Origin of the sequence: Niveibacterium sp. (assembly GCF_041909475.1) — a bacterium.
Taxonomy (GTDB): Bacteria; Pseudomonadota; Gammaproteobacteria; order Burkholderiales; family Rhodocyclaceae; genus Niveibacterium.
Genome location: NZ_JAYRDJ010000007.1, coordinates 56,681 through 113,323 on the forward strand (window position 1 = coordinate 56,681; position 56,643 = coordinate 113,323).

General features: G+C 63.1%; 52 protein-coding genes (2 of these 52 only partly in view). 38 read left to right on the forward strand and 14 right to left on the reverse strand.

Annotated elements, in window-relative coordinates; all coding sequences use genetic code 11:
* A protein-coding gene (locus ACE3P0_RS07150; protein ID WP_374401311.1) for a universal stress protein crosses the window boundary here: on the reverse strand, positions 1 to 118 show its 5' end (the start). 338 nt of this gene lie to the left of the window's left edge; only the first 118 of its 456 coding nucleotides appear in the window; it begins with the start codon at positions 116 to 118; the stop codon falls past the left edge of the window.
* A gap of 181 nt (positions 119 to 299) precedes the next feature.
* On the opposite strand from ACE3P0_RS07150, the gene ACE3P0_RS07155 reads away from it, so the two are divergent.
* Together ACE3P0_RS07155 and ACE3P0_RS07160 are read left to right on the forward strand one after the other, a co-directional pair.
* Positions 300 to 1,421 (forward strand): ABC transporter substrate-binding protein, encoded by a 1,122-nt coding sequence (locus ACE3P0_RS07155; RefSeq protein ID WP_374401313.1) that lies wholly within the window; start codon positions 300 to 302, stop codon positions 1,419 to 1,421.
* On the forward strand, positions 1,418 to 4,921 hold the full coding sequence (locus tag ACE3P0_RS07160; RefSeq protein ID WP_374401315.1) for an ATP-binding protein: 3,504 nt from the start codon (positions 1,418 to 1,420) through the stop codon (positions 4,919 to 4,921). Before ACE3P0_RS07155 ends, ACE3P0_RS07160 begins: the two co-directional genes overlap by 4 nt.
* Here the strand turns inward: ACE3P0_RS07160 and ACE3P0_RS07165 are convergent.
* Positions 4,881 to 6,074 (reverse strand): two-component system response regulator, encoded by a 1,194-nt coding sequence (locus tag ACE3P0_RS07165; protein WP_374401316.1) that lies wholly within the window; start codon positions 6,072 to 6,074, stop codon positions 4,881 to 4,883. The genes ACE3P0_RS07160 and ACE3P0_RS07165 overlap by 41 nt on opposite strands.
* Positions 6,075 to 6,087: 13 nt before the next feature.
* Positions 6,088 to 10,788, reverse strand: a complete 4,701-nt coding sequence (locus ACE3P0_RS07170; protein WP_374401318.1) for a PAS domain S-box protein — start codon at positions 10,786 to 10,788, stop codon at positions 6,088 to 6,090.
* Between the two features lie 206 nt (positions 10,789 to 10,994).
* Here ACE3P0_RS07170 and ACE3P0_RS07175 point away from each other — a divergent pair, with 206 nt between their 5' ends.
* Complete coding sequence (locus tag ACE3P0_RS07175) at positions 10,995 to 11,744, forward strand: SDR family NAD(P)-dependent oxidoreductase (RefSeq protein ID WP_374401438.1); 750 nt, start codon at positions 10,995 to 10,997, stop codon at positions 11,742 to 11,744.
* A gap of 9 nt (positions 11,745 to 11,753) precedes the next feature.
* Here the strand turns inward: ACE3P0_RS07175 and ACE3P0_RS07180 are convergent, their stop codons facing one another.
* Positions 11,754 to 14,549 (reverse strand): DHA2 family efflux MFS transporter permease subunit, encoded by a 2,796-nt coding sequence (locus ACE3P0_RS07180; protein ID WP_374401320.1) that lies wholly within the window; start codon positions 14,547 to 14,549, stop codon positions 11,754 to 11,756.
* The gene (locus tag ACE3P0_RS07185) at positions 14,546 to 15,079 is read right to left on the reverse strand and encodes a MarR family transcriptional regulator (protein WP_374401322.1); all 534 of its coding nucleotides are present in this window, start codon (positions 15,077 to 15,079) and stop codon (positions 14,546 to 14,548) included. The genes ACE3P0_RS07180 and ACE3P0_RS07185 overlap by 4 nt, the downstream gene beginning before the upstream one ends.
* 142 nt (positions 15,080 to 15,221) lie before the next feature.
* On the opposite strand from ACE3P0_RS07185, the gene ACE3P0_RS07190 reads away from it, so the two are divergent.
* The 9 genes from ACE3P0_RS07190 (at position 15,222) to ACE3P0_RS07230 (ending at position 23,886) form a co-directional block, all read left to right on the forward strand.
* Entirely contained in the window at positions 15,222 to 17,672 is a 2,451-nt protein-coding gene (locus tag ACE3P0_RS07190; RefSeq protein ID WP_374401324.1) for a heavy metal translocating P-type ATPase, read from the forward strand.
* A gap of 25 nt (positions 17,673 to 17,697) precedes the next feature.
* The gene (gene ccoS, locus ACE3P0_RS07195; protein WP_374401326.1) at positions 17,698 to 17,898 is read left to right on the forward strand and encodes a cbb3-type cytochrome oxidase assembly protein CcoS; all 201 of its coding nucleotides are present in this window, start codon (positions 17,698 to 17,700) and stop codon (positions 17,896 to 17,898) included.
* A 334-nt stretch (positions 17,899 to 18,232) separates the two neighbouring features.
* The gene (gene ccoN, locus ACE3P0_RS07200) at positions 18,233 to 19,654 is read left to right on the forward strand and encodes a cytochrome-c oxidase, cbb3-type subunit I (RefSeq protein WP_374401328.1); all 1,422 of its coding nucleotides are present in this window, start codon (positions 18,233 to 18,235) and stop codon (positions 19,652 to 19,654) included.
* A 23-nt stretch (positions 19,655 to 19,677) separates the two neighbouring features.
* A complete protein-coding gene (gene ccoO / locus ACE3P0_RS07205; protein ID WP_374401440.1) occupies positions 19,678 to 20,283 on the forward strand; it encodes a cytochrome-c oxidase, cbb3-type subunit II in 606 nt (201 codons plus the stop codon).
* A gap of 14 nt (positions 20,284 to 20,297) precedes the next feature.
* Positions 20,298 to 20,477, forward strand: coding sequence for a cbb3-type cytochrome oxidase subunit 3 (locus tag ACE3P0_RS07210; RefSeq protein WP_374401330.1), 180 nt, complete (start codon positions 20,298 to 20,300; stop codon positions 20,475 to 20,477).
* A gap of 6 nt (positions 20,478 to 20,483) precedes the next feature.
* On the forward strand, positions 20,484 to 21,392 hold the full coding sequence (ccoP, locus tag ACE3P0_RS07215; RefSeq protein ID WP_374401331.1) for a cytochrome-c oxidase, cbb3-type subunit III: 909 nt from the start codon (positions 20,484 to 20,486) through the stop codon (positions 21,390 to 21,392).
* A 111-nt stretch (positions 21,393 to 21,503) separates the two neighbouring features.
* Entirely contained in the window at positions 21,504 to 22,964 is a 1,461-nt protein-coding gene (gene ccoG / locus ACE3P0_RS07220) for a cytochrome c oxidase accessory protein CcoG (RefSeq protein ID WP_374401333.1), read from the forward strand.
* Between the two features lie 8 nt (positions 22,965 to 22,972).
* Positions 22,973 to 23,473, forward strand: coding sequence for a FixH family protein (locus ACE3P0_RS07225; RefSeq protein WP_374401335.1), 501 nt, complete (start codon positions 22,973 to 22,975; stop codon positions 23,471 to 23,473).
* 146 nt (positions 23,474 to 23,619) lie between these two features.
* The gene (locus tag ACE3P0_RS07230; RefSeq protein ID WP_374401337.1) at positions 23,620 to 23,886 is read left to right on the forward strand and encodes a hypothetical protein; all 267 of its coding nucleotides are present in this window, start codon (positions 23,620 to 23,622) and stop codon (positions 23,884 to 23,886) included.
* A gap of 37 nt (positions 23,887 to 23,923) precedes the next feature.
* On the opposite strand, the gene ACE3P0_RS07235 is transcribed toward ACE3P0_RS07230, so the two are convergent.
* Entirely contained in the window at positions 23,924 to 24,367 is a 444-nt protein-coding gene (locus ACE3P0_RS07235; protein WP_374401339.1) for a universal stress protein, read from the reverse strand.
* A gap of 147 nt (positions 24,368 to 24,514) precedes the next feature.
* On the opposite strand from ACE3P0_RS07235, the gene ACE3P0_RS07240 reads away from it, so the two are divergent.
* Complete coding sequence (locus ACE3P0_RS07240; RefSeq protein ID WP_374401341.1) at positions 24,515 to 26,263, forward strand: PHA/PHB synthase family protein; 1,749 nt, start codon at positions 24,515 to 24,517, stop codon at positions 26,261 to 26,263.
* Between the two features lie 8 nt (positions 26,264 to 26,271).
* Positions 26,272 to 26,652 carry a SirB2 family protein gene (locus tag ACE3P0_RS07245; RefSeq protein ID WP_374401343.1) on the forward strand — a complete coding sequence of 127 codons (381 nt, stop codon included), beginning with the start codon at positions 26,272 to 26,274 and terminating at the stop codon, positions 26,650 to 26,652.
* Here the strand turns inward: ACE3P0_RS07245 and fnr are convergent, their stop codons facing one another.
* The gene (gene fnr, locus ACE3P0_RS07250; RefSeq protein ID WP_374401345.1) at positions 26,653 to 27,393 is read right to left on the reverse strand and encodes a fumarate/nitrate reduction transcriptional regulator Fnr; all 741 of its coding nucleotides are present in this window, start codon (positions 27,391 to 27,393) and stop codon (positions 26,653 to 26,655) included. It abuts the gene before it with no gap.
* Between the two features lie 94 nt (positions 27,394 to 27,487).
* Here fnr and hemN point away from each other — a divergent pair, with 94 nt between their 5' ends.
* Genes hemN through ACE3P0_RS07270 form a run of 4 tightly spaced genes read left to right on the forward strand, consistent with a single transcriptional unit; the run spans position 27,488 to position 30,301 of the window.
* Positions 27,488 to 28,882 (forward strand): oxygen-independent coproporphyrinogen III oxidase, encoded by a 1,395-nt coding sequence (gene hemN, locus ACE3P0_RS07255; RefSeq protein WP_374401347.1) that lies wholly within the window; start codon positions 27,488 to 27,490, stop codon positions 28,880 to 28,882.
* Positions 28,883 to 28,942: 60 nt separating this feature from the next.
* Complete coding sequence (locus tag ACE3P0_RS07260; protein ID WP_374401349.1) at positions 28,943 to 29,650, forward strand: sulfite exporter TauE/SafE family protein; 708 nt, start codon at positions 28,943 to 28,945, stop codon at positions 29,648 to 29,650.
* A gap of 13 nt (positions 29,651 to 29,663) precedes the next feature.
* A complete protein-coding gene (locus ACE3P0_RS07265) occupies positions 29,664 to 30,089 on the forward strand; it encodes a universal stress protein (protein ID WP_374401351.1) in 426 nt (141 codons plus the stop codon).
* 5 nt (positions 30,090 to 30,094) lie between these two features.
* Positions 30,095 to 30,301 (forward strand): heavy-metal-associated domain-containing protein, encoded by a 207-nt coding sequence (locus ACE3P0_RS07270; RefSeq protein ID WP_374401353.1) that lies wholly within the window; start codon positions 30,095 to 30,097, stop codon positions 30,299 to 30,301.
* Positions 30,302 to 30,397: 96 nt separating this feature from the next.
* Here the strand turns inward: ACE3P0_RS07270 and ACE3P0_RS07275 are convergent, their stop codons facing one another.
* On the reverse strand, positions 30,398 to 32,446 hold the full coding sequence (locus tag ACE3P0_RS07275; protein WP_374401355.1) for a sodium-translocating pyrophosphatase: 2,049 nt from the start codon (positions 32,444 to 32,446) through the stop codon (positions 30,398 to 30,400).
* 246 nt (positions 32,447 to 32,692) lie between these two features.
* Between ACE3P0_RS07275 and ppa the strand changes: the two genes are divergently transcribed.
* The 8 genes from ppa to motD all read left to right on the forward strand — a co-directional run bounded on the left by ppa (position 32,693) and on the right by motD (position 42,172).
* Positions 32,693 to 33,223, forward strand: a complete 531-nt coding sequence (gene ppa, locus ACE3P0_RS07280; protein WP_374401357.1) for an inorganic diphosphatase — start codon at positions 32,693 to 32,695, stop codon at positions 33,221 to 33,223.
* Positions 33,224 to 33,532: 309 nt separating this feature from the next.
* Positions 33,533 to 34,687 (forward strand): flagellar biosynthesis protein FlhB, encoded by a 1,155-nt coding sequence (gene flhB, locus ACE3P0_RS07285; protein ID WP_374401359.1) that lies wholly within the window; start codon positions 33,533 to 33,535, stop codon positions 34,685 to 34,687.
* A 72-nt stretch (positions 34,688 to 34,759) separates the two neighbouring features.
* On the forward strand, positions 34,760 to 36,859 hold the full coding sequence (gene flhA / locus ACE3P0_RS07290; protein WP_374401361.1) for a flagellar biosynthesis protein FlhA: 2,100 nt from the start codon (positions 34,760 to 34,762) through the stop codon (positions 36,857 to 36,859).
* A gap of 242 nt (positions 36,860 to 37,101) precedes the next feature.
* A complete protein-coding gene (flhF, locus tag ACE3P0_RS07295) occupies positions 37,102 to 38,736 on the forward strand; it encodes a flagellar biosynthesis protein FlhF (protein WP_374401442.1) in 1,635 nt (544 codons plus the stop codon).
* Complete coding sequence (locus ACE3P0_RS07300; protein ID WP_374401362.1) at positions 38,733 to 39,518, forward strand: MinD/ParA family protein; 786 nt, start codon at positions 38,733 to 38,735, stop codon at positions 39,516 to 39,518. The genes flhF and ACE3P0_RS07300 overlap by 4 nt, the downstream gene beginning before the upstream one ends.
* Positions 39,519 to 39,642: 124 nt before the next feature.
* Positions 39,643 to 40,398, forward strand: coding sequence for an RNA polymerase sigma factor FliA (locus ACE3P0_RS07305; protein WP_374401363.1), 756 nt, complete (start codon positions 39,643 to 39,645; stop codon positions 40,396 to 40,398).
* A 14-nt stretch (positions 40,399 to 40,412) separates the two neighbouring features.
* Entirely contained in the window at positions 40,413 to 41,153 is a 741-nt protein-coding gene (locus tag ACE3P0_RS07310) for a flagellar motor protein (protein ID WP_374401366.1), read from the forward strand.
* Between the two features lie 194 nt (positions 41,154 to 41,347).
* Complete coding sequence (gene motD / locus ACE3P0_RS07315; RefSeq protein ID WP_374401368.1) at positions 41,348 to 42,172, forward strand: flagellar motor protein MotD; 825 nt, start codon at positions 41,348 to 41,350, stop codon at positions 42,170 to 42,172.
* A 48-nt stretch (positions 42,173 to 42,220) separates the two neighbouring features.
* Here the strand turns inward: motD and ACE3P0_RS07320 are convergent, their stop codons facing one another.
* The 3 genes from ACE3P0_RS07320 to flgA all read right to left on the reverse strand — a co-directional run bounded on the left by ACE3P0_RS07320 (position 42,221) and on the right by flgA (position 43,882).
* A complete protein-coding gene (locus tag ACE3P0_RS07320) occupies positions 42,221 to 42,697 on the reverse strand; it encodes a flagella synthesis protein FlgN (RefSeq protein WP_374401370.1) in 477 nt (158 codons plus the stop codon).
* Between the two features lie 28 nt (positions 42,698 to 42,725).
* The gene (flgM, locus tag ACE3P0_RS07325) at positions 42,726 to 43,031 is read right to left on the reverse strand and encodes a flagellar biosynthesis anti-sigma factor FlgM (protein WP_374401372.1); all 306 of its coding nucleotides are present in this window, start codon (positions 43,029 to 43,031) and stop codon (positions 42,726 to 42,728) included.
* 149 nt (positions 43,032 to 43,180) lie between these two features.
* The gene (gene flgA / locus ACE3P0_RS07330; RefSeq protein ID WP_374401374.1) at positions 43,181 to 43,882 is read right to left on the reverse strand and encodes a flagellar basal body P-ring formation chaperone FlgA; all 702 of its coding nucleotides are present in this window, start codon (positions 43,880 to 43,882) and stop codon (positions 43,181 to 43,183) included.
* Positions 43,883 to 44,094: 212 nt separating this feature from the next.
* Between flgA and flgB the strand changes: the two genes are divergently transcribed.
* From flgB to ACE3P0_RS07390, 12 genes are all read left to right on the forward strand, one after another.
* Entirely contained in the window at positions 44,095 to 44,502 is a 408-nt protein-coding gene (flgB, locus tag ACE3P0_RS07335) for a flagellar basal body rod protein FlgB (protein WP_374401376.1), read from the forward strand.
* Positions 44,503 to 44,517: 15 nt separating this feature from the next.
* Positions 44,518 to 44,925 (forward strand): flagellar basal body rod protein FlgC, encoded by a 408-nt coding sequence (gene flgC / locus ACE3P0_RS07340; protein ID WP_374401378.1) that lies wholly within the window; start codon positions 44,518 to 44,520, stop codon positions 44,923 to 44,925.
* Between the two features lie 14 nt (positions 44,926 to 44,939).
* Entirely contained in the window at positions 44,940 to 45,632 is a 693-nt protein-coding gene (locus tag ACE3P0_RS07345) for a flagellar hook assembly protein FlgD (RefSeq protein ID WP_374401380.1), read from the forward strand.
* 19 nt (positions 45,633 to 45,651) lie between these two features.
* Complete coding sequence (gene flgE, locus ACE3P0_RS07350; RefSeq protein ID WP_374401382.1) at positions 45,652 to 46,887, forward strand: flagellar hook protein FlgE; 1,236 nt, start codon at positions 45,652 to 45,654, stop codon at positions 46,885 to 46,887.
* Between the two features lie 71 nt (positions 46,888 to 46,958).
* Entirely contained in the window at positions 46,959 to 47,699 is a 741-nt protein-coding gene (flgF, locus tag ACE3P0_RS07355) for a flagellar basal-body rod protein FlgF (protein WP_374401384.1), read from the forward strand.
* A 100-nt stretch (positions 47,700 to 47,799) separates the two neighbouring features.
* Complete coding sequence (flgG, locus tag ACE3P0_RS07360; protein WP_374401386.1) at positions 47,800 to 48,582, forward strand: flagellar basal-body rod protein FlgG; 783 nt, start codon at positions 47,800 to 47,802, stop codon at positions 48,580 to 48,582.
* Between the two features lie 11 nt (positions 48,583 to 48,593).
* A complete protein-coding gene (locus ACE3P0_RS07365) occupies positions 48,594 to 49,265 on the forward strand; it encodes a flagellar basal body L-ring protein FlgH (RefSeq protein WP_374401387.1) in 672 nt (223 codons plus the stop codon).
* Positions 49,266 to 49,308: 43 nt separating this feature from the next.
* On the forward strand, positions 49,309 to 50,412 hold the full coding sequence (locus tag ACE3P0_RS07370; RefSeq protein ID WP_374401389.1) for a flagellar basal body P-ring protein FlgI: 1,104 nt from the start codon (positions 49,309 to 49,311) through the stop codon (positions 50,410 to 50,412).
* 11 nt (positions 50,413 to 50,423) lie between these two features.
* Positions 50,424 to 51,335: a flagellar assembly peptidoglycan hydrolase FlgJ gene (gene flgJ / locus ACE3P0_RS07375; RefSeq protein ID WP_374401391.1), complete on the forward strand. Its 912-nt coding sequence runs from the start codon at positions 50,424 to 50,426 to the stop codon at positions 51,333 to 51,335.
* A 158-nt stretch (positions 51,336 to 51,493) separates the two neighbouring features.
* Positions 51,494 to 53,485 (forward strand): flagellar hook-associated protein FlgK, encoded by a 1,992-nt coding sequence (flgK, locus tag ACE3P0_RS07380; RefSeq protein WP_374401393.1) that lies wholly within the window; start codon positions 51,494 to 51,496, stop codon positions 53,483 to 53,485.
* A 20-nt stretch (positions 53,486 to 53,505) separates the two neighbouring features.
* A complete protein-coding gene (gene flgL / locus ACE3P0_RS07385; RefSeq protein ID WP_374401394.1) occupies positions 53,506 to 54,690 on the forward strand; it encodes a flagellar hook-associated protein FlgL in 1,185 nt (394 codons plus the stop codon).
* Positions 54,691 to 54,695: 5 nt separating this feature from the next.
* Positions 54,696 to 55,130: a hypothetical protein gene (locus ACE3P0_RS07390; protein WP_374401396.1), complete on the forward strand. Its 435-nt coding sequence runs from the start codon at positions 54,696 to 54,698 to the stop codon at positions 55,128 to 55,130.
* A 13-nt stretch (positions 55,131 to 55,143) separates the two neighbouring features.
* Here ACE3P0_RS07390 and fliR read toward each other — a convergent pair whose 3' ends face one another.
* The 3 genes in view from fliR to fliP are tightly spaced (at most 10 nt apart) and all read right to left on the reverse strand, a layout consistent with a single transcriptional unit that may run on beyond the window.
* The gene (fliR, locus tag ACE3P0_RS07395) at positions 55,144 to 55,932 is read right to left on the reverse strand and encodes a flagellar biosynthetic protein FliR (protein WP_374401397.1); all 789 of its coding nucleotides are present in this window, start codon (positions 55,930 to 55,932) and stop codon (positions 55,144 to 55,146) included.
* Positions 55,933 to 55,942: 10 nt separating this feature from the next.
* Complete coding sequence (fliQ, locus tag ACE3P0_RS07400; RefSeq protein ID WP_206256137.1) at positions 55,943 to 56,212, reverse strand: flagellar biosynthesis protein FliQ; 270 nt, start codon at positions 56,210 to 56,212, stop codon at positions 55,943 to 55,945.
* 9 nt (positions 56,213 to 56,221) lie between these two features.
* Positions 56,222 to 56,643, reverse strand: partial view of a flagellar type III secretion system pore protein FliP gene (fliP, locus tag ACE3P0_RS07405; RefSeq protein ID WP_374401399.1) — the 3' portion only. The gene runs 322 nt beyond the window's last position; 422 of the gene's 744 nt are visible here — the last part of the coding sequence; its start codon lies off the right edge, out of view — the gene reads right to left on this strand; the stop codon is at positions 56,222 to 56,224.

Sequence of the window (56,643 nt, forward strand, 5' to 3'; positions counted from 1 at the left end):
CGAGGGCATGGGCAACGATAAGCAGTGCCTCGTTGGCGACTGCGAGTCCGGCTGCGACATCGAGCGTTTTGGCCGATGCTTCGCTGCCGTCGATGGCGACCAGAATCTTTTGGAACATGGTGTCTTCTCCGGGCTGGCTAGGGCGCGGCGCCACGATCGGGTGGTGCCGCGTTCTTGGCCTATATGCTGAACTGATACCGCTCAAACGGCTTTGTTTTGGCGCAAAGGCCCCCGGGCGGCTTCAAGTCCGTGCGCCTGCGGCCGTAGGTAAACGCGGGCGCCAGACAAAGGGGAGGCCGATGCGCGCGATGACGGGGCAGGTATGGCGGATCGCATGGCTCGGTGTGCTGCTCTGCCTCGCATCCTGTGGCCGGCCAGAGCCGATCCGTATCGGCTTCGTCGGCGGTTATTCCGGTCGCGTCGCCGACCTTGGCATCGACGGGCGCAATGGCGCCACGATTGCGGTTGAAGAGCTCAATGCGCAGGGCGGTGTGCACGGCCGCCCGCTTGAATTGGTGGTGCGCAACGACGAGCAGGATGCCGACAAGGCGCGTCAGGCGGTTAATTCGCTGATCAGCGAACGGGTTGCTGCCATCGTGGGCCACACCACCAGCGCGATGTCGGTGGCAACCGTCGATCTGGTGTCGCAGCAGCAAGTGGTGATGGTGAGTCCGACCTCGACGGCCGACGAGCTGAGCGGTCGCGACGACTATTTCTTTCGCGTGGTGGCAGCAACACGCTTCAACGCAGCGCGCAACGCCGCGCACTATCTGGCCGGCGGCTTCAGGCGTGCAGCGGTGATTTACGACCTGAACAACCGCGCCTATTCCGAGAGCTGGTACAAGGCCTTCGTCTTGCCCTTCGAAGCCGGCGGCGGCAAGGTGCTCGATACGCAGACCTATACCTCACGCCCCGATCTTCATTTCAGTGCGCTCGCCGAGCGCCTTCTGGCAAGCGGGCCAGACCTCATCGTGATTGTGGCCAACGCCGTGGATACCGCGCTGCTCGCGCAGCAGGTGCGCAAGCGCAATGCCACTGTGCAACTGGCCTCCGCCGAATGGGGCGGGTCTGACCGCCTGATCGATATGGGCGGCGCGGCGGTGGAGGGGATGTTCGTATCGCAGTACTTTGATCGCTTCGACAAGAAGCCGGCATTTCTTGCCTTTCGCCAGCGCTACCGCGAACGCTTTGGTGATGATCCGGGCTTCGCCGCCGTGTGCGGCTACGATGCGGCGCGCATGGTCATCACCGGGCTGGCCGAGCAGCGCGGCGGAGAGACGCTTAAGCAGACGCTGTTGCGCCTTGGGCAGTTCGAACTGTCGCAGGGCACGATGAAGATCGATCGCTTCGGCGACACCCAGCGCACCGTCTACGTCACGCAGATCCGCAACGGGCGCTTCGAGGTGGTGCTGGCGCCATGAGCCGACGGATCTCGCTGCGCCGCATCCTCTCGTGGCAGTTTGCAGCGGCCGGGCTGCTGCCGCTGTTACTGGTGATCGTGGCGCTGCTTGGCTACTTGCTGCCATCTTTCGAACGCTCGCTGCGGGCGCGCGACAAGGTGCTCGCGAACGCTATCACCGAGCAGGTAATGAGTTTTCTCGCCGCCCCCACGCAGGGGCTGGATACCGCCGCAGCAATCCTGCGCAAGGCGGTGCCACTCAACCAGCTATCCACGATGTTCGATGCGCTGGCCGCTGCGCGAGGGCAAACCGGCGCACTGATGCTGGTGGACTACGAGGGGCGGGTTGCCAGCGTCGGTTTGCCGGAGCGCTGGCAGGCCTATCGCGACAACTTCATTGGCCTCTCGCTCGGCAGCCAGCCTTATGTGCGCAACGCGTTGCGCGAGAACCGCCCGGTGTGGTCGGAAACTTACCTGTCGCCGATCGGCGGCCAGATCTCGGTGGCGCTGGCGGTGCCGGTAGAAGGGCAGGTGCTGGTTGCGGAGGTGGATGTCGACCGCCTCTCGCAAAGCGTGGCGGCCCTGCGGCGGGGCGGCAATGTGCTGGCGGTGCTGGTCGACCGCGCCGGCCGCGTGATCGCACATCCGGACAGCAGCAAGGCGCGCGAGCAGGTGAACCTGAGCGATATCGATCTGGTCCGCAAGGGTTTGCATGGAGAATCGGCAACAGGCCGTTTCTTGCTGGACGGGCGCGAGTACATCGGCAGCGCGGTACCGATTCCGACGCTGGGTTGGGCGGCACTGATCGGCCAGCCGACCGATGAAGTGATGGGGCCGCTGTATGCCGCAGCCGCCATTACCCTGGCCGGGCTGCTGCTGGCCACCGGACTGCTGCTGTTCGTCGGCAGCCGTACCGCGCGCCGCGTGGCGAACCGCCTCAACCTCGTTGCTGCGCGCGGACGCGCGATCGCCGACGGCAAGCAGCCCGCCGCCCTGCCGCCGACGCGCGTAAGCGAGTTCGCGCAGATCGGCGAGTCGCTGGACACGATCTTCGAGCGACTGCGCGCCCGAGAGGGGGAAGTGCGGGCTGGTGCCGAGCGCTTGCGCACCTTGCTCGAAGGCGCCCCGATGGGGGTTGTGGAGGTACGGGTCGAGGCATCTGGCCGGCTGGTCGTGCTGGGGGCCAATCCACTCGTTGGCCGCGTACTGCTCGTTTCGGACGAGGCGACGCGCGGCCATTCGCTGCAGGGCGCCTATGCCGGCTTCGACAACACGGTGCTCGAACATGCCTGCCAGCGCGTGGCCCGCGACGGCGGCAGCGTTGCGCTGCCCGGTTACGAGTACATCGCGCCGGGTTGCGAGCGGGTGCTGGATCTGGTGGTGTTCCGGCACCATGCCGGCGTGGTTGCCCTGTGCTTCCACGACATGACTGAACGTGTCGCGGCGGAACGCGCGCTGCGCGATTCCGAGCTGCGCTTCTCGGCCGCTTTCCTGGCCGTGCCGGACTACGTGACTTTGTCGCGGATCTCGGATGGCACGATCTACGATGCCAACGACGCGTTCGAGCGGGTTACCGGCATTCCGCGTGCGCGGGCGATCGGTCACACCTCGGTCGAGCTGGGGCTCTTCGTGAATCCGGAACAGCGCCACGAGATTGCGCGCAGGGTGATGAGCGAGGGGCGCGCGGATCGCATCCCGATCGAGATGCGTCGCGCCGATGGCGGGGTGTCCGAGGGCGTGGTGAGCGCGCGGCAGGTGAGCATTGCCGGCGAATCCTGCATGGTGGCGGTGATCCGCGACGAAACCGAGGTGCGCCGTGCGCAGCGGGCATTGGCCCGTCTGGCCTCGGCCGCAGGCCGTAACGCGCTGCGCAGCCTGCTCGACGCGGCCGTCGAAGGGGTGGGCTTCTCGGCTGTGGCGGCGCTGGCCTGCATTGTTGGCGACGAAGCGGTCGAGCTATCCGGCTTGCGCAGCGCTGATGGTGACGAGGTGATGGGTCGCTTGCCTGCACCTGCGCTGGCTGCTGCCGTGCGCAGTAACCAGTTTGCCGAATGGATGCCGACGGCGGCGGATGCGGCGGCGATGGCACCGCTGCTGGGCGTGCATCCGCATCTGCTGATCACCGTGCCCGTACGCGGCGACGGTAGCGGTGCCGAGGCCCTGCTGGTGGCTGTGCCACATGCGCTGGAATTTGCGGATACAGCGCGTTCGCTGGTGCGAATGGTGGCCGAACGCATCGGCCAAGAATACGCGCGGCTTCGCGCCGAAGACAATCTGCGCCGCAGCCAGAAGCTCTTCAGCCAGCTCTTCCATGCCTCGCCGGTGGCCTTGTCGGTCAGCGCCGTGCCGGGCTACGTGATCCAGGATTGCAACGAAGTCTGGTGTCGCCAGTTCGGTTATTCGCTGGAAGAGGCCATGGGCCATACCGGCCTTGAGTTGCATCTGTGGGTGCGTGCGGCCGAACGCGCTGCGCTGCTCGAAGACCTCGCTCAGCGCGGCGAAAGCCTTGGTCGCGAAGCGTGGATGCGTCGCAGCGACGGCGGCGAGATCCTCTGCGCGGTGTCTGGCCGGCTGATGCGCGACGGCGAACGACAACTCCTGATTCTGTCGCTGATCGATGTCACCGCCAGCCGACGCAACGAGCAGGCGGTGCGTGAAATGAACGCGACGCTGGAGCAGCGCGTTGGCGAACGCACCGCGCAGCTGACGCGCGCCAACCGGGATCTGTCGGACGCGCTGACGCGGCTCGAACAGGCGAAGGACGAACTGGTTCAGTCCGAGAAAATGGCGGCGCTCGGCAGTCTCGTGGCTGGCGTGGCGCACGAACTGAACACGCCGATCGGCAATTGCCTGACCGTCACCTCCACACTGAGCGAGGCCTCCACCGTGTTGGTGCGTGAGGCGAAAGAAGGGCTGCGGCGCTCTACGCTGCATGAGTACATCGAGACCGCCGAACAGGCGAGCGACATCCTGCTACGCAACCTCTCGCGCGCTGCGGAATTGGTCGCGAGCTTCAAGCAGGTGGCGGTCGACCGGGCGAGCTCCAACCGACGCGAATTCCGTGTTGCAGAGGTGATGGACGAGACCTTGCTGATGCTCAGGCCAACGCTGAAACTCAAACCCTATCGGGTTGATACGGTGGTGGAGCCTGATCTGGTAATGGACAGCTTCCCCGGCCCGCTAGGGCAAGTGTTGAGCAACCTGGTCAACAACGCCATCGTGCATGGCTTCGAGGGGCGCAATGACGGGGTGGTGGTGATCGAGGCGCAAGCCGATAGCGCAGACGCCGTCCGCATCACGGTGTGGGACGACGGCGTCGGCATCAGCGAGGCGATGCAGCGCAGGGTGTTCGACCCCTTCTTCACGACCAAGCTGGGGCGCGGTGGCAGCGGGCTCGGCATGCACATCGTGCACACCATTGTCACCGGGCTGCTCGGCGGCACGGTTGAGCTGCAGAGCGCCGAGGGGCAGGGGACGACCGTTACGCTTTTGGTGCCGAAGGTGGCGCCGCCAACTCCATGACCCGGCCCACCGCCTGAAGGAGCTGCTCCGCCTTCTCCGCAATGTCGTGATCGGTATCGACGAAGCGCGAGGCGATCTCGCGAAAGCGATCCTGGATGGCAAGGAAGGCGTCGACGATGTCAGGGTCGAAATGGCTGCCGCGGCCCTCCCGGATGATTGCCACCGCTTTCTCATGCGGCATCGCGGCCTTGTACACCCGGCGTGAAATCAACGCGTCGTACACATCGGCCACCGCCATCAGCCGCGCCGACAGCGGGATCGCCTCGCCGGCGAGCCCCTCCGGATAGCCGCTGCCGTCCCACTTCTCCTGGTGCGAGTAGGCGATGTCCTTCGCGTGCTTGAGGAAAGGCACCTCCATGCCGAGCTGGCGTTCTGCGTGCAGGATCGCGTCGCGCCCGAGCGTCGTGTGGGTCTTCATGATCTCGAACTCTTCCGGCTCGAAACGCCCCGGCTTGAGCAGGATGCGGTCCGGAATGCCCACCTTGCCGATATCGTGCAGCGGGGCAGACTTGAACAGCGCGTCGATCGTGCGGTCGTCCAGTTCCGCGGCAAAGCGCGGGTGGGTCTGCAGTTCGCGCGCGAGCGCATCGACATAAAACTGGGTGCGGCGAATGTGGTTGCCCGTCTCATTGTCGCGGGTTTCCGCCAGCGAAGCCATGGCGAGAATCGTGACATCCTGGATCGCCTGCACTTCCCGCGTGCGGCGTTGCACTTCCGCTTCGAGAAAGGCGTTCTTGTCCTTGAGGAAATCGGCGCTCGCCTTTACGACAAGGTGGGTGTGCACCCGTGCGAGCACGATCGGCGGGCTGATTGGTTTGGTGATGTAGTCGACCGCGCCCAGGTCTAGCCCTTTCTTCTCATCTTCGAGGTCGCTCTTGGCGGTCAGGAAGATCACCGGGATGTCACGCGTGTTCGGCTGTGCCTTGAGGCGTTCGCATACCTGATAGCCATCCATGCCCGGCATCATGATGTCGAGTAGGATCAGGTCCGGCGGCGATACCGACTCTGCAATCTTCAGTGCCTTCTCGCCGTTGTTGGCAATCTTCACCTTGTAGCTGTCCTTGAGCAGACCGCTCATCAGTGACAGGTTGTCCGGCGTGTCGTCTACCACCAGCACGGTTGGGCGGTTGGCGTTTTCAATCATGTTGTCCATGTTGTTCCCCGGTTCAGTTCAGATTGATGCCGGCTTGCGTGGCGGCTGCCTTCAATGCGACAAGGGCGGCTTCAAAGTCGAAACTGCGAACGCTGGCGCCAAGTGCCTGGCTTGCATCACCAAGGCCCGCGACCAGCAAGGCTGCATGTTGCTCGAACAGATCGCAGGCCTCGGAATCGTCGTCTGCGAGCAGGGCAGCGAGTTGTTGGATCACGTCAGACAGTTGCTTCATGTCCACCGCTTGCGCAGGGGCCGACACTTCCGCCGGCAGCGCAGCCTGCAGTTGTTCGATCAGTTTGGCCAGCGGTGGCGCGAGGCGGGCGAGCGCTGCGTCGATGGTTCCGCGCCCAGCATGCGCGTGGATGGCCGCTTCCAGCTCGGCCGCGAGCGCCTGGATCGACGTCGCACCGATGTTGCCCGCAACCCCCTTGGTGGTGTGGGCGATGCGTTCTGCCGTGTCGTGGTCGGCGGCATCAAGGGCTGCGCGTAGCTCATCGCAACTGCTGGTCTGGCCCTTGATGAACTTGCGCAGCATGTTGAAGTACAGAGGGCGCTTGCCAAGCGTGCGTCGCAGGCCGGCCTCGCAATCGAGGCCCTCGATCACTGGCAGCGGCAGTGCATTGACTTCCTCGGCGGGTTGCGGCGTTGGGGCCTCTTCGGCCGCGGGGTTGCTCTGGTCGCGCGGGGCGATCCACTTGATCAGCGTCGCCCACAGCGCGTCAGGTTCTATCGGCTTGGCGAGGTGATCGTTCATGCCGGCTTCGAGGCAGCGCTCGCGATCTGCCTGCATGGCATTGGCGGTCATCGCCACGATCGGCATGGCGGCGTAGCGTTCGTTGGCGCGGATCTCGCGCGTAGCGGTCACGCCATCCATCACCGGCATCTGCATGTCCATCAGCACCAGATCGTAGGGTGAGCGGGTGAGGCAATCGAGCGCGATAGCGCCGTCGTCAGCGATATCGACGACGAAGCCCGCGTCGCGCAACAACTCGCTCGCCACCTGTTGATTCAGGTCGTTGTCTTCCACCAGCAGGATGCGCGCGCCGCGCCGATGGCTCAGTTGAACCAGGAACTCGTCCGGCGTACTGGTGAAGCTGGGTTCGCCGTGCAGCTCGGTGCGGTTGCTCAGCGTGCGTATCGCGGTATCGAAGAGCGTGGATGCATTGACGGGTTTGATCAGGATCTCATCGAGGCCGGCATCTTCGGCGCCGCGCATCACTTCTTCGCGCCCGTAAGCGGTAACCATCACCAGATGCGGTGTGGTGGTGAGCGGCATCTCGCGGATCTTGCGTGCGGTCTCGATACCGTCCATGCCCGGCATGCGCCAGTCGAGGAATACGATTTCGAACGCTTCGCCGCGCGCGTCAGCGGCCTTGACTTCGTCCAGCGCCTCCAAGCCGCTTGGTGCCTGCGCAACGCGGAAGGTCATCGATTCGAGCAGGTCGGAGAGCACGGCGCGTGCATTCGCGTTGTCATCGACGACGAGTACCGGCCGATTGCGCAGATCCAGCGTCGGCATCAGTTTGCGCGCCCTCGCTTCGCCTTTGGGGAAGCGGGCGGTGAACCAGAAGGTGCTGCCTTTGCCGGGTTCGCTATCGCAGCCAACGCCGCCGCCCATCAGTTCGGCCAGCCGTTTGCTGATTGCAAGCCCGAGCCCGGTGCCGCCGTATTTGCGCGTGGTCGAGGTGTCAGCCTGCTGGAAGGACTGGAACAGCCGCGCGCGCTGTTCTTCGGTCAGGCCGATGCCGGTGTCGCGTACCGCAAAGTGCAGCAGCACATTGTCGTCGGTGTCTTCGAGCACCCGTACCACGACGTCGATCTCGCCGGTCTCGGTGAACTTGACCGCGTTGTTAGCGTAGTTGATCAGTATCTGACCGATCCGCAACGGGTCGCCAAGCAGGATTTCGGGAACCGTCTTGTCAATATCGAACACCAGTTCGAGGCCCTTGGCAGTGGCCTTCTCGGAGATCAGGTTGGCGACGTTGTCGAGCACCTTCTCCAGTTCGAAGCTGGTCGATTCGATGCCGAGTTTGCCCGCTTCGATCTTCGAGAAATCGAGGATGTCGTTGATCACCCCCAGCAGATGCTGGCCCGACTGCTGGATCTTGCTGATGTAGTCGCGCTGCCGCGGCGTCAGCTCGGTTTTCATCGCCAGATGCGACATGCCGATGATCGCATTCATCGGTGTCCGGATCTCGTGGCTCATGTTGGCGAGGAAGTCGGACTTCATCTGTGTCGCCTCTTCGGCGATCTCACGCGCCCGCCGCTGGGCCTCCAGTGCGGCGCGGCGTTCGGTTACATCGTAGAACCACGAAAGCAGGCAGCGCTCGCCTTCATGCTCGATGAAGCGTGAGCTGATCAGCGCCCAGAAGCTGGTGCCGTCATCGCGCCGGAGTTCCGTTTCCTGGTCGCGGACTTCGCTGCCGTCGCGCAGTCGTTCGAGTAGCACCAGGCGTTGCTCCGGGTGTGCCCAGAAGTCGATGAAGCTGCGGCCGACTGCCGTATGCGATGCGAGCCCCAGCAAGCTGGCGAGTTTGCGGTTGCAGAAGCGCACCGTGCCGCCTTCCGCCACGATGCCGACACCGGCCGGGCTGTCTTCCAGCATCGCGCGCAGCCGTGCCTCGTTTTCGGCGACGGCACGCTCCGCTTGCTTCATGCGCGTGATGTCGACGATCACGCCAACCAGGCCCGCCGGCTTGCCGTCGGCGTCTGCAAACCCGGTGGTGGAATACAGCGTGTCGTGGATGCGCCCGTCGGCGAACTGCATCGATGTTTCGCGCTCCTGGTGCGCAATGCGGGCGATGATGTCTTCATCCTCGCGCTGATACTCGATGCGCGCGGCTTCGGGCAGATAGTCGAGATCCATCACCCGCTTGCCGACGAAATCTTTGCGCCGGGTGCCAAAGGTCTTCTCGTAGTTGCGGTTGCAGCCGATGAAGCGGGCATCCGCGTCCTTGTAGAACACGGCGTTGGGCATGGCGTCCATCAGGGCCTGCGTGACGGCGAGCTGGCGCTCGACGCCCTCCTGCGCCGCCTTCAGATCGGTCAGGTCGCTGGCCATCAGTACCGCATCGAAAAAACTGCCGTCCGGCGCATGGATTGCGGAGACCACCAGTTCCGCCCAGCGTGTTTCGCCCGAGGCCGAAACGAAGCGCGTGACCACGCGAAGCACGGAGGTCTCGCCATGCACCAGCCGGGTATAGCGCGCGGCGAAATCGCGGAAGTCTTCCGGGTGGATCAGTGTTTCGATGTTGGTGCCGGGGATCGATTCGCGCCGCAGCCCGAGGCCTTCAGCGAACGCAGGGTTGCAGCGTTTGATGGTGCCGCCAGCGTCGCAACTCGCAATGCCGGTGCCTGCGTTTTCCACCAATGCGCGGAAGTAGGCTTCGCGCTCGGCCAGTTCGGTGGTGCGCCGCGCGACCTTGCCTTCGAGGGTACGGTTGGCTTCCTCAAGCTCACCGGTGGCCGCTTTCAGCAGACTGCGCATCGTCTCCTGCGCTTGGGCGAGTTGTGCAACCTCTGCCAGGCGGGTGCCGATCTGCACCGGCTCGGCCAGCTCCATGCGCCCGATCCGTTCCGCTTCGCTTGCGAGTTCCGCGAGCGGTTGGCCGACGTTTGCGGCCATGCGTCGGGCGATGAAGAATCCGAGAGCCCACAAACCCACCAATATCAGCACGGCGGGCAGCAGGAGGCGTTTCCCGGTGCCCATAAAGTCCGATTCGGGCATCACCGTGATCGCAACGAAATGCTGGTCCCCCGCGTGGATCCTGATCATGCGTGCGAACCAGTCATCCGATGTGCCGGGCGGCTGGAAGCGGCTGAGCTTCACATCGACGCCGCCACTCCGCTTCCAGTATTGGAATGCCCCGGCCAGCAAGGTGAACGGCGAGGCTTCGATCGGCTGCAGCGCTACCTGCCGCAGGGCTTTCTCGTCGCTCGCGGCAGGGTGGTGGGGGGCGCCGATGATCTTGCCATCTTCCATTAGCACGGCAACGCGACCATTGTTGCCGACCGTCATGGTGCTGGTGAGGTGGGAGAAATCCTGCAGTAGCACGTCGACGGCGTAAACGTAACGCAGGCCCGTTGCAGGATCGCGCCAGCGCACCGATGCCGTGATCCCGGGATCGCCGGTGGTGCGAAAACGGTAGGGCTCGGTCCACACGACCTGCATGTCGTCCTTGGCGGCCATCGCTTTCTGGAACCAGGGGCGCTTGCGCGGATCGTAGTCCGACTCTTCCCACTCCTCGGAGAGTTGGTCCAGCGTCGGGCTGAACTCGATCCAGAGGTGGCGCTTGCCCCAGTCATCCACCCGCGATACCCGGTTCTTCCAGCCGCCCTCGGTCCGGAGCAGCAGAATCTCTTCGCCGCGTTCGCTTGCGATGTGTACCGAACCGATCAGGGGGCGATGCTTGACGACTTCGACCGTCAAGCGATTGAACGTCGATTGGTCGACAGCGTTGATGACACGGCTGTGCCCCCAGCCCGCAGAAGTCAGCACACTGCGCTCGATCGAGGCGACGGCTTCGCGGATGCGGTCTTCAACGCTTGCGCCCGCGCTCTGCGCGTCGGACGCGGCGAGGCTGATGAGCATCGGTCGCGCCTGCAGGAAGTAAAACAGCAGCGCGAACGAGGTGACGGATAGCAGCACGAGCAGCACGATCTGTCGCGTCAGGCGCTGGCGCAGGCTCGGCAAGCGCTTGGCTGAGTTGGTCATCGTTTGCGCATCCTCCATCGCGACGGTCGCTGCTGCGGGTGTCCGTGCTGGCCGCTATGCGCGGCAGTATTCCACCGTGCGGCGGCCGTGCATAGCGGGATGCCGGCACCCGTGAGCCTTGCTTCGCATTTTCCTCGCAACGACATCTCGTGATCGCCGACTGAGCTACGCTGAGCTCCTTGGATCATCGGCGAATGGGGATGTTCATGCAGTTGGCGGGCAATGTATTCGTGGTGACCGGCGCGGCTTCCGGTCTTGGGGCGGCGGTTTCGGAAGCCTTCGCAGCGGCCGGCGGCAAGGTCGTGGGCATTGACCTGCGAGCACCGGAGCGAGCGCCGGAAGGGCTTGCCGCCCTCGTGCAGGCCGATGTGTGCGACGCCGACGCGGTGCAAGCGGCCCTGACGCGGGCTGCGGATTTCGGCCCCTTGCGCGGTGTCGTCCATTGCGCGGGCATCGCGCCGGCCGCACGCGTGGTCGGGCGCGAAGGCCCGCATGATCTGGCCTTGTTCCGCAAGGTGATCGAGGTCAACCTGATCGGCAGCTTCAACCTTGCGCGGCTCGCTGCGGACGCGATGGCGAAGAACGAGGCGCTGGCCGATGGCGAACGGGGTGTGATCGTGATGACCGCTTCGGTCGCCGCCTTCGATGGCCAGATTGGCCAGGCGGCCTACACGGCATCGAAGGCCGGTGTTGCAGGCATGACGCTGCCGATCGCGCGCGAGCTGGCGGGCTTTGGCGTCAGGGTGGTTACGATTGCGCCCGGCATCATGCAGACGCCGATGATGGCCGGCATGTCGCAGGAGGTTCAGGATGCGCTCGGCGCCGCGGTGCCGTATCCGCCGCGCCTCGGCCGCCCCGACGAATATGCCGCACTGGCGCGGCATATCGTCGAAAACGTGTATCTCAATGGCGAGGTGATCCGGCTCGATGGCGCGATCCGCCTCGCGCCCAAGTAGTTAGCTCGCTCAGTGCCCCGAGGCGCCGCGTGCGCCGAAGGGCGGGCGTGCCATCCACGCCACCAGGATCAGTGCGCCCATGATGGCGCCCGAGAGCATCATCAGATCATTGGTGGCCATCAGATGGGCCTGGCTGGTGACGACCCGGTCCACCTGGGCGAGCGCGCCGGCCGGGTCACCCATCAGGCTTTGCCACTGCCGCAGGTAGGGTTCGGACACCGGATTGCCGGGGTTGAAGTTCTCCGACAGCTGGGCGTGGTGCAGGGTGGTGCGGTGATCCCATAGCGACACCATCACTGCCGTACCGAAGCTCGACCCGATGTTGCGCATGAAGCTCTGCAACCCGGACGCGGCCGCCATGTCGGCCGGCGCGATGCCCGACAGGCTGATCGTGAACAGCGGCAGGAAGAAACAGCTGATCCCCAGGCCGATGAACAGTCGCGCGAGCCCCAGCGTCCAGAAGTCCACATCCGGCGTGAAACGCGCGCTCCACACCGAACTGATGGCGAACACCAGCATGCCGAAGGTCACCACGTAACGGGCATCGGTGCGGTGGATGTTGGCGCCCAGTACAGGCCCCAGCATCACGCCGAAGATGCCGGAGAACGCGATCACCTTGCCGGCCCACAGCGGCGTGTAGCCGACTTCGCTCTGCAGCCACAACGGTTGCACGACGACCACGCCGAAGTAGGCCACCATGCCGATCGTGATGCAGGCCACCCCTATCGAATAGTTACGATGGCGGAACATGCGCAGGTCGACCAAGGGGTGCTTCTCGCCCAGCTCCCACACCACCAGAAAAGTGAGTGCGACGAAGGAGATCAGGCCCAGCGTGATGATCTCGGGCGATTCGAACCAATCAAGTTCGTTGCCGCGGTCCAGCAGCACCTGCAGCGCGCCCACGCCGACCACCAGCAGCGCGAGGCCGATGCGGTCGAGCGGTAGCTGCATGCGCGGTGTTTCGCGCTTGCGCAGCAGGCTCCAGGACATGCCTGCGACGAGCAACCCGAAGGGCAGATTGATCAGGAACACCCAGTGCCACGAGTAGTGCTCGGTGATCCAGCCGCCAGCCAATGGGCCGACGATTGGCGCCAGGATCGTCGTCATCGCCCAGAGCCCCATCGCCATGCCGCGTCGGTTGGGCGGATAGATGCTCGCCATCAACGTCTGCGACAGCGGAATCATCGCGGCCCCGAAGGCGCCCTGTGCAACCCGCGCGATGACCAGCATCGGGAAGCTGAACGCGAGGCCGCACACCAGCGATGTTGCGGTGAATAGCAGTGTCGCGGTGACGAACATCCGCACCTGGCCGTAGCGCAGCGCGAGCCAGCCGGTCATTGGCAGCAGGATCGCTTCCGACACCGCGTAGGAGGTGATGACCCAGGTCGCCTGGGTGTAGCTGACCCCCAGATCGCCCGCGATGGTGGGCACCGATACATTCGCGATCGTCAGATCGAGAATGTTCATGAAGGAGCCCAGCCCGAGCGCAATCGTCGCCAGGATCAGCTGGCCGACGCTCAGCGGCGTCGGCTCGCTGCGACCATCAAGACTCATTTGTGTGCGCCGCTCGCGCGGTTGGCGGCAATGATCTGGGCGATGCGGGGCTCGGCGGCCCCCCCCCCCCCGCGCCTGCGAGGCGAACACATCAGTCTGTTGCGGCGAGCCGGCGCGCACCGAGCGCGCCAGCACTTCGCCGTCACGCGAATGAGTGTCGAGCGAGGCGTGCATCGAAAGACCCACGCGCAACGGGTGCTCAGAGGTCTCGGCCGGGTTCAGCGCAATCCGCACCGGTACGCGCTGCACGATCTTGATCCAGTTACCGGAAGCGTTCTGCGCCGGCAGCACGCTGAACACCCCCCCGGTGCCCGCCCCGAGGCCGACCACGCGACCGTCGAACTCCACGGCGCTGCCGTACAGATCCGATTTGAGCTTGACCGGCTGACCGATGCGCACGTCGGCCAGCTCGGTCTCCTTGAAATTGGCCTCCACCCACATCTGGTCGGGCGGCACGATCGTCATCATTGGTGTGCCGGCGGCGATGCGCGCGCCGACTTGCACCGTGCGTTTCGCGATGTGGCCGCTGACCGGTGCGGCGATCGTCGTGCGTGCGAGCGCAAGCCATGCATCGCGCACTTTCGCTGCGGCCGCCGCGACGCGCGGGTGGGCTTCGAGCGAGGTGTTGTCCACAAGGGCCTGGGCGCCCGCCCGTTGCTGCTGCGCCTGTTCCAGGCCTGATTCGGATTCGGCCACCGCCGCACGGGCAGCGAGCTGCGCCGCTTCGGCGTTCTGAAGCGCGGTGCGCGCGGCCTGCAGCGCCTCGGGCGAAATGAATTTGTCGCGCTGCAGCTTTTCGCGGCGGGCGTACTCATCTTTTGCTTGCTGCAGCGCAATCTGCGCTTGTTCGGCCTGATGGCGAACGCGCTCGATATCTGCGCGGCGCTGCGCGACCTGCGCGGCGGACTGGTTCTCACCAAGGTAGAGCCCGCGCACGCCACGCACAGCGTCAGCCAGCGCGGCCTCAGCTGCCTGCAGCGCAACGCGCGCGTCGGCGTCGTCAAGGCGCACCAAGGGCTGGCCCGCGCGAACGAAGTCGGTGTCGTCGGCCAGCACGGCGCTGACGCTGCCGCTCACCTGCGGCGCAATCTGCACCAGGTTGCCGCCCACATAGGCATTGTCGGTTGATACGTAAAAGCGACCGTGCAGTGCCCAGTAACCAGCAAATGCGATTGCCGCAAGCGCGAAAACGCCGGCAACGGCGCGAAGGGCTCTCTTGCGGGGGGCTCCCGGACTGTGTTCCTGACTCATTTGCTGACCTCGTTGCAGCGCGATGCGTCCGCGCCTGAAATTTGTTCCATGTGGCGCGTCCAGTGGCGCAGTTTTTCCGCCAACGCCGCGACGTCGCCGCCTCCTGAAGGAGGGACCAGCTCGCCATAGAGCCGCCAGATCTGCGGAAAGATCGCGCGAACGCGCTCGATGCCCTGAGTCGTCATGCGGATATCGATCGAGCGCCGGTCAACCGCACTCGGCACGCGCTCCACCCAGCCGCCGGCAACGAGTTCATCGGTTAGCCGCGTCATGTGCGGTCGCGAGAGGCAAACCGCCTGACTCACGCGAGAGGGGTTGTCGGTCGCGTGCTCTGCGCTGTAGATCGACATCAGCACCGACCACGCGGTGTTGTTGAGGCCGTGCGAATGCATCAGCGCGTCGACGTGTTCCTGGATGCCGCGGGCGAGGTGTGTGACAAGCCGCAGCAACATCACTTCCGGATAGGGCAGGTCCGGGTGTTGCGCACGCACCGAATCGATTCGGGCCTGGTAGTGGTCGAATGGGATCATGTCGGGGTAGATAGTTACTTTGGTAACTATTTTTGCATGAGCCCGGCGACTTGTCCAAGCCGTAAGTTGCCGATCCTCGGGGTGCTGTGCTTGAGCGATCTGCTAGGCTCGCGCCCGTACTGCCTGAACCGGAGTCTGACGTTTGACCGAGTATCGCCCTGCCAGTGAGCTGCAGACCTGTTACCACTGCGGCCTTCCGATCGCGCCGGGGACGCAATTCTTCGTCACCATCAACGGTGTGCCGCGCGCCATGTGCTGCGCCGGTTGCGAAGCCGTAGCGAGCGCCATCGTCGCGGGTGGCCTGGGCGATTACTACCGGCACCGCGATGCGCTTCCAGAGGCACGCCGCGAAGCAATGCCTGCCGAACTCAAGGATCTAGGGCTGTTCGATCACGCCGAGTTTCAGAAGGGCTTCGTACGCGAGATTGGCGAACACGAGCGCGAGGCCGACCTGATCCTCGAAGGCATTACCTGCGCCGCGTGCGTCTGGCTCAACGAACAGCATCTGGCACGCCAACCGGGCGTCACCGCGGTACAAGTCAATTACGCCACGCGGCGTGCGCGGGTGCGCTGGGATCCGGCTCAGACAAAGCTGTCGGCGGTGCTCGCCGCAATCGCAGCGATTGGCTACCGCGCGCACCCCTACGATGCGCGCAAGAGCGAACAGCTGGCTGTGAAGGAGCGTCGCACTGCCCTGTGGCGTCTGCTGGTGGCGGGGCTGGGCATGATGCAGGTGATGATGTACGCCTACCCGGTGTACATCGCGCGCGATGGCGACATGACGCCCGACGTGCTGTTCCTGATGCGCTGGGCCAGCCTCGCGCTGACGCTGCCCGTCGTGCTGTATTCGGCTGCGCCTTTCTTTCAGCACGCGTGGCGTGACATCAAGCTGCGCCGTCTTGGCATGGACGTACCGGTTGCTCTGGGGGTGGGCGCCGCCTTCCTCGCGAGCCTGTGGGCGACGCTCGTCGGCGGCGGCGAGGTGTATTTCGATTCGGTCACGATGTTCGTGTTCTTCCTGCTGTGTGGGCGCTTTCTAGAAATGGTCGCGCGACAGCGCGCTGTGCGCGGCGCAGAGGAACTCGGCCGCGTCGTGCCCACCTTTGCTGCGCGTTTCACGAACTGGCCTGCAAGCCAGACAGAGGATGTGCCCGTGATGTCGCTCGCCGCCGGTGACGTGCTGCGCATCCGGCCGGGGGAGGCCATCCCGGCAGATGGCAAGGTGCTCGAAGGTCAGAGCGAGGCCGACGAGTCCTGGCTGACCGGGGAGAGCCGGGCGGTGCCGAAGACGGTGGGTGACCACGTCGCCTGCGGCAGCATCAACGGCAGCGGCCCCCTTGTCGTGCGGGCGGAGCACGTCGGTGAAGAAACCCGCATTGCCTCGATTCGCCGCCTGATGGAGCGAGCATCGGCCGAGCGCCCTCGCATCGTGGAGCAGGCGGACGCGTTTGCCGCGCGTTTCGTGCTGGTGCTGATCGTGCTCGCAGCGGGGGCCGGGCTGTATTGGTGGGTTGTCGAACCTGCGCGCGCAATCTGGATCTTTGCGTCGGTGCTCGTTGTGAGCTGCCCGTGCGCCTTGTCGCTCGCGACGCCGGTTGCGTTAACTGTCGCGACCGACGCACTGGCTCGCGTCGGGCTACTCGTGACGCGCGGCCACGCTATTGAAACCCTTGCGCGGGCCGACCTCTTTGCATTCGACAAGACGGGCACACTCACGCAGGGGCGGCTCGCGTTGTCGGACATCCGTCAAGCGCCTGGCCAAACGAACGCGTTGGCGCTTGCGTCGGCCTTGGAGCAAGCGTCCGAGCACTTGATCGGCCGCGCGCTTGTTTGCGCCAACGGTGCGCGCCCAGCCTTTGAAGTCAGCGCGCTGCGCTCGGTCGCCGGGCGCGGTGTCGAGGGCGCCATCGCGGGTGAGCGCCTGCGAGTCGGTAATCGCAGCTTTGTCGAGGAGCTGGCCGGACCCGCGCCGGACTGGCTCGATGCAGGCGGCGGTCTGACTACGGTATATCTCGGTGGTCAGCACGGCTGGCGCGGGCAATTTACGTTCGACGACGCGATTCGCCCGGACGCCGCAGCGCTGATCAGTGGGCTAAGGCGCGACGGCGCGACGCCGGCAGTCCTCAGCGGCGATGCGCCCGACGCCGTGCGCGGCGTCGCTGCGCAGCTTGAGATTCAGGATGCCCACGGCGGCTTGTTGCCGGAAGACAAGCACGAGGCGGTGCGCCGCTGGCAAGCGGATGGGCGTACGGTCGCGATGGTGGGGGATGGCATCAACGACGCGCCAGTCCTTGCTCAAGCGCATGTTTCGGTTGCGATCGGCAGCGGGACCGAGCTTGCACGTACCCAGGCCGACCTCATCTTGCTTGGTGAGGCCCTCCGCCCACTGTTGGTCGGGCGCCATCTTGCGAAGCGCACGCTTGGCGTTATCCGGCAGAATCTCGCGTGGTCCTTTGCCTACAACGTGTTGGCGATTCCGGCTGCAATGCTCGGTTGGGTGACCCCCTGGATGGCCGGTATTGGCATGTCGGCCAGTTCGCTCCTCGTGGTGTTGAACGCGTTGCGCTTGCGCCAGACCCGCGACCACTACTGAATCGGCCCGGGGGAGGGGCGTACGAGTGGAAATTCTCTATCTGTTGATTCCTTTGTCGGTCGTGCTGGTCTTCCTGATCGGTGTGATCCTTTGGTGGTCGGTGCGCTCCGGGCAGTTCGATGACCTCGAAGGGCCCGGTTACCGCGTTCTGATGGACGACGATTCCGCACCAAAACCGGAAAATCCGGCCCCGAAGGATGATGCGTTGCATCAAACGCAACAGTAGTGACAGGGGGCCGTTGACCTCTGTCAATGCAGCGAGGCAGCTCTCCGCGGATACTGCGTGCAACTGAGTGAGTGGGGCCGCGAAGCCCGTCAGGCTTGCATGTCCCCGCTCGGTACTGTCTCTCTGTTGGGGTTGGGGGTGCGCTGTTGCGCACCCTTTTTTTGTCGACCCTCCGCCACAGCGCTGTTAAAATTTGCAGTGCAACACTACCGCCAGTTGATGGTGGTCAAGAAACAGGCGGGAACTCCCAATAACATCGCTCGCACGATGCACCCGTTTGGTTTCAAGGGGGGTGGTGCATCGTTCTTACATTCCGCTGCTGAGGAAAATCCAGATGCAATCGCAAGCGACTTACAACTATGGAGTCGTGCGGCAGTTTGCCGTCATGACCGTGGTTTGGGGGATAGTCGGCATGCTGGTTGGGGTCATCATTGCTGCCCAACTCGTATGGCCGGAATTGAATTTTGCCGAGTGGTTCCATTTCGGCCGTTTGCGTCCGCTACACACAAACGCTGTGATCTTTGCGTTTGGCGGATGCGCGCTGTTTGCAACGTCTTATTACGTTGTTCAGCGTACCTGTCACACAACGTTGTTTGCGCCTGCGCTGGCGTCATTCACCTTCTGGGGATGGCAGCTGGTCATCGTTCTGGCCGCGATTACGCTTCCGCTCGGCATCACGTCGGGTAAGGAGTACGCGGAACTGGAGTGGCCGATCGATATCCTGATCACGCTGGTCTGGGTGTCCTACGCGGTGGTGTTCTTCGGCACCGTTGCCAAGCGCAAAACCTCGCACATCTACGTTGCAAACTGGTTCTACGGCGGCTTCATCCTTACCGTGGCCTTGCTGCACGTCGTCAACTCGGCGGAAATCCCGGTCACGCTGTTCAAGTCCTACTCGGCCTACGCCGGCGTTCAGGATGCCATGGTGCAGTGGTGGTATGGCCATAACGCGGTGGGCTTCTTCCTGACCGCAGGCTTCCTCGGAATGATGTACTACTTCGTGCCGAAGCAAGCCGGCCGTCCCGTGTACTCCTACCGCCTGTCGGTCGTGCACTTCTGGGCGCTGATCTTCACCTACATGTGGGCGGGTCCGCACCACTTGCACTACACCGCACTGCCTGACTGGACCCAGTCGCTTGGCATGGCGTTCTCGCTGATCCTGCTGGCGCCCAGCTGGGGCGGCATGATCAACGGCATCATGACCTTGTCGGGTGCCTGGCATAAGCTGCGCGATGATCCGATCCTGAAATTCCTCGTGACCTCGCTGGCCTTCTACGGCATGTCGACCTTCGAAGGTCCGATGATGTCGATCAAGACCGTCAATGCGCTGTCTCACTACACCGACTGGACGATCGGCCATGTGCACTCTGGCGCGTTGGGTTGGGTTGCGATGGTGTCGATCGGTTCGATCTACTACCTGCTGCCGAAACTGTGGGGTCGCAACGAGATGTATTCGACGCCGCTGGTTACGCTGCATTTCTGGGTGTCGACGATCGGTGTCGTGCTCTACATCGCCTCGATGTGGGTGGCGGGTGTGATGCAGGGCCTGATGTGGCGTGCGACCAACCCGGATGGCACGCTGACGTATGCGTTCGTTGAAGGTGTGAAGGCGAGCTATCCGTTCTGGCAGATCCGTCTGCTCGGCGGCGCGCTCTTCCTCGCAGGCATGTTCATCATGTTCTACAACATGGTGCGCACCATTGCCGGCCAGAAAGCCTACAACGCCCCGGTGATTGCACCGGCAGCCGCACACTGAGCCAGGAGACCTGAATCATGGCAATGAATCACGAACTGGTCGAAAAGAACCTCGGCTGGCTCATCGTTCTGACCATCCTGACCGTCAGCGTTGGCGGTCTGGTCGAGATCGTTCCGCTGTTCTTCCAGAAATCCACTACCACGCCGGTTGAAGGGGTGAAGCCCTATGATCCGGTACGTCTCGTCGGTCGCGACATCTACATCCGCGAAGGCTGCTACAACTGCCACTCGCAGATGATCCGTCCGTTCCGTGCCGAAACCGAGCGCTATGGCCACTATTCGGTGGCGGGTGAGTTCGTCTACGACCATCCGTTCCAGTGGGGCTCCAAGCGTACCGGCCCGGATCTCGCTCGTGTTGGCGGTCGTTACTCCGATGACTGGCACAAGGTGCACCTGCGCAACCCGCGTGACGTGGTGCCCGAATCCAACATGCCAGCATTTACATGGCTGGATCGGCCCGTCAAGTCGGACGACATCGAGAAGAAGATGTCGGCGCTGCGTACCGTGGGTGTTCCTTACACCGATGCCGAGATCGCCGGGGCACGCAAGCAGCTTGAGGGTGTGAGCGAGCTGGATGCGCTGGTCGCGTATCTGCAAGGCATGGGCACCGCGCTGAAGAGTGTGAAGTGACGGAGGGGGCAGCCATGGACGCGACGACGATTCATTCGCTCTCTACGCTCGTCAGCTTCATCCTGTTCATCGGGATCTGCTGGTGGGCTTACAGCGGGCATACGAAGCGCCGCTTCGACGAAGCTGCCCGGATTCCGTTCGACGACGAGGAGGGTGACGTGCGCGTTGCCTCCTCGGAATCTAACAAAGGATGACGCATCATGAGTGATTTCATTTCCCCGTTCTGGGGCTACTACGTCACGGTGCTGGTCTCGCTGAGTCTGCTGTTCTGCGCGTTTGTGCTGTCACAGAACATGACCAAGAAGCAAGCTGGCCCCGTGGAGCTGCACGGTCACGTGTGGGATGAGAACCTGCAGGAGTGGAACAACCCGCTGCCACGCTGGTGGATGTACCTTTTCTGGATCACGATCTTTTTTGCGCTGGGATACTTCCTGCTGTTTCCGGGCTTTGGCTCCTTCGGCGGCAAGTTCGGATGGACGGCGCACGGGCAGTACGACCTGGAGAAGGCGAAGGCAGACAAGACATTCGACGACAAGTTCTCCCGCTTCGCTCAGATGGACGTGAAGGCGATTGCTGCCGACCCGGAAGCTCGCGAGATGGGTAAGCGCCTTTTCCTGACCTATTGCCAGCAGTGCCACGGTTCTGACGCCAAGGGTGCCAAAGGCTTCCCGAATCTGACGGATGCTGATTGGCTTTACGGTGGCGAACCGGACAAGATTGTCGAGACGATCACCGGCGGCCGCCAGGCTGCGATGCCGGTATGGGCCTCGCTGGGGGCAGACAACATCAAGGACGTCGCGAACTATGTGCGTTCCTTGTCTGGCCTCGCGAACGACTCGATCCGTGCTCAGCGTGGCAAAGACGTATTTGCGCAAAACTGCGTGGCGTGCCACGGCGCCGATGGTAAGGGCAATCAGGCAATGGGTGCGCCCAACCTGACTGACAAAGTGTGGCTGTATGGTTCGTCCGAGGCGACGATCGTCGAAACCGTAACCAAGGGGCGCGCGGGGCGTATGCCGTCGTTCAACGAACTCTTGGGCGACAAGAAGATCAAACTCCTCGCCGCTTATGTGTATGGGCTAAGTCACTCGGAGTCGGGCAAACAGTAAGCCTGGACTTCTCGCCGCGGGGTTTCGCGGTGTGCCGAGTAAGCCAAGATCACCCGAGCCTGTGCTCGGGTGACTTTTTTCTACATTACGAGTTTTGTGGGCTGAGGGGCCATGAACGATTCAGTGCAGCGTCCTGCCGAGGGGCATACGCCCAAACCGAAGGTCAAGCCAAAGACAATACCGATCCGCCCGGTCGAGACCCAGGAGGAGGAGCTCTACGAGGTCCGAAAAAAGGTCTATCCCCGAGCCGTTACCGGCATTTTCGCGACCTGGCGCTGGATTCTCGTTTGGGTCACTCAGATTGTCTTCTACGGCGGATGTTGGCTGGAGTGGAACGGCCGCCAGGCTGTCCTGTTCGATCTGACTCACCGCAAGTTCTACATCTTCGGGCTGGTCTTCTCGCCACAGGATGTTTTCTATCTCGCGATCCTGCTCATCATCTGCGCGTATGCCCTGTTCCTCTTCACGGCGATAGCGGGGCGCTTGTGGTGTGGCTTCGCCTGCCCGCAGACGGTCTATACGCAGATGTTCTTGTGGATAGAACAGAAGATCGAAGGCGGACGTAACCAGCAGATCAAGCTGGATTCGGCGCCATGGGGCCTGAATAAGGTAACGCGGAAGACGGCGAAGTACCTCGTTTGGGGGGCTCTGGCGCTGTGGACCGGCATCAGCTTTGTTGGTTACTTCACGCCCATCAAGGAGTTGCTGCCGAATCTTACGCGAGGCCAGCTCGGTGGTTGGGAGATGTTCTGGATCGCTTTCTATGGCGGCTTCACCTATCTGATGGCCGGCGTGATGCGCGAACAGGTGTGCAAGTACATGTGCCCCTATGCACGTTTCCAGGGCGTGATGTTCGATCCGGATACCTTGGTCATCACCTACGATCAGGAGCGCGGTGATCCGCGCGGATCGCGCAAAAAAGCCAGCGACTATAAAGCGCAGGGCCTTGGTGACTGTGTGGACTGCGGCATCTGTGTTCAGGTGTGCCCCACCGGGATCGACATCCGGGATGGCCTGCAATACGAGTGCATCGGCTGTGCTGCCTGCATTGACGCTTGTGATCAGGTGATGGACAAGATGGGCTATCCACGCGGCCTGATCAGGTACTCGACCGAGAACGCCGTGAAGAAGCACTGGGGCCGCAAGGACATCATTGCGCATGTGATGCGGCCGCGTACCCTGATTTACACCGCGGTGCTATGCGGTATCTGCGTGGCGTTTGTGTGGGGTATCGCTTCCCGTCATTCGGTGCGGATGGACATCATTCGCGACCGCTCGGTGATGGCGCGTGAGGTGGAAGATGGTCTGATCGAAAACGCCTATACGCTGCAGCTGATGAACGTGGCTGAAAGTGCGCGCAGCGCCGAGATCTCGGTGACCGGCATGGAAGGTGTTCGCCTGATTGGCGATGCAAAGGTGCAGATGGAACCGGCCGCGACAAAAACGGTAACCGTTCAGGTGCGTGTGCCGCCGGATATCGCACCGAAGGGCGCCCACAAAATCTACTTCGAATTGCGCACCACCGACAACGAAGTAGTCCTCCGCGAAAAATCTACTTTCCTGATGCCATGAATCCGACAATGCATTCAACCAAGCCCCTCCGCCCCTGGTATCGGGAACCCTGGCCCTGGATTCTCATGGGGCTGCCCGGCACCGTAGTGGTGGCTGGTTTCATTACCTTCTACCTTGCCGCCCACAATACCGACGGCTTGGTCGTCGATGACTATTACAAGGAAGGCCTGGCGATCAACCGCACGCTTGAGCGGCAAGAGACCGCCAGGCGGGCAGGGCTCAAGGGCGAGTTGACGGTCGAAGGAGGCGGAGTCTCTCTCGTCTTGAGGGCGAATGAGGGCTACGTGATGCCGAGTCAGTTGCGTCTTCGCATTGCCCACCCCACGATCGCTGGCCAGGATCAGCTAGTCACTCTTGTTCGCACGGACGACGTCTATCGTGGCGTGATGCATCCGCTTGCTGCGGGGCGTTGGCAGTTTCTGGTTGAAGACGAAGCGCAGACCTGGCGGATTGCAGTCAGTGCGCCGGTGCCGACTGCCACCGCGCTTGCGCTGAAGCCGGGCGCTTGACAAGAGAATCGGACCGGCGACGATAATGCTTCGCCCAGCATCGCGTATGTTGGGCGGGCGCCGCGCCAGATCATGGGCCGGCTCGTTCTGTAGCGGAGAGTCGGTTGGCGCGCTCAATGGCAGCACGTCGGCCCTGGAGGCGAACGATGCAGAAACTGGTTCTGGTTCTTTGGCCCTCGTTCTGGGTCGCGGTGGTCGCTGAGGCCCTTTTCTTCACCGTAATCAACCCGGCCGAGTTCTATCTCTTCGGCGCTCAGGTTGAGTTCTCACCGATCGCGACGTACTCGATCGGATTCGTTGGATTCTGGGCAATCTGCGCAGCATCAAGCTTGGCAACGCTGTTTTACATGCGCACGCCGCAGGAAATTAACCACCTGCCACCGCGTCCACATCACGGCGCGCATATGCATTGAGCAATGCGCCGTGCATGCGGCGCATTGCCTTTTCGGATCAGCGGTAGACCAGAACTGGCACCGTGGTGTGTGTCAGTACCTTCTGCGTTTCGCTCCCGAGCAGGAAGCCTGCAACGCCCTTGCGGCCGTGCGATGCCATGAAGATCAAGTCGCATCCGTGCGTCTTCGCTGCTTCGATGATGGCCTCGTAAGGCAGGTCGCTTACGGATGTGTCGCTATTGGAGGCGACGCCGGCTTTCTCGGCCTCGGCGCGCGCCAGCGCAAGAATCCGTTCAGCTTCCTTCTTTGTGGCGTCGACAAACTGGTCTGGCGTAACTGGCACCAGTAGCGCCCCTTCGCCGTAGAGCGGAATCGGATACTCCTGTTGGGCGAAGAAGAAGGTGATGCGCGCACCGGCCTCCTTGGCGAATTCGATCGCGCGTGAGACGGTACTGCTGGACAATTCCGACCCGTCCGTTGGAACAAGAATGTGTTTGAACATCTTCTGACCTCCGGCGATATACGGCAAATCGATCTTAGGCGGCGGCCATACGGAGGCGTTGACACCGGTCAATCGCGTGCTGCACCGCAATGTCCATTGCTTCCCCGCTGAGTAACATGAAATGGGGAGTTCAGGGCAGGAGGCATCATGGAATCGGGTGAAAACGCAGTCGTAGGCGGCGAAGGGCGTGCTGAAGAGCACAAGCTGTCGCTTGGCGTGGTGGGGCAACAGGTGGCTGCAAGCGTAGACCCCCTGGGCGTTGTTGCGCCAGTGGTGCATGCGCAAATCGCCTGGTGTCTGCATCCACTGGAGTTCGCCGAGCGCTGGAGCCGTTTTTCGGCGGACGCTTGGGCGCTGGCATGCAACAGTTTGTCGCGCGCCGCTGGCGCTCATGTTCCTGATGTGGTGCGTCCGCAAGCGGACGATACCCGGTTCTCCGATCCCGTTTGGTCGCAGAACGCTTCGTGGGCAGCGCTGAAGCAGTGGTATCTGCTGTCAACGCGGCATACGCAGGACATGCTGTATGCCACGCCGGGCTTGTCGGGCACCGAGCGACGCCGCGCTGCGTTCTGGTGGCGGCAGTGGCTGAACGCAGTTGCGCCGACCAATTTCTTGGCCCTGAATCCGGTTGCCCAGCGCGCCGCGGCCGCCAGCCAAGGTCAGACGCTGCGAGCAGGTTGGCAGAACTTTCTCGACGATCTGCGTGCCGGCGACATCCGCATGGCCGACCCGTCGGACTTCAAAGTCGGGCGCAATCTGGCAACGACGCCGGGTGAGGTGGTTGCTCGCACCCGTCTGGTTGAAGTGATCCACTACACGCCCACCGCCGATACTGTGCGCAGCATGCCGGTCGTGATCGTGACGCCTTGGATCAATAAGTTTTACATCCTTGATCTGACGCCTAAGAAGAGCTTGGTGCGCCATCTGCGTGACGCGGGCTTCGACGTCTACATCACCTCATGGAAGAACCCGGACGCTGCGCTGCGTGATGTCCGATTCGATGACTACCTGCAGGAAGGCGTCGCGGCTACGATCGAGACTGCCCGCGCACTGTCGGGTGCGGAGAAGGTGCACGCCGTCGGTTACTGCATCGGCGGCACCGCGCTATCGATGTACATGGCGTGGGCCAACCGCCATTACACGGCTGAAGCCATACCGGTTGCGCATTGGACACTGTTCACGACCCTGGTCGACTTTGCGAAGCCGGGTGATGTCGAGGTATTCATCGACGAGGGAAGCGTTCGCTATCTGACGCGGGCCATGGAGCAGCGGGGGTATCTCGACGGCCGCGACATGGCGGCCTCGTTCCGCCTGCTTCGGTCGAACCCGCTCATCTGGCAGTACGTGGTTCAGGGCTATCTGATGGGCGAGAAGCCGCCCTCGTTCGATGTGTTGTACTGGAACATGGATACCACGCGCATGCCCTATGCGATGCACGCCTGGTATCTGCGCGAGCTGTACCTGAGGAATCGCCTGATCGAGCCCGATGCGCTGACGGTTGCCGGTGAAGCGCTGGATCTTGGTCGGATCACGCAGCCGCTCTATGCCGTTGCCGCCGAAGATGACCACATCGCGCCCTGGCGGCAAGCTTTCCGGGTTGCCAACTTCGTGCGCGGGGACAAGCGTTTCGTGCTCTCGTCGAGCGGCCATATCCTCGGTATCGTTAACCCGCCGGTTCAGCCTCCGAAACGCGAGTACTGGATTGCGGCTGCGCACCGCACCGATAGCGCGCATGGTTGGAGGGGTCGTGCGGAGCACCGGGTCGGCAGCTGGTGGGATGATTGGTTCTGTTGGCTGGATGAGCGCTGCGGTGAACGTATCGCGCCGCCGCCAGTCAGCAATAATGACTTTCCTGCGCTGGCCGCGGCGCCCGGTGACTACGTCATGGAACGCTAGGGAGATCGATGGATTACCTGCTGCTCAAGCACCTTCATGTCAGCTTCGTTGTGCTTTCGGCAACGGGGTTCGTCGCGAGAGGTGTCGGTGTGTTGATGGGAGCAGGCTGGGTGCGTGGCCGGTGGGTGAGGGTGGTGCCGCACATCGTCGATACCGGTTTGCTGGGGTCCGCGGTTGCTCTTGCTTGGGCGCTTCGTGCTGCGCCGTTTCACGACGACTGGCTTACCGCAAAGGTGTTGGGCCTGCTCGCGTACATTGTGTTGGGCACATACGCGTTGAAACGCGGGCGCACTCGCCAAACAAAAGCGGCCGCGTTTGCGGCCGCTTTGCTGGTGCTGGGCTACATCGTGTCGGTCGCGCTGACAAAGCGGCCGAACCCCTGGGCGTGATCAGACGTTTGCGCGACCGATCAGACGGCGCAGACCATCGGCATCCAGAATCTGGATGTGCTTCTGGTGCACGCTGATAAGTCCGTCATCCTGAAACTTCGAGAAGGCCCGGCTGACCGTTTCCAGCTTCAGCCCGAGGTAGGAGCCGATCTCCTCGCGCGTCATGCGCAAATGGAACTCAGACGCTGAATAACCGCGCAAGCGCATGCGCTGCGACAGGTTGATCAGGAAGGCCGCAAGCCGCTCTTCCGCGCGCATTGAACCGAGCAGCATCATGATGCCCTGCTCGCGCACAATCTCGCGGCTCATGAACTTGTGGAACTGTCGCTGCAGCGGCTCGATCCGGCGCGAGAGTTCTTCGAGCCGCTCAAACGGGATCATGCAGACATCGGAATCCTCAAGCGCGACGGCATTGCACACATGCCGATCGCTCGAAATGCCGTCGAGCCCCAGGATCTCGCCGGCCATCTGGAAGCCGGTAACCTGATCCCGGCCGTCTTCGGTCAGGATGTCGGTCTTGAAGAAACCGGTGCGGATCGCATAGATCGCCTCGAAGGGTTCGCCAGCCCGGTACAGGTGCTGTTGCCGCTTGACCTTCTTGCGTGCCGTGATGAGGCCGTCGATCCTTTCGAGATCAACATCATCAAGACCAACGGGAAGACAAAGCTCCTTGAGGTTACATTGGGTGCACGCGGTGCGAAGATTGACGGCCGTCAGCGGAATCGTGGCGGGTTTTTCCAAGGCGGGTGCTCCAAGGGGGCTAGTTGATGGCAATCAAACGGCTCCGACCGAGTTCATGACACCTTCCGGCATCCACAGAGAGAAAAAATAAACAATGAATCAGAATGAGCAGACGCCGGTCTTCGACCGCGATCTCATCCAACGTTTTGACGTTTCCGGTCCGCGCTACACGTCGTATCCGACTGCGGACAGGTTCCACGAGGGCTTCGGGCGTAGCGACTACGCAAGACATCTTGGTCTGCGCGCGCAGGGCGGCCTGAAGAAACCCCTCTCATTATATTTCCACATTCCATTCTGCGATACGGTCTGCTTCTACTGCGCGTGCAACAAGATCGTCACGAAGGATCACAGCCGGGCCGAGCGCTACCTGCGCTATCTTGACAAAGAGATGGGCCTCGTCGCCGGACAGCTTGCCGGCTCGCACGAAGTTTCACAAATGCATTGGGGCGGCGGCACGCCAACATTCCTCTCGGACAGCGAGATCCGCGATTTGTTTCGCTCGATTCGTCGCCATTTCACGCTGATGCCGGGGGGTGAATATTCGATTGAGGTTGACCCGCGCCGTGTGTCGGCCGAGACGGTTGCGTTGCTTGGTGCGGAAGGCTTCAACCGCATGAGCGTTGGGGTGCAGGACTTCGATCCCGTGGTGCAGAAAGCTGTGAACCGCATCCAGTCTGTCGAGGAGACTGCGGCAGTCATCGCTGCGGCGCGGGCGAATGGCTTCCGCTCGGTGAGCATCGATCTGATCTACGGCTTGCCCTTCCAGAGCGTTGAGCGCGTCAGCCAGACCCTCGACCGTGTGCTCGAAATCGGGCCGGATCGGCTGGCGCTTTACAACTACGCCCATCTGCCGACGCGCTTCATGCCGCAGCGGCGGATTAACGCCGACGACTTGCCGAGTGCGGATCAGAAGCTTGAGATCCTTGGTATGGCGATCGCGAAGTTGACCCAGGCGGGCTACGTGTTCATCGGCATGGATCACTTCGCGAAGCCGGACGACGAGATGGCGGTGGCGCAACGCAACGGCCGGCTGTACCGCAATTTCCAAGGCTATTCGACACACTCGGACTGCGATCTGCTGGGGTTTGGCGTCTCGTCCATCGGCAAGGTGGGCCCGGCTTACGCACAGAGTGCGAAGACGCTTGAGGCTTACTACGAAACGCTCGATCGCGATGAACTGCCGATCGTGCGCGGCTACGAGATGACGTTCGACGACCAGCTCCGCTATGCCGTCATCCAGAGCCTTATGTGCCATTTCTCGCTCGATTACGCGGCCTTCGAGCAGGCGTGGGGGATCAACTTCGCGGAGTATTTTGCCGTCGAGATCGAAGCCTTGCGGGCGCGCGAACGTGACGGGCTCTGTGTCGTGACCGACAAAGGCGTTGAGGTAACGGTCCCTGGACGCATGTTGGCACGTGTGCTTGCGATGGTGTTCGACGCACATCTGCGCGGTGATCGCGAGGTTGTTCGCTACTCCAAGGTGATCTGAGCGCGGGGCGGCCGCTAAACTTACGGATTGCCCCTCGGGGCGGTACCGGGATGTTGCGTGATGCCTGAAGCGGGATACCTTGCTGCGGCGCTGATTGGTTTGCTGGGTGGAACGCACTGCGTCGGCATGTGCGGCGGATTGGTTGCCGCACTGACGGTCAACGCGCCGGGGCAGGCCCGGCGCATGTGGCCGATCCATCTGGCGTATAACCTTGGGCGCATCAGCAGCTATACGTTTGCCGGTACCGTACTCGGTGCGATTGGCTCGACCGGCTTTCTGCTCAATCGCTTGCTGCCGGTGCAGATCACCTTCTACGTGCTGGCGAATCTGCTGCTGGTACTCCTCGGGCTGTATCTGGCGGGCGTTACTGCGCCACTTGCGCCGATTGAGCGGCTTGGCGGCCGCTTGTGGGCGAAGTTGCGGCCGTACGGTGCGCGCTTCATTCCGGCACGCACGCCGCTCAATGCCTATCCGCTTGGCTTGGTATGGGGGTTTGTGCCGTGCGGCCTGGTCTACAGCATCCTCGCGACGGCCTTGGTGTCCGGCTCCGCGGCACGCGGCGCGATGCTGATGTTGTCGTTCGGCCTGGGAACCCTGCCCAACCTGATGCTGGCCGGATTGTTTGCTGCGCGGCTACGCAGTTGGTTGCAGCGGTCGTGGCTGCGTTTTGGCGCCGGGCTCGTGGTGCTGGGCTTCGGGGTATTCGGGTTGGCGAATGCAGCCACCTTGGGTGGCAAACTGTGGCAGGGCGTGATCTGCCACGTATAAGAAAGGGATCGCAATGAAAATCCTACTTGCTACGGATGGTTCTGCGGCATCGCTTGCCGCCGTGGACGCGCTGCTGCGCGCGGTAAAGTTCTTTGCCGCGCCGCCCGCGATCGTGCTGGTTACGGTGCATAACCCGGTACCAATGACCTTTGCGACTCGCCATGTTGAAACGAGCGCGCTGGACCGTTACTACAGCGACGAAGGGCGGATCGCGATGGCGCCGGCGGCAAGCCGTCTGCGTGCGGCCGGGCTGAGCTTCGAGGAGCAGGTTTTGATCGGGCACCCCGCGGAAACAATCGTCGCGTTTGCGGTCGACCGGGGGTGTGACTGGATTTGGTTGGGGGCGCGCGGGCACAGCGTGCTTGAGAAAGTGTTGATCGGGTCGGTGGCGGCGCGAGTGGTTCAGCTTGCCCACTGCCCGGTGATGGTGGCGAGGTGACGACGATGGATACTGCGAAGATTTCGGTTGGCGGCATGAGCTGCCAAGGTTGCGTGCGTTCGGTGGAGCGGGTGCTGCTGGCGCAGCAGGGTGTTGCTGAGGCGCAGGTATCGCTGGAGTTGAAAGAGGCCTGCGTGCGCTTTGATCCGCAAAGCGTTGCGCTTGACACACTGAAGGCTGCGATCCGCGATGCGGGGTTCGACGCAGACTGAATGTGCTGCAGTGTTGCCGGCGCCGGGTGAAGTCGGCGCCTGAATTGAAAACGGCCGCTGAATGCGGCCGTTTTTCTTGTCTCGTATCTGAGGTGCTTACAGCAGCGGCACGATCAGTAGCGCGACGATGTTGATGATCTTGATCAGCGGGTTGACCGCGGGGCCGGCAGTGTCCTTGTACGGGTCGCCCACAGTGTCGCCGGTCACGGCGGCCTTGTGTGCTTCCGAGCCCTTGCCGCCGAAGTGACCATCCTCGATGTACTTCTTCGCGTTATCCCATGCACCGCCACCGGTACACATCGAGATTGCAACGAAGAGACCGGTCACGATCGTGCCCATCAGCAGGCCACCCAGTGCGGCCGGGCCGAGCAGCAGACCGACCAGGATCGGCACCACCACCGGCAGCAGCGACGGGACGATCATTTCCTTGATCGCGGCGCTGGTCAGCATGTCGACGGCACGACCGTATTCCGGCTTGCCCGTGCCTTCCATGATGCCCTTGATCTCGCGGAACTGGCGACGCACTTCTTCAACCACCGAGCCCGCAGCACGGCCAACGGCTTCCATCGCCATCGCGCCGAACAGGTAGGGAATCAGGCCGCCGATGAAGAGGCCGATGATGACCATGTGGTTGGAGAGATCGAAGCTGACATGCAGCCCCTTGGTCTCGAGCGCGTGGGTGTAATCGGCGAACAGCACCAGTGCGGCCAAGCCAGCCGAACCGATCGCGTAACCCTTGGTCACGGCCTTGGTGGTGTTGCCAACGGCATCCAGCGGATCGGTGATGTCGCGAACGCTGTCAGGCAGTTCTGCCATTTCGGCGATGCCACCAGCGTTGTCGGTGATCGGGCCGTAAGCGTCGAGCGCCACGACGATGCCCGCCATGCTGAGCATCGAGGTCGCCGCAACGGCGATGCCAAACAGGCCCGCGAGCCAGTACGCGACGAAGATCGCGACACACACGAAGAGCACCGGCCAAGCGGTGGACTTCATCGATACACCGAGGCCCGCGATGATGTTGGTGCCGTGGCCGGTGGTCGATGCCTGGGCGATGTGCTGCACGGGCTTGTAGTCGGTGCCGGTGTAGTACTCAGTGATCCAGACCATCGCGGCGGTCAGCACGAGGCCGACCACGCAGGCGCCGAACAGCGACAGCGCAGTGATCGTGGCGCCGCCAACCAGTTGAACCGGTTGCGGGAACAGCGCTGTGGTCACGAAGTAAAACGCGATCAGCGACAGCACGCCGGCGACTGCGAGGCCGCGGTAGAGCGCGGGCATCACGTTCTTCATGCCGGGGCTGGCCTTGACGAAGCTGCAACCGATGATCGACGCGATGATCGATACGCCGCCGAGCACCAGCGGGTAGATCACCGCGTTCAGTGGCGCGCCGGCGACCATCAGGGCGCCCAGCGCCATCGTCGCGATCAGCGTCACGGCATAGGTTTCGAACAAGTCGGCCGCCATGCCGGCGCAGTCGCCCACGTTGTCGCCAACGTTATCGGCGATAACCGCCGGGTTACGCGGGTCGTCTTCCGGGATGCCGGCTTCAACCTTGCCGACCAGGTCGGCGCCAACGTCGGCTCCCTTGGTGAAGATGCCGCCGCCCAGACGCGCGAAGATCGAGATCAGCGATGAGCCGAAGGCGAAGCCCAGCAGCGGCTTCAGCGTGGCCGAATCGGCCACGGTTGCGCCCTTGCTGACGTACCAGAAGAACAGGCCGACGCCGAGCAGGCCGAGGCCCACAACCAGCATGCCGGTAATTGCACCGCCGCGGAACGCCACGTTCAGCGCCGGGCCGATGCCCTTGGTGGCTGCTTGTGCGGTACGCACGTTGGCACGCACCGACACGTTCATGCCGATGAAGCCGCAAGCGCCGGAGAGGATGGCGCCGACGACAAAGCCGCCTGCGGTGGTGAGGTCAAGGAAAATACCGATCAGCACTGCAAGGACCACGCCGACGATGGCGATTGTCCTGTACTGCCTTGCGAGGTAGGCCGCAGCCCCTTGCTGGATGGCGCCCGCAATTTCTTGCATGCGCGCGTTTCCGGGGTCTTGCGAAAGAATCCAACTGCGTGAAATGAAGCCGTACAAGACGGCTGCAAGGCCACAGGCCAAGGCGAGATACAACGCCATGGTCGTCGACATATGGGCAACTCCTTTGTTATGTAAGGTCAAACTGCCTGAAGCGACTCTCTTGGCGTCCGTGTCGTAAGAACTCCGCGATCGCGGGCGCTGCGGCATCCTAATGGACGCTCGTCCCCCAGCGCAACGCGTGGCGCGGCCGGTCTGATCCAGCGCAAGTCCGCGGGTTTGGGTGCGGTGCAGCAACCCGTAAGCTTGGGGTGGTAAAATTCAACTCTGCGCGTTCCCAAATCACAGAGAGAGACCGACATGAGCCTTCACAACGTCACGCCGGGCAGCAAGGCCCCGGGCGAATTCAACGTCATCATCGAAATTCCGGCCCACGCCGACCCGATCAAATACGAAGTCGATAAAGAAACCGGCGCAATGTTTGTCGACCGGTTCATGGGTACTTCGATGCACTATCCGTGCAACTATGGCTACATTCCGTGCACGATCGCCGGCGACGGTGATCCGGTTGATGTGCTCGTGGTGACGCCGTTCCCACTCCTGCCGGGCATCGTGGTGCGCTGCCGCGCGATCGGCATGCTGAAGATGCAGGACGAAGGTGGCGAAGACGCCAAGCTGATCGCGGTGCCGATCAGCAAGACCACGTCGCTGTACGACCGCGTCAAGAGCCTCGACGACCTGCCCGAGCTGCTGCGCAGCCAGATCGTGCACTTCTTCGAGCACTACAAGGATCTCGAGCCGGGCAAGTGGGTCAAGGTGCTCGGCTGGGGCGGCCTGGAAGATGCAATCGGCGAGATCATGGCCGGCATCGATAAGGCTGCGAAGGGCTGAAATTTGTTTGCCCAGCCCTAAAGTCGGGAGAGATCCGGTTCGTTAAGTAATTCGTGGGGTGGTTCCCACGCATCGACTCTCTCCTTGAAGGCCGTCCCACGGGGCGGCCTTTTCTTTTGTCCTCGGCCATCAATTGGTCGCGCATGCGGGCGTGATTGGTGAAGGGGCGTCGGCGCAAGTGCAATTGACGGGGCCTGCGCGCGGTGGGTGAGGGCCTGCGTAGCACGAATTGCGGTCGTTAACCCCGTCTTATCGCGAGGTCGCGTATGGCTCCGTTGCCGATAATCGGCGACACGGAGTTCATGCGCCATGGCTGAAGACAGCGACCTCGAACGTACAGAACCAGCATCAGGCCGACGGCTTGAGCAAGCTCGCCAGGAGGGCAACGTCCCCCGTTCGCGCGAGCTGGGTAGTCTCATCGTTCTGCTAGGGGGCGTTGCGACGATGTGGGTGCTGGGGGGCTGGCTCTACCAGCGCATGGCGCGGCTCACGCGCGCGGGGCTCTCACTTGAGCCTGCCCAGACCAAAGACCCGGCGCTGATGATCAGCGCGCTATCCGATCTCTTCACCGACGGGCTGACGACCTTGCTGCCGCTGTTCCTGGTGCTGGTGATTGCGGCGATGGCGGGGCCGATTGCCGTGGGTGGATTCAACGTCTCCACGAAGGCCTTCTCGTTCCAGTTCTCGCGCCTGAATCCGGTGTCCGGCCTGATGCGCTTGTTCTCGATGCACGGGTTGTCAGAGCTGGTGAAGGCGCTGCTCAAGGCGGTGCTGATCGGCACGATCGGCTACTCGGTCATGAAGTCGCGCGGTGAGCAGTCGCTACACCTGATGGTGATGGCGGTGGAGCCGGGGCTGTCCGAGTTCGCCGAGATGATTCTGTCGTCCACGCTGACACTGGTGTCCGGGCTCGTTCTGATTGCGCTGGTCGATGTGCCGTTCCAGCTGTGGCAGTACTACAGCAAGCTGCGTATGACCAAGGATGAGCTGAAGCAGGAATTCAAGCAGCAGGAAGGCGACCCGCAGATCAAGGGCCGCATCCGCCAGCGCCAGCGCGAAATGGCCCGCCGCCGCATGATGCAGGAAGTGCCCAAGGCGGATGTGGTAGTCACCAACCCGACGCACTACGCGGTGGCAATCCGCTACGACGGCGCCTCGATGCGCGCGCCGCGGGTGGTGGCGAAGGGGAGCGACCTGGTGGCGCAGCAGATCCGAGAGGTGGCGCGCGCCAACCAGGTGCCGCTGCTGGAAGCACCGCCGCTTGCGCGCGCGCTGTATCGCCATACCGAAATCGGCGACGAGGTGCCTGCCGCGCTCTACACCGCGGTGGCCGAAGTGATGGCGTGGGTCTTCACCTTGCGTCACGCCGCGGCAAACGGCGTGACGCCGCCGGCCGAACCATCGCACTTGCCGGTGCCACCGAAGCTGGACCCGGCCCACGGCGTGCCAGGGGCGCCGCAATGAAAATGCAGATCAGAACTTGCCGGATGACCGCTGCGCATCGCGCGGCGGTTGCCGCGTTGAAGGAGCCGAAGCATGGCCAGTAACGCTAACACCGTAGACCTGCGCGAGATTTTCTCGCCGGCCAACATCCGCCAGCTCGCCGCCCCCATCCTGATCGTGATGGTGCTGGCGATGATGGTGTTGCCGCTGCCGGCCTTCCTGCTCGATCTGCTATTCACCTTCAACCTTGCGGTGGCGGTGATGGTTCTGCTGGTGGGGATGTACACCCGCAAGCCGCTGGATTTCTCGGCCTTTCCGACGGTGTTGCTGACCACCACCTTGCTACGCCTGTCCTTGAACGTTGCCTCGACGCGGGTTGTGCTGCTCGAAGGGCATACCGGTCCGGACGCCGCCGGCAAAGTGATCGAGGCGTTTGGCCACTTCCTCGTCGGTGGCAATACGGCAGTCGGCATCATCGTGTTCATCATCCTCACAGTGATCAACTTTGTCGTGATCACCAAGGGTGCTGGGCGGATCGCCGAGGTCGGCGCCCGCTTCACCCTGGATGCAATGCCGGGCAAGCAGATGGCGATCGACGCCGACCTTAACGCCGGCCTGATCGACGACAAGGAGGCCAAGCGCCGCCGTTCCGAGATCAGTCAGGAAGCAGACTTCTACGGCGCGATGGACGGTGCATCGAAGTTCGTGCGCGGCGACGCCGTGGCCGGCATCCTGATCATGGTGATCAACGTGTTCGGCGGGCTGATCGTCGGTATCGTTCAGCACGACCTGTCGGCGGCGGAAGCCGGCAAGGTCTACACCCTGCTGGCGATCGGTGACGGCCTTGTTGCCCAGTTGCCCGCGCTGGTGATTTCGGTGGCGGCCGGTATGGTGGTGTCGCGCGTCGGCGATGATCAGGACGTCGGTGCGCAGGTCATCGGTCAGGTCTTTGCCAACCCGACAGTGATGCTGCTGACGGCCGCGATCCTGGGCCTGATGGGCCTGATTCCCGGCATGCCGAACTTCGTCTTCTTGCTGCTGGCGTCGGCATTTGGCTGGGGCGCGTGGCATCTGAGCAAGAAGGCGAAGGCGGATGCGGAGGCGGCTGAATCGTTTGCCGCACCGACCCCAACTGCGCCGGCCGAATCCAACGAAGCGAGCTGGGCGGATGTAACGCCGGTGGATGTGCTGGGTCTGGAAGTGGGCTACCGGCTGATTCCGATGGTGGACAAAGGGCAGGACGGCGAACTGCTGCGCCGCATCCGCGGTCTGCGCAAGAAGTTCGCGCAGGACGTTGGTTTCCTCGCCGCGCCGGTGCATATCCGCGACAACCTGGAGCTGCGCCCGAACGCTTATCGCATCACGCTCAAGGGCGTCGAGATCGGCACCGGCGACGCCTATCCGGGCATGTATCTGGCGATCAACCCGGGCCGGGTCAGCGGCCCCTTGCCGGGCAACCAGACGCGCGATCCCGCGTTCGGCCTTCCGGCGATCTGGATCGAAGCGGGCTTGCGCGAGCAGGCGCATGCGATGGGTTATACCGTGGTCGATGCCAGCACCGTCGTCGCTACGCACCTGAACCACGTGATCATCGGGCACTCGGCGGATCTGCTCGGGCGGACCGAGACGCAGTCGCTGCTCGATCACATCGCGAAGGATTCGCCCAAGCTGGTCGAGGATCTGGTGCCCAAGCTCATGCCGCTGCATGTGCTGCAACGTGTGTTGCAGTACCTCCTGGAAGAGGGCGTCAACATCCGCGACATGCGCACCATCATCGAGACACTGGCGGAGCAGGCCACCCGCACGCAGGACCCGATGGAGCTCGCCGCGCGAGTCCGCACAGCGCTGGGCCGTGCGATCGTGCAGCAGATGTTCCCCGGCGGCGTCGAGCTGCAGGTCATGGCACTCGATCCGACGCTGGAGCGCCTGCTGCTGCAGGCCATGCAGTCCGGCGGCGGCGAAGGTGTGCTGGAGCCGAATCTTGCCGACAACCTCATGCGCGAAGCGGCCGGGGCTGCACAACGACAGGAAGACCTCGGTTTGCCGCCGGTGCTGCTGGTGCCCAACCAGTTGCGTTGGCTGCTCGCGCGCTTCCTGCGCCGTGCCGTGCCGAACATGCGCGTGCTGGCGAACTCCGAGGTGCCCGAGTCGCGCAACATCCGTGTCACCGCAATCATTGGTGGCAAGGGGTGATTCCAGTTTCCGGATCTCGATGGCGCCGGCGGGCGCCATTTTTCATTGCGGCATGCCATGCGGCAGAAATGGCCGGTTTTTCCCGGCGTGTTCTGCCGCTTGCCGCGGTGGTCAGCAGCGAATAATCGGTCCCAGGCAATGCCAGATGTGTCCACCGCAGGGTGGAATGGCATTTGCTGACACGGGATAGAAGATTTGCGGCCCTCGCCGCGCAAGGCAAGCAGCACCGGAGGCTCACGATGATCAACGTCAAGCGTTACTACGGCCGCACCGCCCGCGACGCGCTTCGGCTCGTTAAGGAAGAACTCGGCAACGACGCCGTGGTGCTTTCGAACCGGGCGGTTGATGGCGGCGTCGAGATTCTGGCGCTGCCGAGCGAAGAGGTTGGCGCGGTGCAGGCCGGTATTCGTGCGCAAACGCGCACGGCCGCTGCGCCGACGCCCCCCGCCCCGGCACCGGCCGCTGCGCCGATCCGCGTCGAGGCTGCGCAGCCGCGCGCTGCTGCGCCACGCATGCAGGCGCCAGCGAGCGACGATGCTGACTTCCGCGTCAGTCTCAGTACCCGTGTTGCACGTGCCGGCGGTAGTGATATGTCGCTCAATCAGGGGCTGGCGGAAGGTGTGCCGCATGCGGTAAGTGACCCGCATGCGCAGATCCGCCCCTTCATTCCGCCGCGTGTTGATCGCTACGGCCGCCCTGAAGAACCACCGCTGGAACGCAGCACGCCGCCGGAGAATCCGTGGGCTCAGCGTGCTGAACTGCGTGCCGAAGCGGCCGACGACTACCCGCGTCCGGCACGCCAGCCAAGCGCGCCGGCCGCACGCCGCGATCGGCAAGCTGAGCAGAAAGCCGAGTTGCAGGCCGCCGAACTTGCCCGCCAAGCCGCAGAAGCTGCGGCCGCCGATAAGGTACGCGCGCTGGAAGCCGCCAACGCCAAGATGGCGGATGAAATGGGCGCCATTCGCGGCATGATCGAGCGCCAACTGGCTGGTTTTGCGTGGGGCGAGCTGACGCGCGGCGCACCGGTGCGCGCGCAGATCATGAGCGAACTGCTTGAAGCCGGCTTCTCTGCGCAACTGTCGCGCGAGCTGGCCGAAGTGGTGCCGGGCGATGTGACAGCCGACCAGGCGCGCAGCCTGGTTCGCAACCAGATCAGCCGGCGCATGCTGACGCTCGAATCCGAGTCGGATCTGATCGAACGTGGCGGCGTGTATGCACTGGTGGGGCCGACCGGCGTCGGCAAGACCACCACGGCAGCGAAACTGGCGGCCCGCTGTGTGGTGCGCCATGGCGCGGACCGCCTTGCACTGATCACTACGGACGGCTACCGGATCGGCGCGCACGAGCAACTGCGCATCTACGGCCGCATTCTTGGCGTGCAGGTTCATACCGTGCGCGATGCCTCCGAACTGCGCCGCACGCTGCAGGATCTGGCGGGCAAACACATGGTGCTGATCGACACGATCGGCATGAGCCAGCGCGACAAGATGGTGGCCGAGCAGGCCGCGATGCTGTCGGGTGCCGGCCACGTGCGCCGGCTGTTGCTGCTCAATTCAACCAGTCGCGGCGATACACTGGAAGACGTGGTGCGTGCCTACGAGGGCCCGGATCTCGCCGGTTGCATCCTGAGCAAGACCGACGAGGCCGCATCGCTGGCGCCGGCGCTTGACGTGGTGATCCGCCACGAACTGCGTGCCTACTACATTGCAAACGGCCAGCGCGTGCCGGAAGACCTGCATCTGCCAAATCGTGCGTGGCTGACGCACCGTGCGCTGCGCGAACTGGCGCCGGATTCGCCCTTCCGCCTGACGCCGGAGGATGCTGGTCTGCTCAGCTCGGCCCCCCGTAATCGTGACAACGACGGAGCCCGCGCATGAAACCCGGATTCGAGGATCAAGCTGCGGGCCTGCGCCGTCTGTTGCGCCGCGCCCCGCCGCAAGTGGTGGCGGTGAGTGCCTTCGGGGCCGGTGCGATGCACTGGCTGGCGGGGCAAGCGCTGACCCGCGCACAAGGTGGGCGCCAGGTCACCGTGTTCGATGAGATGGCGAGCTGTGGCAACTTGGCCGATGCGCTGGGTGCTGCGGCGCGCTTTGACCTTCTGCAAGCGGTAGAGCGCCATGTCTCGCTTGAGGCGGCGCGTGTCGAAGCGGGGCCCGGGTTGTCGCTGTACTCGTCGGCGCGACTGGCGCGTGCGCTTAACGGTGCTGACCGCGTACTCAGCGAGCGCTTTGCCGATACATGCCGCGCGCTGCAGCGAGGCTGCGATCTGTGGCTGATCCACGCACGACCGGACGAACGCCGCAGCCTGTCGCCCTTGGCGAGCGCTGCGCACCGCATGGTGGTGGTGGTAGATGGCTCTCCGCGTGCGATCACCGAGGCCTACGCAATGATCAAGCAGCTCGATGGTGGCCCGTGGCCGCAAATCGACCTCGCCTTGGCCAATCCGCGTGATCAGGATGAGGCAGAGGCCTTGCTCGCCAACCTGATTCTGGTGGGTCACCGGCAAACGAATCTGGCCCTGCGCCGGGTGAAGGGGCTTGATGCATGTGCAGCAGCTGCTGCGGCTGCTTCGGACAGCACGACGGATGGTGTATTTCTGGATCGCGTACTGGGTCTGGCGCGGCGAAGGCAGCGCGCTTCGATGGCGCTCGCCCTGTGAGCCGATAGAAAAATTCCTGAAATAGGGCTCAATTTCCCTCTCAGGCGGCCGATAGTGTGAGTAGTGACGGCAGGGAGGCTTCGCCCGAAGCCTCGAACGAGACCGTAGAAGAGAGAGTCACACGATGTACACCGCATCGGGAACGCTAGACAAGAATCAACTCGTCACGCAGTACGTTCCACTGGTGAAGCGTATTGCGTATCACCTGATGGCCAAGCTGCCGGCGAGCGTGCAGGTTGAAGACATCATCCAGAACGGCATGCTGGGCCTGCTCGACGCGATCGGGCGCTACGAAGAAGGCCTTGGTGCTCAGTTTGAAACCTACGCCGTGCAGCGTATCCGCGGTGCCATGCTTGACGGTCTGCGCGAAAACGACTGGTTGCCGCGCAGCTTGCGCCGCGAGATGCGCCGAATCGAAAGCGCGATCCACCAGTTGGAGCAGCGCCACGGCCGCCAGCCGACCGAGAAGGAACTGGCCGAAACGCTCGGCATGACCTTGGCGGATTATCAGAAGATGCTGCAGGAAGCGCGCGGCTATCAGCTGGTGTACTTCGAGGACTTCAGCGACGAGGAAGAAGAAGACTTCCTCGAACGCCATGTTGCCGGCAACGAAGCCGACCCGCTCGACATGCTGGAAGACAAGAAGATGCGCGAATCGCTGATCAAGGCGATCGACGATCTGCCCGAGCGCGAAAAGATGGTGATGGGCCTCTACTACGAGGAAGACCTGAACCTGCGCGAAATTGGCGAAGTGCTCGGCGTGTCCGAATCGCGCGTCTGCCAGCTGCACAGCCAGGCCATTGCGCGCTTGCGTTCGCGCATCTCCGGCCAGGTGCGTAGCCATGCTGCCAGTGCCCGCGGGCGCCGTGCGTCGATCTGACCAAGGCGCGCGCCGTGGATAAGATCAGCATCCTCGGCCTCATCGTCGGCTTGACTGCCATCGTTGGCGGCCAAGTGCTGGAGGGCGGTCACATCGGCTCGCTGGTGCAGCCGACGGCTTTCCTGATCGTGATCGGCGGCACGCTCGGCGCGGTGATGCTGCAGAGTCCATTCACGGTATTCCGGCAGGGGCTTCGGATGGGGGCATGGATCTTCGTGCCGCCGGTGCCGCCGTTTCGCCGCGTGATCGAACAGATCGTGTCGTGGAGCGGGATTGCCCGCAAGGAAGGTCTGCTCGCGCTGGAAGGGCAGGCGATGGGGCTGAAAGACAGCTTTGCCGCCAAAGGGCTTCAGCTCCTGGTCGATGGCGTTGAGCCCGATCGGCTGCGCGAGGTGCTGGAGGTTGAGATTGGCGCCTGGGAGCAGCAGATGAAAACCAGCGCCAAAGTCTGGGAGGCCGCGGGCGGTTATGCGCCCACCATCGGCATTCTCGGCGCAGTGATGGGCCTGATCCATGTGATGGAGAACCTCTCCGACCCCTCCAAGCTTGGGGCCGGTATCGCGGTCGCTTTTGTGGCGACGATCTACGGCGTGGGCTCGGCTAACCTGATCTTCCTGCCGATCGCGAAGAAGCTGCAGGCGCACATTTCTCAGCTCGTCGCCGTACGCGAAATGCTGGTGGACGGTCTGGTTGGCATCGCCCATGGCGACAACCCGCGCATCATCGAGAGCCGTTTGCAGGGCTACGTGACCTGATGCGTCGAGGCACCCGTTCTGGGTGCCAGAAAAAACCTTTGTTCAATAGCGCGGCAGCTGTGCCTGAACGTGGCAGAGCGCGCCCGCGCGGCATCCGTCATATCAGATCGGAACGCTCGGGCTGCCGGCGGCTCAAGTTATGGCGGCCTACGCCGTTCTTTTCATTGTCTTGAGCGCATTTAACGGAACGCACCATGGGCCGCCGCAAACACGAGGAAGAACACGAGAACCACGAGCGCTGGCTCGTTTCGTATGCGGACTTCATTACGCTGCTGTTTGCGTTCTTCGTCGTGATGTATGCGCTGAGTTCGATCAACGAGGGTAAGTACCGGGTGCTTTCCAACTCACTGGTCAGCGCCTTCCGTAACGTGACGACCAACGCCGATGGTATGCAGATCGTGCCGCGGGCGTCGATTGCCGGGGCGGTGCCGCAGCAGGCGAAGGTGCAAAAGTCGCCGGCGGAGAGCGAGGCGCGGGTGCAGGCACGCCAGCAGATGCACAGCATGGCGGAGCAGGTGCGCCGGGTGCTTGAACCGCTGGTGCGTGGCGGGCAGGTTTCGGTGAACGAGGGCGCGCACGGCATCTCGATCGAAATCAACGCCAGTGCGCTGTTCAACCCCGGCGAAGCCTATCTTGGGAGTGACGCGGTGCGTGCGCTGCGTGCTGTGGGGGAGGTGCTCGCGCAGGGCGACTTTCCGATTCGCGTAGAGGGGCACTCGGACAACATCCCGATCGCCACGGCGGCGTTCGCATCGAACTGGGAACTGTCGTCAGTGCGTGCGAGTTCGGTGGTGCGCTTGTTCATTGACACCGGTGTCGATGCGCGCCGGCTGACGGTGGCGGGTTACGCTGATCAGCGGCCGATTGCCGACAACAGCACGGCTGAAGGCCGGCAACGCAATCGCCGGGTCAGCATCCATGTCGAGTCGATGTTGCCGCCGAGCGCTGAAGCGCCCGCGGTCGGGCCGGTGACACCCAATCCTGGGGGAGCCGCGCTCGGGGCCACACTGCCGGAGTGATGTGGTGGCGGGGGTGATTCGGCTTGGGCGCTGATGCCGAAGTGCCGCTCAGGCGCGACCGAAAAGTCGGCCGCCCGGGCGGCTTGATGTCACGCCGTCGGCGTCGTAAAGACTGGGGCCGGTGCTCGCGAGCAGCACGCTCATCGCTTGTTGATTGGCCCGCAGCTGATCCCGGATGAACTCGCCGTTGCGCAGGTTGAGCTGCTGCGCGCGTGCGGCCAGATCAAGGTAGTGGCGCCATGCACGCTGCGTCTGCTCGGGTAGCTGCGCGATGAATTCTGCGATCTTGCCCGCTCGTGCATCGATACCGGAACGGCTGAGCAGTAGCGCGCGGGCGTTTTCCGCCTGCTGCAACTGGCGTACCGCGGCGGTCTTGTCTTCCGCCAGGCTCAGCAAGGCCTCGATCTGGCCGGTAATCAACAGTTCGTGTTCGTCCTCAAGTAGACGAACGAACCGCTCCAGCTGGCCCGAGACTTCGGCCAGCAGAGCGGAAAACTGTGCTTGGAGCAGGGCAGTCGGGTTCAAGCGCTAAGCAGCCTTGGCGTGCGCGAAATCAAGCCTGGCGAGGCTGGGCTTGCAGCATCTGGCGGACGCTCTCGATCAAGCCGTCGGCCACTTTTTCCGGATTGACGCGGAAACGTCCGTCCGAGATGGCTTGCTTGAGTTCGCCGACCTTGGCCGCATCCACTTCGGGCACTCCCGACAGGGTTGCTTCCATTTGCTGCAGGCGCGAAGCCAAGGGCGATACGTCAACCTTGGAACCCGCTTCAGCGCCGGGCTTGGCCGCGCTCTCGCGCGTACCTCGAGCCTTTACGTCGCCGGCGTTGCCGACGGACTTGTACGAACCTTCGATCTTCATGATGTCGCTCCTGTTTTCGCCTGTTCGATGACCTTGCGGCGTGGCATTCGCACCGTCAGCAAGGTCTTCTTCGGCTTGTTGTCAGGTTTAACGGCGCTATCTCGCGGAACTTTAAGCATTTTTCATCATTCCGCAGGGCCGGTTTTTCTCTACTGCCCCACCTCGACGCGGCCTCCGGTGCGGGCGATGCCCTGCAGCACGCGGCCGGATTCGAGCCGCACCTGGACCGGCTGGCCATCGGCGGCGGCAGTCAGTGCGACCCCTTCGTTCGCAACCTGAAAGCCGGGTCCTTGCGATATGACCTGGACGCGCTGCCCGCGTTCCACGGCCTGTACCACCAGAAGCTGGTTGCTGCGCAAGGCGGTGCCACCCGGTACGGCTTGCCGCAGTATGCGACCGGCGGCCTGCTCGGGGCGCGTCAGGGTGCCTGGCGGCAGCGCGGCGATGTCACCGCGGCGTACTTCCCAATCCTGCGTGTTCAGTACTTCGCCGGCGGCCAGCGGTCGGGCGGCGATCAGGTAGTCGTCTTCAACCCTGACGCGTGCCGGGATGAACAGTGTCCAGGCGGGTTGCGGGCAGCGAACGCCCACCGTGGTATGCCCCCAGGCGCGCTGGCCGCTTGGCAGAAAGGGCTGCAGTGCGCTGCAGCGCTTGGCGTTGCGGGGGATTGCGGTATCGGCAATTTCAACCGTGGCGACTTGGTTGCCGCGCGACGCGTCGGCAAGAAGGAACTGCGTGACTGCCTCGCGCAGCGCCTGTCGGGCGTCGTTCTCTGGTGCGGCCGGGCTGCTCGGCAGGGCGAACAGCAGCAGCGTGGCGATCAGGAAGCGTTGGACTGACTTGGCTCGCATGGCGCGATTGTCACACGGTCGGCGTTTGCCGTGCCGGCGGCAAGGCTTGCCGGCAGTGCTGGCCGCTCGCGCACGAATTGCCGCCTGAATCCCGGTCTTTTCGGCGCAAGGCCGCATGGTGCTAGCCCTGAGAATGCTGGCACGGAAGCTGCAAAGAGGTAGGCGAGTGATTCGGACCGCTTACTGCAGACCGGGCCACCAGGAGATTTGCGATGACCATGACCGCTCTAGACCGTCACCTCGGGTTCCAGCAAGCCGCGCTGAATGCGCGGGCTTATCGCCAGGAGTTGCTCGCGGCCAACATCGCAAACGCCGATACCCCGCACTACAAGGCGCGGGACATTGATTTCAAGGAGGCGCTCATGGGCGCACTGGATGGCAAGGTCAAGCCGCTTGCGCTGACGACAACGGCTCAGCGGCATATCGAGGGGGGTGTCAAGGCGCCGCTCGCGCCGTTCGTCAAATACCGTCAGGAGGAGCAGTCGGCGGTCGATGGCAACACGGTGGATATGGACGTCGAGCGTTCCGCGTTTGCCGAGAATGCGGTGCAGTACGAGGCGAGCCTGACCTTCATCAACGGCCTGCTGCGCTCGATGCAGCAAGCGATCCAGAACCAGTAAGCGCGGGCGGCCATCATGAGCATGCTTAATGTTTTCAACGTGGCGGGGTCGGCACTCAGTGCGCAGTCGGTGCGCCTCAATGCGGTCGCGAGCAATCTGGCCAACGCCGAAAGCATCGTGAAGGCCGATGGACAGCCCTATCGCGCCAAGCAGGTGATCTTTGAGGCAACGCCGATGGGCGGCAGCGGCGCGATGGGCGTCCATGTGAAGCAGATGGTCGAGTCCGCCGCGCCTGGCAGGATGGTGTACGACCCGAAGAATCCCGCTGCGAGCGCCGAAGGCTATGTGCAGATGCCGAACGTGGATGTCGTCGAGGAAATGGTCAACATGCTGTCGGCCTCCCGTTCATATCAGACCAACGCTGAAGTGATGAATACCGCCAAGACCCTGATGCAGCGCACGCTGCAAATCGGTCAGGGCTAAGCAGGAGCTCAACGATGTTTATCTCGAACAACACGAATACTGGCGCCGGCGTCGTCAGCTTGGATCTGCTCAATGCCCTCAACGGCACGAGCAAGAAGAGCAGCACCAGTACCGACGCGGTGTCGCAGGATCGCTTCCTGACCATGCTGACCACGCAGCTGAAGAATCAGGACCCGATGAATCCGCTGGACAACTCGCAGATGACGTCGCAGCTCGCGCAAATCAGCACGGTGGATGGTCTGAAGAAAGTGAACAGCACGCTCGAATCGATGCTGGGCACCTTCCAGACCAACGAGACGATGCAGGCGGCCGCGATGGTGGGCCGGGGTGTGCTGGTCGACGGCAAGGGTCTTCAGCTCTATCAGGGTCAGGCGCTGGGTGGCGTGGAGCTCGCTTCAGCGGCCGACAAGGTCAAGGTTTCGATCATCGACTCGAACGGGTCCGAGGTGGCCAACCTCGATCTGGGCGATCTCGAAGCAGGCTCCCATGTGTTCACCTGGGATGGCAAGACCAGCGCCGGCGCCGATGCAGCCGCCGGCAATTACACGATCAAGGTCAGTGCGGTGCAGGGCGACAAGAACGTCGACGCCACCGCGCTGCAACTCGGCACGGTCAGCAGCATCGTGCGCGGTGCGAAGGGTGTGGACATTGAAGTAGGCCGTCTTGGCATGTTCTCGATGTCGGACATCAAGCGGATTCTGTCCTGAGCGGGCGAGGAGAAGGACCATGGCATTCCAGCAAGGCCTCAGCGGGCTTAACGGCGCATCCAAGGCGATCGACGTCATCAGCAACAACGTCGCCAACACCAGCACGATCGGCTTCAAGAGCGCGCAGACCAAATTCAACGACGTGTACGCCGCGGCGCTCAACGGCGCGGCTGCCGGTGTGCAGGTCGGTATCGGTGTGAACGTCGGCGCCGTGGCGCAGCTGTTCAACCAGGGCAACATCACCCCGACTGGCAACCCGCTCGACCTGGCGATCAACGGCAACGGCTTCTTCCGAGTGCAGCAGCCGGGAGGAACGATCTCCTATACTCGCAACGGACAGTTTGAGATCGACAAGAACGGATACATCGTTAATTCCGCGGGCTATCGTTTGCAAGGCTATCCCGCAAACTCCCTTGGCGTGATCCTGCCGGCGACGCCGACCGACATTTACCTGAACACTGCGGATCTTCAACCGAAGCAGACCGAGTCGGTGAAGATGGGGATCAATCTTGATTCCCGTCAGACGGTGCCGACGGTGCCCTTCACCAGCACGGCCGCAGCGCCGCTACCCGATCCGCTGTCGTACAACTCGTCGACCTCGGTGTCTATCTTTGACTCCCTCGGCAATTCGCACATCTACACGATGTACTTCGTGAAGAGCGGCGGCGGCACCTGGGACATGCACACCTCGGTTGACGGCGCGGTTACAACAGGGCCGACACCGCTGGCCTTCGACTCCTCTGGCACGCTGACGACGGCCATGCCGATTGCGATGACGGCTACGATTGCTGCATCGTTTGGCGCCGTCTCTCCTATCTCGTTTGACCTGGATTTCACGGGTACGACCCAGTACGGCAGTGCGTTTGGTATTAACCGTCAAGTGCAGGACGGTTATGCATCGGGTCGCTTGTCGGGCGTGACGATCGCGCAGGACGGCACCTTGCAGGGCCGCTACAGCAACGGCCAATCGAAGATCCTCGGCCAGACGGTACTGGCGAGCTTTGCCAACCCGAACGGCCTGCTGTCGCTCGGTCAGAACCTGTGGGGCGAGTCGCCGGAATCCGGCCAGCCGCTGGTCGGCAGCCCGGGTTCGGGCAGTCTCGGGTTGGTGCAGGCGGGTGCTGTTGAAGAGTCCAACGTGGATATCACTGCTGCGCTGGTCGATCTGATTACCCAGCAGCGCAGCTATCAGGCGAATTCGCAGTCGATCAAGACGCAGGACCAGATCCTGCAAACCCTGGTCAACCTGCGGTAAGGGTCGGCTGAGGAGGGGTTGTGACCCGCACGTAGCCAAAGCAGTCAAGCCAACGGAAACGGAAACCACAAATGGACCGTGCGATTTATACAGCGATGACCGGCGCCAAGAGCACTCTGCTGCAACAGGCATCGGTTGGACACAACCTCTCCAACGCCACCACCGACGGTTTCCGCTCGGAGCTGCACCGCCTGCGGGCGGTGCCGGTGCAGACACAAGCCTTGCCGTCGCGCGCATTTGTTGTTGATGCCAGTGTGGCGAACGACTTCACACCCGGCGCGCTGCAGTCCACCGGTCGCGCGCTCGATGCAGCGATCAACGGCAAAGGCTGGTTTGCGGTGCAAACCTCGGACGGTGGCGAGGCCTACACCCGCGCCGGCCGGTTTGAAGTGAGCGCCAACGGCGAACTCGTCAATGAGCGCGGTCTGCAGGTGCTCGGTGAGGGCGGACCGATCGCGCTGCCGCCTGACAACAGCTACGAAATTGCCAGCGACGGCACGATCAGTGCGATTCCGCGTACCGGCAGCCGCAACAACGCCGAAGTGGTGGGGCGCCTGAAACTGGTAAACCCGGAAGAGGCACAGATCCAGCGCGGTGACGACGGCTACTTCCGATTGGCGAGCGGCCAACCCGCCGAGGCCGATCCGGCCGTGAAGGTGGCGGGCGGCTATGTCGAGGCGAGCAACGTCAACATCGTCGAACAGATGGTTCAGATGATTTCACTCGCGCGCCAGTTCGAAACCCAGACCCGCATGATGACGGCGATCGATAGCAACGCGAAGGCGGCGGATCAGATTCTCGCGGCCCGATGAGCTGCTGTTTGAATTGAAGCCGGCTTTGCCCGCTTATCCGGGCTAGGGGGCTTGACGCGGGCGCCGACAATGGGGCCACGCGTGTAGAAGGAGAAACATCATGGTTCCCGCACTTTGGGTGGCCCGTACCGGTCTCGATGCCCAGCAGACGCAGCTGGACGTCATCTCGAACAACCTTGCGAACGTCAGCACCAACGGCTACAAGCGTGCGCGCGCGGTGTTCGAGGATCTCCTCTACCAGACGCTGCGCCAGCCCGGCGCCCAGTCTTCGCAGCAGACGCAGATTCCGTCGGGCCTCCAGCTTGGTACTGGTGTGCGGCCGGTAGCGACAGTGAAGAACCACAGCCAAGGTAACTTGCAGCAGACCGGCAACTCGCTGGATGTGGCGATCCAGGGTGACGGCTACTTCCAGATCCTGCTGCCCGACGGCACGCTGGGTTACACGCGTGACGGTTCGTTCCAGAAGGACAATACCGGGCAGATGGTCACCTCCAGTGGCTATCCGCTCGACCCTTCGATCACGATTCCGCCGAATGCTCAGTCGATCACGATTGGTAAGGACGGCACTGTCAGCGTGACCACGCCCGGCACCGCCGCGCCGACCCAGATCGGCACGATTCAGGTCGCGACTTTCGTGAATCCGGCAGGCCTGCAGTCTGCGGGTGAAAACCTGTTCCTTGAGACCACGTCGAGCGGTACGCCCACGCCAACGACACCAGGCACCAACGGCGCCGGCGTACTAAATCAGAACTACGTCGAAACCTCGAACGTGAACGTGGCTGAAGAGCTTGTCGGCCTGATCCAGACGCAACGCGCCTATGAGTTCAACTCCAAGGTGGTGAGTACCGCCGACGCGATGCTGGGCCGCCTCTCGCAACTCTGAAGGGGATGATCATGCGCCGGCTCGCTCAACTGACCACGCTGTTGTCAGCCGTGTTGCTGACAGCGTGCGTGACGCCGCCGATGACCAACGTGCAGCAGCCGATGACGACTCGCGCACAGCCTCGGCCGGTGAGCGAGCCGATTGCCGGCTCTTTGTTCAGCACCAACGCTGCGCAGCGTGGCATGTTCGAAGACCGCCGCGCGCGACTCGTCGGCGACACACTGACCATCAACCTGGTCGAGAAAACCGCTGCAACGAAGAACGCCAACAGCAGTGCGAGCCGCGATTCGGAAATCAGCGCAAGCATCCCGACCATGAGCAAGGTGCCGCTCAAGTACCTGCAAGGGCTCGATCTGGCGGCAAGCACCGGCAACACCTTCTCTGGCAAGGGCGCTTCGTCGGCCAACAACAACTTCACCGGCACGATCACGGTGACGGTGATCGACGTGTACCCGAACGGCAACCTGCTGGTCTCGGGCGAGAAGCGTGTCGCGATCAATCAGGGCGACGAGTTCATCCGTTTCTCGGGCGTCGTGAACCCGATGCATGTGACCGCGGCGAACGCGGTGAACTCGACGCAGGTGGCCGATGCCCGGATCGAATACAAGGGCAGCGGCTACATCGACGATGCACAGCAGATGGGCTGGCTGACGCGCTTCTTCCAGGTCATTTCGCCGTTCTGAACGATCTGTGCCGGGTCTGGAAGCAGAAAGCTGAGGAAAAGAAATGCGCGGATGGATCAGAGGAATGTTGGCGGCGGCGCTGCTGTGCGGGAGTGCTGTCGCCAGCGCAGAGCGCATCAAGGACATCGCCAACTTCGCCGGCGTGCGTAGCAACCCATTGGTAGGTTACGGGCTCGTCGTCGGGCTGGACGGCAGTGGCGACCAGACGACACAGACGCCGTTCACGGTGCAAAGCATCGTCAACATGCTGTCGAACATGGGCATCGCGCTGCCGCCGGGCGTTAATTTGCAGCTCAAGAACGTGGCGGCCGTGATGGTGACGGCCACCTTGCCGCCCTTCGCGCAGCCGGGTCAGGCAATCGATGTCACTGCGTCGTCGCTTGGCAATGCCAAGAGTCTGAAAGGTGGCACCCTGCTGATGACACCGCTCAAGGGGGCGGACGGCAACGTCTACGCATTGGCTCAAGGCAATCTGGTGATCAGCGGGGCCGGGGCCGGTGGCGGTGGCTCGAAGGTTACCGTGAATCACTTGTCGGCCGGCCGTATCCCAGGAGGGGCGACGGTGGAGCGCGCGGTGCTGATGCCGGTCGGCAACGAGGATTCGGTATCAGTAGAGCTGAAAGATGCGGACTTCGGTACGGCGCAGAAAGTCGCCGATGCCATCAACCGTAATTTGGGCGAGGGCCTGGCCGCCGCGTTGGATGGACGCCGGATTCGCGTAAGGGCGCCGGCTGAGCCGGACCGCCGCGTGGCCTTCCTCGGCATGATCGAGAACCTCGATGTGGCGCCCGAACAGGGCATGGCCCGCGTCGTCGTGAACTCTCGCACCGGCTCGGTGGTGATGAACCGCGCGGTGCAATTGCAGGACTGCGCCGTGGCGCACGGCAACCTGACGGTGACGGTCACCGCCGACAATCAGGTCAGTCAGCCTGGCGCCCTTTCGAACGGACAAACCCGTAACGTGCAGAACGCGCAGATCGACATCAAGCAGGAGCCGGGCAACCTGATCCGGGTGAAAGCCGGTGCCAATCTTGCCGAAGTGGTGAAGGCGATCAATTCGGTGGGTGCGAACCCGCTCGACATGATCGCGATCCTGCAGGCGATGAAGGCCGCAGGTGCGTTGCGTGCCGAACTGGAAGTGATCTGAAGGCGCCGCGCATGGCTGCTCCAGTGCAGGACTCGATCTTCGATACACGCCGGCTGGCCGATCTGAAACGGCTGTCGAGCGATCGTTCGCCGGAATCGATCAAGGCGGTGGCACAGCAGTTCGAAGCCCTGTTCGTGCAGATGATCATGAAGCAGATGCGCGAGAGCACCACCTTCGGCGGCCCGAGCTTCGACGGTGAGACGGCTCAGTTCTATCGCGGCATGGCCGACCAGCAGCTCGCATTGAACCTCTCGAAAGGCCGGGGCATCGGGCTGGCACGCGCGATCGAGCGCCAGATGAGCGCCAGCATGGGCATCGATACCGGCTTGTCGAACGACATTCCGGCTCCGGCCGCGCGTCCGGCGTTTCCGACAGGTGCGGCGGCAAAGACTGCCGGCACACCGGCGAGCGGGCAGATTTCGCCGGCACCAACAAGCGCCACGAGTGCTTCAAGCGGCTTCGTCGACAAGATCTGGTCGCATGCGCAGGCGGCTGCCAAGGCGCTGGGTGTGCCGGCGCAATTTGTTGTCGGTCACGCGGCGCTGGAAACCGGCTGGGGCAAGGGCGAAATCACCCGGCCCAACGGCGCGCCGTCGTACAACCTCTTCAACATCAAGGCAGGCGCAGACTGGAAGGGCGATACGGTCGAAGCCTCGACGATCGAATACATGGGCGGCGTGCCGACGCGCCGCACCGAGCGCTTCCGTGCCTATGCATCGTATGACGAGGCGTTTCGCGACTATGCCCGCTTGATCACCGCCAACCCGCGCTATGCGCAGGTCAGTGGTCAGGCCGACGCTGCCGGTTTCGCGCGTGCGCTGAGCCGCGGTGGTTACGCGACCGACCCGATGTACGCCGACAAACTCACCCGCATCATCGGCGGCAATACGCTGCGCGCAGCGCTGTCTGCCGACACCCTCTAGGCGGATTCTCCGCCCTTTTAGCCCACCCCGTTGTGCCATGGCGCGTGCGTCTTCCGTGCCCGTGGTTTCCCTTGCCGCACCAGTCATTTCGGGGGCTGCGCGAAGCAGGCAAAGGAATTGCTTAGGAATGCCGTAAAGAGCATTACGAGGCAATCGTCATGGGCAACAGCGTACTCAACATCGGCATCTCGGGCATCAACGCCGCACAGGCGGGCCTGGTCACGACCGGTCATAACATCTCGAATGCCTCGACTGCCGGCTACAGCCGCCAGCAAATCGTCCAGGGCACAAACCTGCCGGTGTTCTCGGGGGCCGGTTACTTTGGCCAGGGCACGAATGTCCAGACGATCAAGCGCAGCTACAACACTTACCTGGAACAGCAGGTCCTGACGGCGAACTCGCGCTATCAGGAGATGAACACCTACTACGAGCAGGTCAAGCAGATCGACGACCTGTTCGGTGACCCGAGCGCCGGTCTGTCTCCGGCGATCCAGGACTTCTTCAAGGGCGTGCAGAGCGTCGCCGCCAACGCCACCAGCATCCCGGCGCGGCAATCGATGTTGTCTCAGTCCGAAGCGCTGGTTGCGCGCTTCCAGACGCTCAATACCCGCATTGAAGAACTGCGTGACCTCGTCGGTGGCGAGATCAACGGTACCGTTACCGAGATCAACAGCCTTGCCGGCCAGATCGGTGAGCTCAATCAGCGCATCATCTTTGCGTCGAATATCGGCGCCGGCCAGCCACCCAACGATCTGCTCGACGAACGCGCGCAACTGGTGTCACAGCTCAATGACCAGGTGCGGGTCACCACGATGCCGAACGAAGACGGTTCGATCAACGTATTCGTCGGCAACGGGCAGCCCTTGGTCGTGCGTTCTGACGTGGCGACGCTGACTGCGCAGCCCTCGCGCGCCGACCTCTCGCGCATCGTCGTCGCGATCCAGCTGCCGACCGGGGGCGGGCAGGAATTGCCGGATGCGGCATTTTCTGGCGGCAAACTTTCCGGTCTGCTCAACTTCCGCAGTGAATCGCTCGATACGGTGCAGAACGGACTGGGCCGCCTCGCGCTTGGCATCACCGAGACCTTCAACGCACAGCACCGGCTTGGCCAGGACCTTGATGGCGCACTAGGGGGTGACTACTTCCAGCCGCTGGCGGGTCGCACGATCTATCCGAACAGCCCGGCGAACGCCGGAACGGCGCAGATCGATGTGCCAATCACCAATGCTTCTGATCTGACGACCAGCGACTATTCGCTGACTTACTCCGCTGCGAATACCTTCCAGCTGGTGCGGCGTTCGGACTCGCAGGTATGGACCGCGTCGGGGGCAACGCCAGCGGCCGCACTGGCTGCGGTGCTGGCAGCAGCGCCATCGCAGGGTTTCTCGATGACGCTCAGCGGCGCACCGGCGGTGGGCGACAGCTTCACGATCCAGCCCACGCGTGCAGCGGCCGACCAATTCACCGTAGCGATCAAGGATCCGCGCCTGGTTGCAGCCGCCGCGCCGGTCCGCACGCTGGCAACCAATGCCAATACCGGCACTGCGAGCATCACGCAGGGCGTGGTGAGTGACGTCACCAACCTCGCACCACCCCCGGCGCTGACTCTGCCGCTGACCTTCAGCTACAACGCCGGCAACCTGTCGGGATTCCCGGCCGGGTTCCCGATCACGGTCACGCAGCCGAGTGGCAGCAGCACGACCTATCCGGCGGGGGGCCCGATTCCTTATTCGGATGGTGCGCAAATCGCCTTTGCCGGCGTGTCCTTCACCATTTCAGGCACGCCAAAAAACGGCGACACCTTCACGATGGAACGCAACCCCGGCGGTGTTTCGGACAACCGCAACGCGGTGTTGCTGGGGCAACTGCAGCAGGTGAAGACGCTGATCGGCAACTCGGCGAGCTATGAATCGGCCTATGCGCAGCTGGTTGGCGAAATCGGTTCGCGTACCCGTGAAGTACAGGTGACGGCCGAATCGCAGAAGGTGGTAGCGGAGCGCGCGAAGGACGCACAGCAATCGCTGGTGGGCGTGAACCTCGATGAGGAAGCTGCCAACCTGATTCGCTACCAACAGGCCTATCAGGCTGCTGGCAAGGTCATGCAGGTTGCGAGTACCTTGTTCAACGAGATTCTGGCGATTGGCCGTTAATGATTGACTGGAGCTGAGCCATGCGTGTTTCAACTGGAATGATCTTTGAGAATGGAACGACGCAGTTTCAGAACCGCGCCGGCGATCTGCTGAAACTCCAGCAGCAGGTCTCTACCGGGCGGCGTGTCGTTGCCCCGTCGGATGACCCGATTGCGGCCTCTTCGTCGCTGATTGTCCAGCAAGCCAAGAGCATGAATGCGCAGTGGGCGACCAACCGCGGTTCCGCCACCGACTCGCTGCAGATCGTGGAAAGCAAGCTATCCGGCGTCAGTGATCTGATCGTCTATCTCAAGGAGAAGGCGATTCAGGCGGGTAACGGTGCGCTGAGCCCGGTGGATCGCAAGTCGATCGCGGTGGATGTCAGGGCGCGGTTCGATGCGCTGGTCGGTCTCGCAAACAGTAACGATCCGCAGGGTGGCTACCTGTTTGCAGGCTTTCAGACTGACACCCAACCCTTCGTCGGCAACATCGCCAGCGGTGTGCAGTATCAGGGCGACCAAGGCTCGCGTTCGCTGCAGATCAGCGATTCGCGGGTGATCCCGGTCAGCAACTCTGGCAACGAAGTGTTCATGGACATCCCGAATCTCAACGGCGCCTTCCATACCTCGGCCGGGGCAACCAATACGGGTGCAGCCGTCATTGACGACGGTTCGGTAGTGGGCGCCTACAGTGGCAACCAGTACCGCATCGATTTCACCGGGCCCGGCAGCTACGACGTCTACGACGTGACGGCCGGCGGCGGCCCGATCAGCAGCGGCAGCTATGTCAGCGGCACCTCGATCGCCTTTGCAGGCATCCAGGTCTCGGTGTCGGGCACGCCTGCAGCGGGCGATACTTTCAGCATCGATCCCGGCGGCTATACCGACATCTTCAGCACGATCCAGACTTTTGTCGGCGCACTCGAGAACACCAGTGGCGCGGCGCTGAATACGCAGGTGAACCAGACGTTGGGCAAGCTCGACAAGGCGCTCGACAATGTGCTGCGGGTAACGGCTTCGGTGGGGTCGCGCGTCAATGAAGTGCAGGCGGCAGAGTCCGTTGGCTCGCAAGCCGATCTGCAGTACGCAACGACGATTTCGCGCCTGACCGATCTGGATTACGCGCAGGCGAGCTCCGATGTCACGCAGAAGACGGCCGCCTTGCAGGCCGCACAGCAGGCGTTCGTGAAGACGACAGGCCTGTCCCTGTTCAACTACATCGGGTGAGCGCCATGCGGACGCCGATGCTTGCGATGCTCGTCTGTGCGCTCGGCGCGTGTTCCGGCATCAAGGGTGACTACCCGAGCTCGCCGCTGATTCCCCATGCTGCGATCAATGTTGCGGATGGCCTCACGATCGCCTTGGAGGATATCGTTGCAGGTGCTGCGGTGATCGGTGTGGCCTACTACGTCGTCGACCCGCTGGCGCCGAACTGGACCTTGCGTGCCGTGCGGCTCGATGAGGACCGGTATCGAATCGCAATGCGCATGAAGCGCTTCCACATGGGTGGCGAGGGCGAGGCGATGCAGCTGTTCAAACGCCAGGCCGAGGACATGGCTCGCGCGCAGGGCTACAGCAGCTATACGATCGCCCGCTATGAAGAAGGGCAGGAATCGAACTGGATCTCGGAGCGGGTCGCCAGCGGTGACGTGATCCTGCGCCGCTGAGCGCTGCGCTTGCCTATTGGCCGGAGGCTACTTTCAGGAACATCCCTACGGTGTCGAACCCCCGCTCATAAAGCGATTGCAGTACGCCGGCAAGCATGGGAAGACATGCAGCCAGTGCCAGCACGCCCACGGTCAGCGTGATAGGGAAACCCAGCGCGAACAGGTTGAGTTGCGGTGCTGCGCGGGTCAGCACGCCGAGCGCGATATTGGTGATCAGCAGTGTGGTGACGGCCGGCAGCGCCAGCATCAACCCCGACACAAAAATGCTGCCGCCGCTGCGCACGATCACTTTGGCTGCATCGCCATGAAAGCCAGTACCCCCTGCAGGCAACCATTCGAAGCTGCGCACCACGGTTTCGATGACCAGCAGATGCCCGTTGAGTGCAAGGAAGATCAGCGAGGCGAGCAGGCCAAGGAACTGTGCGACAACCGTGGTCTGGCCCGCGGATTGTGGGTCGTAGAACATCGCGAACGACAGACCCATCTGCAGGCCGATCAGGTCGCCCGCAAGGTCGATGGCGACGAACACCAGCCTGATCGTGAAGCCGATCGCGAAGCCGATCATCATTTCGGTCGCGATTGCGCCGACCACGAGGAAAGACCCAGGTGCCACTGCCGGTGAGGGGGGCAGTACTGGCGCGATTGCTACTGTGATGGCGAGCCCGGTGATCAACCGAATGTGCCGCGGCATGCCAACGTTGTTGAAGATCGGCGCACTCGTCAACATCGCCAGGATGCGGAATGCCGGGTAGGCGTACATCGCCAGCCAGCCAGCCCAGTCCGCGCTGGTGAACGTGAACATGCGGCTGGCGCTACCCGATCAGGCCGGGGATTGAGGCATAGAGCCGGCGAATGTAGTCGGTGATCGTGGTGAGCATCCATGGGCCCGCAATCAGCAAGGTCACGAACATCGCCATCACCTTCGGCACGAAGGTCAAGGTCATCTCGTTGATCTGCGTTGCTGCCTGAAAGATTGACAGTACCAGACCGACGACGAGTGCACACAGCAGCGGCGGTGCCGAGACCATCAGCACGATTTCGATCGCGTCGCGCCCGAGCGCAATAACTGTGGTGGGTGTCATGTGTGGCCCCTAGGCGAAACTATTGACGAGCGTGGCGACGACCAGATTCCAGCCATCCACCAGTACGAACAGCATTAACTTGAACGGCAGCGAAACGATCACTGGCGACATCATCATCATGCCCATCGACATCAGCACCGATGCCACGACCATGTCGATGATCAGGAAGGGCAGGAAGATGATGAAACCGATCTGGAAAGCTGTTTTCAGTTCGCTGGTGACAAATGCCGGGATGATGACCCGCATCGGCAATTCCTCTGCCTTGTTCACCTTCGGCGTTTTCGCGAGCTGGGCGAACAGGGACAGGTCGGCCTCGCGCATCTGCTTGAGCATGAAGCCTTTCACCGGCACCGCCGCGCGTTGCAGCGCCACGTCGAACTCGATACGGCCCTCGGCGAGCGGCTTGTAGGCGTCTTCGTATACTCGGTCGG

What these genes read in the sequence shown, in the direction of transcription:
- ACE3P0_RS07155 (WP_374401313.1), top strand. Translation starts at nt 300, where the DNA reads ATGCGCGCGATGACGGGGCAGGTATGGCGGATCGCATGGCTCGGTGTG.
- ACE3P0_RS07160 (WP_374401315.1), top strand. Translation starts at nt 1,418, where the DNA reads ATGAGCCGACGGATCTCGCTGCGCCGCATCCTCTCGTGGCAGTTTGCA.
- ACE3P0_RS07165 (WP_374401316.1), bottom strand. Translation starts at nt 6,074, where the DNA reads ATGGACAACATGATTGAAAACGCCAACCGCCCAACCGTGCTGGTGGTA.
- ACE3P0_RS07170 (WP_374401318.1), bottom strand. Translation starts at nt 10,788, where the DNA reads ATGACCAACTCAGCCAAGCGCTTGCCGAGCCTGCGCCAGCGCCTGACG.
- ACE3P0_RS07175 (WP_374401438.1), top strand. Translation starts at nt 10,995, where the DNA reads ATGCAGTTGGCGGGCAATGTATTCGTGGTGACCGGCGCGGCTTCCGGT.
- ACE3P0_RS07180 (WP_374401320.1), bottom strand. Translation starts at nt 14,549, where the DNA reads ATGAGTCAGGAACACAGTCCGGGAGCCCCCCGCAAGAGAGCCCTTCGC.
- ACE3P0_RS07185 (WP_374401322.1), bottom strand. Translation starts at nt 15,079, where the DNA reads ATGATCCCATTCGACCACTACCAGGCCCGAATCGATTCGGTGCGTGCG.
- ccoN (WP_374401328.1), top strand. Translation starts at nt 18,233, where the DNA reads ATGCAATCGCAAGCGACTTACAACTATGGAGTCGTGCGGCAGTTTGCC.
- ccoO (WP_374401440.1), top strand. Translation starts at nt 19,678, where the DNA reads ATGAATCACGAACTGGTCGAAAAGAACCTCGGCTGGCTCATCGTTCTG.
- ACE3P0_RS07210 (WP_374401330.1), top strand. Translation starts at nt 20,298, where the DNA reads ATGGACGCGACGACGATTCATTCGCTCTCTACGCTCGTCAGCTTCATC.
- ccoP (WP_374401331.1), top strand. Translation starts at nt 20,484, where the DNA reads ATGAGTGATTTCATTTCCCCGTTCTGGGGCTACTACGTCACGGTGCTG.
- ccoG (WP_374401333.1), top strand. Translation starts at nt 21,504, where the DNA reads ATGAACGATTCAGTGCAGCGTCCTGCCGAGGGGCATACGCCCAAACCG.
- ACE3P0_RS07225 (WP_374401335.1), top strand. Translation starts at nt 22,973, where the DNA reads ATGCATTCAACCAAGCCCCTCCGCCCCTGGTATCGGGAACCCTGGCCC.
- ACE3P0_RS07230 (WP_374401337.1), top strand. Translation starts at nt 23,620, where the DNA reads ATGCAGAAACTGGTTCTGGTTCTTTGGCCCTCGTTCTGGGTCGCGGTG.
- ACE3P0_RS07235 (WP_374401339.1), bottom strand. Translation starts at nt 24,367, where the DNA reads ATGTTCAAACACATTCTTGTTCCAACGGACGGGTCGGAATTGTCCAGC.
- ACE3P0_RS07240 (WP_374401341.1), top strand. Translation starts at nt 24,515, where the DNA reads ATGGAATCGGGTGAAAACGCAGTCGTAGGCGGCGAAGGGCGTGCTGAA.
- ACE3P0_RS07245 (WP_374401343.1), top strand. Translation starts at nt 26,272, where the DNA reads ATGGATTACCTGCTGCTCAAGCACCTTCATGTCAGCTTCGTTGTGCTT.
- hemN (WP_374401347.1), top strand. Translation starts at nt 27,488, where the DNA reads ATGAATCAGAATGAGCAGACGCCGGTCTTCGACCGCGATCTCATCCAA.
- ACE3P0_RS07260 (WP_374401349.1), top strand. Translation starts at nt 28,943, where the DNA reads ATGCCTGAAGCGGGATACCTTGCTGCGGCGCTGATTGGTTTGCTGGGT.
- ACE3P0_RS07265 (WP_374401351.1), top strand. Translation starts at nt 29,664, where the DNA reads ATGAAAATCCTACTTGCTACGGATGGTTCTGCGGCATCGCTTGCCGCC.
- ACE3P0_RS07270 (WP_374401353.1), top strand. Translation starts at nt 30,095, where the DNA reads ATGGATACTGCGAAGATTTCGGTTGGCGGCATGAGCTGCCAAGGTTGC.
- ACE3P0_RS07275 (WP_374401355.1), bottom strand. Translation starts at nt 32,446, where the DNA reads ATGTCGACGACCATGGCGTTGTATCTCGCCTTGGCCTGTGGCCTTGCA.
- ppa (WP_374401357.1), top strand. Translation starts at nt 32,693, where the DNA reads ATGAGCCTTCACAACGTCACGCCGGGCAGCAAGGCCCCGGGCGAATTC.
- flhB (WP_374401359.1), top strand. Translation starts at nt 33,533, where the DNA reads ATGGCTGAAGACAGCGACCTCGAACGTACAGAACCAGCATCAGGCCGA.
- flhA (WP_374401361.1), top strand. Translation starts at nt 34,760, where the DNA reads ATGGCCAGTAACGCTAACACCGTAGACCTGCGCGAGATTTTCTCGCCG.
- ACE3P0_RS07300 (WP_374401362.1), top strand. Translation starts at nt 38,733, where the DNA reads ATGAAACCCGGATTCGAGGATCAAGCTGCGGGCCTGCGCCGTCTGTTG.
- ACE3P0_RS07305 (WP_374401363.1), top strand. Translation starts at nt 39,643, where the DNA reads ATGTACACCGCATCGGGAACGCTAGACAAGAATCAACTCGTCACGCAG.
- motD (WP_374401368.1), top strand. Translation starts at nt 41,348, where the DNA reads ATGGGCCGCCGCAAACACGAGGAAGAACACGAGAACCACGAGCGCTGG.
- flgM (WP_374401372.1), bottom strand. Translation starts at nt 43,031, where the DNA reads ATGAAGATCGAAGGTTCGTACAAGTCCGTCGGCAACGCCGGCGACGTA.
- flgA (WP_374401374.1), bottom strand. Translation starts at nt 43,882, where the DNA reads ATGCGAGCCAAGTCAGTCCAACGCTTCCTGATCGCCACGCTGCTGCTG.
- flgB (WP_374401376.1), top strand. Translation starts at nt 44,095, where the DNA reads ATGACCATGACCGCTCTAGACCGTCACCTCGGGTTCCAGCAAGCCGCG.
- flgC (WP_374401378.1), top strand. Translation starts at nt 44,518, where the DNA reads ATGAGCATGCTTAATGTTTTCAACGTGGCGGGGTCGGCACTCAGTGCG.
- ACE3P0_RS07345 (WP_374401380.1), top strand. Translation starts at nt 44,940, where the DNA reads ATGTTTATCTCGAACAACACGAATACTGGCGCCGGCGTCGTCAGCTTG.
- flgE (WP_374401382.1), top strand. Translation starts at nt 45,652, where the DNA reads ATGGCATTCCAGCAAGGCCTCAGCGGGCTTAACGGCGCATCCAAGGCG.
- flgF (WP_374401384.1), top strand. Translation starts at nt 46,959, where the DNA reads ATGGACCGTGCGATTTATACAGCGATGACCGGCGCCAAGAGCACTCTG.
- flgG (WP_374401386.1), top strand. Translation starts at nt 47,800, where the DNA reads ATGGTTCCCGCACTTTGGGTGGCCCGTACCGGTCTCGATGCCCAGCAG.
- ACE3P0_RS07365 (WP_374401387.1), top strand. Translation starts at nt 48,594, where the DNA reads ATGCGCCGGCTCGCTCAACTGACCACGCTGTTGTCAGCCGTGTTGCTG.
- ACE3P0_RS07370 (WP_374401389.1), top strand. Translation starts at nt 49,309, where the DNA reads ATGCGCGGATGGATCAGAGGAATGTTGGCGGCGGCGCTGCTGTGCGGG.
- flgJ (WP_374401391.1), top strand. Translation starts at nt 50,424, where the DNA reads ATGGCTGCTCCAGTGCAGGACTCGATCTTCGATACACGCCGGCTGGCC.
- flgK (WP_374401393.1), top strand. Translation starts at nt 51,494, where the DNA reads ATGGGCAACAGCGTACTCAACATCGGCATCTCGGGCATCAACGCCGCA.
- flgL (WP_374401394.1), top strand. Translation starts at nt 53,506, where the DNA reads ATGCGTGTTTCAACTGGAATGATCTTTGAGAATGGAACGACGCAGTTT.
- ACE3P0_RS07390 (WP_374401396.1), top strand. Translation starts at nt 54,696, where the DNA reads ATGCGGACGCCGATGCTTGCGATGCTCGTCTGTGCGCTCGGCGCGTGT.
- fliR (WP_374401397.1), bottom strand. Translation starts at nt 55,932, where the DNA reads ATGTTCACGTTCACCAGCGCGGACTGGGCTGGCTGGCTGGCGATGTAC.
- fliQ (WP_206256137.1), bottom strand. Translation starts at nt 56,212, where the DNA reads ATGACACCCACCACAGTTATTGCGCTCGGGCGCGACGCGATCGAAATC.